At 46.2% G+C, this 57,671-nt stretch carries 52 protein-coding genes (2 of these 52 cut by a window edge); 8 read left to right on the top strand and 44 right to left on the bottom strand.

The features are described from left to right. A protein-coding gene (ilvD, locus tag J2T16_RS23805; RefSeq protein WP_090915516.1) for a dihydroxy-acid dehydratase crosses the window boundary here: on the top strand, window positions 1-211 show its end. Its footprint begins 1,475 nt before the window's first position; 211 of the gene's 1,686 nt are visible here — the last part of the coding sequence; the start codon falls outside the window, past its left edge; the stop codon is at window positions 209-211. A 214-nt stretch (window positions 212-425) separates the two neighbouring features. On the opposite strand, the gene J2T16_RS23810 is transcribed toward ilvD, so the two are convergent. Further along, entirely contained in the window at window positions 426-1,847 is a 1,422-nt protein-coding gene (locus J2T16_RS23810) for a polysaccharide deacetylase family protein (RefSeq protein WP_499019396.1), read from the bottom strand. 172 nt (window positions 1,848-2,019) lie between these two features. On the opposite strand from J2T16_RS23810, the gene J2T16_RS23815 reads away from it, so the two are divergent. Next, window positions 2,020-3,168: an AI-2E family transporter gene (locus J2T16_RS23815; protein ID WP_336122007.1), complete on the top strand. Its 1,149-nt coding sequence runs from the start codon at window positions 2,020-2,022 to the stop codon at window positions 3,166-3,168. A gap of 33 nt (window positions 3,169-3,201) precedes the next feature. On the opposite strand, the gene J2T16_RS23820 is transcribed toward J2T16_RS23815, so the two are convergent. The 16 genes from J2T16_RS23820 to cymR form a co-directional block, all read right to left on the bottom strand. Then, window positions 3,202-5,001 carry a peptidoglycan D,D-transpeptidase FtsI family protein gene (locus J2T16_RS23820; RefSeq protein WP_499019397.1) on the bottom strand — a complete coding sequence of 600 codons (1,800 nt, stop codon included), beginning with the start codon at window positions 4,999-5,001 and terminating at the stop codon, window positions 3,202-3,204. A gap of 127 nt (window positions 5,002-5,128) precedes the next feature. Then, window positions 5,129-7,411, bottom strand: a complete 2,283-nt coding sequence (locus J2T16_RS23825) for a methyl-accepting chemotaxis protein (RefSeq protein ID WP_499019398.1) — start codon at window positions 7,409-7,411, stop codon at window positions 5,129-5,131. 239 nt (window positions 7,412-7,650) lie between these two features. Next, the gene (locus J2T16_RS23830) at window positions 7,651-8,979 is read right to left on the bottom strand and encodes a peptidase U32 family protein (RefSeq protein ID WP_221787351.1); all 1,329 of its coding nucleotides are present in this window, start codon (window positions 8,977-8,979) and stop codon (window positions 7,651-7,653) included. A 17-nt stretch (window positions 8,980-8,996) separates the two neighbouring features. Continuing rightward, the gene (locus J2T16_RS23835) at window positions 8,997-9,926 is read right to left on the bottom strand and encodes a peptidase U32 family protein (protein ID WP_221787353.1); all 930 of its coding nucleotides are present in this window, start codon (window positions 9,924-9,926) and stop codon (window positions 8,997-8,999) included. Window positions 9,927-9,940: 14 nt separating this feature from the next. Further along, window positions 9,941-10,981, bottom strand: a complete 1,041-nt coding sequence (gene mltG, locus J2T16_RS23840; RefSeq protein WP_260510720.1) for an endolytic transglycosylase MltG — start codon at window positions 10,979-10,981, stop codon at window positions 9,941-9,943. A gap of 75 nt (window positions 10,982-11,056) precedes the next feature. Then, a complete protein-coding gene (locus tag J2T16_RS23845; RefSeq protein WP_090915530.1) occupies window positions 11,057-11,371 on the bottom strand; it encodes a DUF1292 domain-containing protein in 315 nt (104 codons plus the stop codon). After that, window positions 11,372-11,671, bottom strand: a complete 300-nt coding sequence (locus J2T16_RS23850; protein ID WP_090915532.1) for a DUF1292 domain-containing protein — start codon at window positions 11,669-11,671, stop codon at window positions 11,372-11,374. 12 nt (window positions 11,672-11,683) lie between these two features. Further along, a complete protein-coding gene (gene ruvX / locus J2T16_RS23855; protein WP_186809628.1) occupies window positions 11,684-12,100 on the bottom strand; it encodes a Holliday junction resolvase RuvX in 417 nt (138 codons plus the stop codon). Between the two features lie 124 nt (window positions 12,101-12,224). After that, a complete protein-coding gene (locus J2T16_RS23860) occupies window positions 12,225-12,485 on the bottom strand; it encodes an IreB family regulatory phosphoprotein (RefSeq protein WP_090915537.1) in 261 nt (86 codons plus the stop codon). Window positions 12,486-12,614: 129 nt separating this feature from the next. Next, window positions 12,615-15,236: an alanine--tRNA ligase gene (gene alaS, locus J2T16_RS23865; protein WP_499019399.1), complete on the bottom strand. Its 2,622-nt coding sequence runs from the start codon at window positions 15,234-15,236 to the stop codon at window positions 12,615-12,617. Between the two features lie 505 nt (window positions 15,237-15,741). Beyond that, window positions 15,742-16,809, bottom strand: a complete 1,068-nt coding sequence (locus J2T16_RS23870) for an AI-2E family transporter (protein ID WP_090915541.1) — start codon at window positions 16,807-16,809, stop codon at window positions 15,742-15,744. Window positions 16,810-17,151: 342 nt separating this feature from the next. Continuing rightward, entirely contained in the window at window positions 17,152-17,361 is a 210-nt protein-coding gene (locus J2T16_RS23875; RefSeq protein WP_090915543.1) for a YrzR-like zinc ribbon domain, read from the bottom strand. 10 nt (window positions 17,362-17,371) lie between these two features. Further along, entirely contained in the window at window positions 17,372-17,893 is a 522-nt protein-coding gene (locus J2T16_RS23880; protein ID WP_090915545.1) for a PRC-barrel domain-containing protein, read from the bottom strand. Between the two features lie 164 nt (window positions 17,894-18,057). Continuing rightward, the gene (locus J2T16_RS23885) at window positions 18,058-19,209 is read right to left on the bottom strand and encodes a cysteine desulfurase family protein (RefSeq protein ID WP_221787359.1); all 1,152 of its coding nucleotides are present in this window, start codon (window positions 19,207-19,209) and stop codon (window positions 18,058-18,060) included. A 308-nt stretch (window positions 19,210-19,517) separates the two neighbouring features. Next, window positions 19,518-20,123 carry an acetylglutamate kinase gene (locus tag J2T16_RS23890; protein ID WP_221787362.1) on the bottom strand — a complete coding sequence of 202 codons (606 nt, stop codon included), beginning with the start codon at window positions 20,121-20,123 and terminating at the stop codon, window positions 19,518-19,520. A 164-nt stretch (window positions 20,124-20,287) separates the two neighbouring features. Next, window positions 20,288-20,707 carry a cysteine metabolism transcriptional regulator CymR gene (gene cymR / locus J2T16_RS23895; protein ID WP_090915550.1) on the bottom strand — a complete coding sequence of 140 codons (420 nt, stop codon included), beginning with the start codon at window positions 20,705-20,707 and terminating at the stop codon, window positions 20,288-20,290. Between the two features lie 234 nt (window positions 20,708-20,941). Here cymR and mnmA point away from each other — a divergent pair, with 234 nt between their 5' ends. Then, window positions 20,942-22,066, top strand: a complete 1,125-nt coding sequence (mnmA, locus tag J2T16_RS23900; protein ID WP_154887523.1) for a tRNA 2-thiouridine(34) synthase MnmA — start codon at window positions 20,942-20,944, stop codon at window positions 22,064-22,066. A gap of 132 nt (window positions 22,067-22,198) precedes the next feature. On the opposite strand, the gene crcB (J2T16_RS23905) is transcribed toward mnmA, so the two are convergent. The 4 genes from crcB (J2T16_RS23905) to J2T16_RS23920 all read right to left on the bottom strand — a co-directional run bounded on the left by crcB (J2T16_RS23905) (window position 22,199) and on the right by J2T16_RS23920 (window position 25,208). Further along, window positions 22,199-22,558: a fluoride efflux transporter CrcB gene (gene crcB / locus J2T16_RS23905; RefSeq protein ID WP_499019400.1), complete on the bottom strand. Its 360-nt coding sequence runs from the start codon at window positions 22,556-22,558 to the stop codon at window positions 22,199-22,201. Beyond that, window positions 22,558-22,956 (bottom strand): fluoride efflux transporter CrcB, encoded by a 399-nt coding sequence (gene crcB / locus J2T16_RS23910; protein ID WP_499019401.1) that lies wholly within the window; start codon window positions 22,954-22,956, stop codon window positions 22,558-22,560. The genes crcB (J2T16_RS23905) and crcB (J2T16_RS23910) overlap by 1 nt, the downstream gene beginning before the upstream one ends. Window positions 22,957-22,958: 2 nt before the next feature. After that, window positions 22,959-24,266 (bottom strand): replication-associated recombination protein A, encoded by a 1,308-nt coding sequence (locus tag J2T16_RS23915; protein ID WP_090915558.1) that lies wholly within the window; start codon window positions 24,264-24,266, stop codon window positions 22,959-22,961. 90 nt (window positions 24,267-24,356) lie between these two features. Beyond that, a complete protein-coding gene (locus tag J2T16_RS23920; protein WP_336122796.1) occupies window positions 24,357-25,208 on the bottom strand; it encodes a LysR family transcriptional regulator in 852 nt (283 codons plus the stop codon). A 144-nt stretch (window positions 25,209-25,352) separates the two neighbouring features. On the opposite strand from J2T16_RS23920, the gene J2T16_RS23925 reads away from it, so the two are divergent. After that, window positions 25,353-26,096 carry an SDR family NAD(P)-dependent oxidoreductase gene (locus J2T16_RS23925; RefSeq protein ID WP_251506526.1) on the top strand — a complete coding sequence of 248 codons (744 nt, stop codon included), beginning with the start codon at window positions 25,353-25,355 and terminating at the stop codon, window positions 26,094-26,096. Next, entirely contained in the window at window positions 26,093-27,031 is a 939-nt protein-coding gene (locus J2T16_RS23930) for a DMT family transporter (protein ID WP_499019402.1), read from the top strand. The genes J2T16_RS23925 and J2T16_RS23930 overlap by 4 nt, the downstream gene beginning before the upstream one ends. Before the next feature lie 100 nt (window positions 27,032-27,131). On the opposite strand, the gene J2T16_RS23935 is transcribed toward J2T16_RS23930, so the two are convergent. From J2T16_RS23935 to J2T16_RS23990, 12 genes are all read right to left on the bottom strand, one after another. After that, window positions 27,132-29,318: a HelD family protein gene (locus tag J2T16_RS23935; protein ID WP_221787377.1), complete on the bottom strand. Its 2,187-nt coding sequence runs from the start codon at window positions 29,316-29,318 to the stop codon at window positions 27,132-27,134. A 226-nt stretch (window positions 29,319-29,544) separates the two neighbouring features. Further along, the gene (locus tag J2T16_RS23940; protein WP_336122000.1) at window positions 29,545-31,380 is read right to left on the bottom strand and encodes an ABC transporter ATP-binding protein; all 1,836 of its coding nucleotides are present in this window, start codon (window positions 31,378-31,380) and stop codon (window positions 29,545-29,547) included. Between the two features lie 38 nt (window positions 31,381-31,418). After that, window positions 31,419-32,717: an NCS2 family permease gene (locus J2T16_RS23945; protein ID WP_221787386.1), complete on the bottom strand. Its 1,299-nt coding sequence runs from the start codon at window positions 32,715-32,717 to the stop codon at window positions 31,419-31,421. Between the two features lie 436 nt (window positions 32,718-33,153). Continuing rightward, a complete protein-coding gene (locus J2T16_RS23950; protein WP_090915572.1) occupies window positions 33,154-33,912 on the bottom strand; it encodes a tRNA threonylcarbamoyladenosine dehydratase in 759 nt (252 codons plus the stop codon). Window positions 33,913-33,930: 18 nt separating this feature from the next. Continuing rightward, window positions 33,931-35,709: an aspartate--tRNA ligase gene (aspS, locus tag J2T16_RS23955; protein ID WP_221787392.1), complete on the bottom strand. Its 1,779-nt coding sequence runs from the start codon at window positions 35,707-35,709 to the stop codon at window positions 33,931-33,933. Between the two features lie 190 nt (window positions 35,710-35,899). Beyond that, entirely contained in the window at window positions 35,900-37,153 is a 1,254-nt protein-coding gene (hisS, locus tag J2T16_RS23960; protein ID WP_154887502.1) for a histidine--tRNA ligase, read from the bottom strand. A 367-nt stretch (window positions 37,154-37,520) separates the two neighbouring features. Then, window positions 37,521-37,649 carry a hypothetical protein gene (locus J2T16_RS23965; RefSeq protein WP_260510701.1) on the bottom strand — a complete coding sequence of 43 codons (129 nt, stop codon included), beginning with the start codon at window positions 37,647-37,649 and terminating at the stop codon, window positions 37,521-37,523. Window positions 37,650-38,124: 475 nt separating this feature from the next. After that, window positions 38,125-38,571: a hypothetical protein gene (locus J2T16_RS23970; protein ID WP_221787395.1), complete on the bottom strand. Its 447-nt coding sequence runs from the start codon at window positions 38,569-38,571 to the stop codon at window positions 38,125-38,127. Window positions 38,572-38,643: 72 nt separating this feature from the next. Continuing rightward, window positions 38,644-39,150: a type 1 glutamine amidotransferase domain-containing protein gene (locus J2T16_RS23975; RefSeq protein ID WP_123066288.1), complete on the bottom strand. Its 507-nt coding sequence runs from the start codon at window positions 39,148-39,150 to the stop codon at window positions 38,644-38,646. A gap of 247 nt (window positions 39,151-39,397) precedes the next feature. Then, window positions 39,398-39,565, bottom strand: coding sequence for a hypothetical protein (locus tag J2T16_RS23980; RefSeq protein ID WP_167375617.1), 168 nt, complete (start codon window positions 39,563-39,565; stop codon window positions 39,398-39,400). A 103-nt stretch (window positions 39,566-39,668) separates the two neighbouring features. Next, window positions 39,669-40,118, bottom strand: a complete 450-nt coding sequence (gene dtd, locus J2T16_RS23985; RefSeq protein ID WP_221787396.1) for a D-aminoacyl-tRNA deacylase — start codon at window positions 40,116-40,118, stop codon at window positions 39,669-39,671. A gap of 12 nt (window positions 40,119-40,130) precedes the next feature. Continuing rightward, window positions 40,131-42,308 carry a RelA/SpoT family protein gene (locus J2T16_RS23990; protein WP_090915582.1) on the bottom strand — a complete coding sequence of 726 codons (2,178 nt, stop codon included), beginning with the start codon at window positions 42,306-42,308 and terminating at the stop codon, window positions 40,131-40,133. Window positions 42,309-42,622: 314 nt separating this feature from the next. Between J2T16_RS23990 and uraA the strand changes: the two genes are divergently transcribed. Then, window positions 42,623-43,939, top strand: coding sequence for a uracil permease (gene uraA / locus J2T16_RS23995; RefSeq protein WP_154983397.1), 1,317 nt, complete (start codon window positions 42,623-42,625; stop codon window positions 43,937-43,939). A 216-nt stretch (window positions 43,940-44,155) separates the two neighbouring features. Here the strand turns inward: uraA and J2T16_RS24000 are convergent, their stop codons facing one another. The 6 genes from J2T16_RS24000 to J2T16_RS24025 form a co-directional block, all read right to left on the bottom strand. Next, window positions 44,156-44,671: an adenine phosphoribosyltransferase gene (locus J2T16_RS24000; protein WP_090915586.1), complete on the bottom strand. Its 516-nt coding sequence runs from the start codon at window positions 44,669-44,671 to the stop codon at window positions 44,156-44,158. A 37-nt stretch (window positions 44,672-44,708) separates the two neighbouring features. After that, a complete protein-coding gene (gene recJ / locus J2T16_RS24005) occupies window positions 44,709-47,117 on the bottom strand; it encodes a single-stranded-DNA-specific exonuclease RecJ (RefSeq protein ID WP_154983398.1) in 2,409 nt (802 codons plus the stop codon). A gap of 40 nt (window positions 47,118-47,157) precedes the next feature. Then, the gene (locus tag J2T16_RS24010; RefSeq protein ID WP_154983399.1) at window positions 47,158-48,117 is read right to left on the bottom strand and encodes a cation diffusion facilitator family transporter; all 960 of its coding nucleotides are present in this window, start codon (window positions 48,115-48,117) and stop codon (window positions 47,158-47,160) included. A 73-nt stretch (window positions 48,118-48,190) separates the two neighbouring features. Continuing rightward, the gene (gene secF, locus J2T16_RS24015; RefSeq protein ID WP_499019403.1) at window positions 48,191-49,099 is read right to left on the bottom strand and encodes a protein translocase subunit SecF; all 909 of its coding nucleotides are present in this window, start codon (window positions 49,097-49,099) and stop codon (window positions 48,191-48,193) included. After that, window positions 49,089-50,339, bottom strand: a complete 1,251-nt coding sequence (gene secD, locus J2T16_RS24020; protein WP_336121996.1) for a protein translocase subunit SecD — start codon at window positions 50,337-50,339, stop codon at window positions 49,089-49,091. The genes secF and secD overlap by 11 nt, the downstream gene beginning before the upstream one ends. 91 nt (window positions 50,340-50,430) lie before the next feature. Beyond that, window positions 50,431-50,670, bottom strand: coding sequence for a post-transcriptional regulator (locus J2T16_RS24025; protein ID WP_090915725.1), 240 nt, complete (start codon window positions 50,668-50,670; stop codon window positions 50,431-50,433). A gap of 248 nt (window positions 50,671-50,918) precedes the next feature. Here J2T16_RS24025 and J2T16_RS24030 point away from each other — a divergent pair, with 248 nt between their 5' ends. Continuing rightward, window positions 50,919-52,574: a putative polysaccharide biosynthesis protein gene (locus J2T16_RS24030; protein WP_221787399.1), complete on the top strand. Its 1,656-nt coding sequence runs from the start codon at window positions 50,919-50,921 to the stop codon at window positions 52,572-52,574. Between the two features lie 2 nt (window positions 52,575-52,576). On the opposite strand, the gene J2T16_RS24035 is transcribed toward J2T16_RS24030, so the two are convergent. After that, window positions 52,577-53,323: a YetF domain-containing protein gene (locus J2T16_RS24035; RefSeq protein ID WP_154887483.1), complete on the bottom strand. Its 747-nt coding sequence runs from the start codon at window positions 53,321-53,323 to the stop codon at window positions 52,577-52,579. 180 nt (window positions 53,324-53,503) lie between these two features. Here J2T16_RS24035 and J2T16_RS24040 point away from each other — a divergent pair, with 180 nt between their 5' ends. After that, window positions 53,504-53,896: a TIGR04086 family membrane protein gene (locus J2T16_RS24040; protein WP_154887481.1), complete on the top strand. Its 393-nt coding sequence runs from the start codon at window positions 53,504-53,506 to the stop codon at window positions 53,894-53,896. A 98-nt stretch (window positions 53,897-53,994) separates the two neighbouring features. Here J2T16_RS24040 and yajC read toward each other — a convergent pair whose 3' ends face one another. The 4 genes from yajC to J2T16_RS24060 all read right to left on the bottom strand — a co-directional run. Continuing rightward, complete coding sequence (gene yajC, locus J2T16_RS24045; protein ID WP_154888523.1) at window positions 53,995-54,306, bottom strand: preprotein translocase subunit YajC; 312 nt, start codon at window positions 54,304-54,306, stop codon at window positions 53,995-53,997. A gap of 67 nt (window positions 54,307-54,373) precedes the next feature. Continuing rightward, a complete protein-coding gene (gene tgt, locus J2T16_RS24050) occupies window positions 54,374-55,510 on the bottom strand; it encodes a tRNA guanosine(34) transglycosylase Tgt (RefSeq protein ID WP_090915605.1) in 1,137 nt (378 codons plus the stop codon). Between the two features lie 35 nt (window positions 55,511-55,545). Further along, entirely contained in the window at window positions 55,546-56,574 is a 1,029-nt protein-coding gene (gene queA / locus J2T16_RS24055) for a tRNA preQ1(34) S-adenosylmethionine ribosyltransferase-isomerase QueA (RefSeq protein WP_221787409.1), read from the bottom strand. A 57-nt stretch (window positions 56,575-56,631) separates the two neighbouring features. Further along, window positions 56,632-57,671: the 3' portion of a SpoIID/LytB domain-containing protein gene (locus J2T16_RS24060; RefSeq protein WP_499019404.1), read on the bottom strand. The gene runs 1,045 nt beyond the window's last position; 1,040 of the gene's 2,085 nt are visible here — the last part of the coding sequence; the start codon falls outside the window, past its right edge; it ends in the stop codon at window positions 56,632-56,634.

The following is a 57,671-nucleotide window of genomic DNA, read 5'->3' on the forward strand; positions in this document are numbered from 1 at the left end:
GGAAGGCGGCCCAATTGCCTTTGTTGAAGAAGGAGATATCATCGAACTCGACCTGAACAACCGGACGATTGAGTTGCAAATTAGCGATGAGGAATTCGAGGCTCGTCGTGCGAACTGGAAAGGTTTTGAACCAAAAGTCAAAACCGGCTTGCTGGCTCGCTACTCCAAGCTTGTAACCAATGCAAGCAACGGTGGCGTACTGAAAATCTAGTTTGCTTGATGAAGTCATACGTACTGAACCAAGTTTATAAAACCAAAAAGGATGAGCTCTGCCACACTGGCATAGCCCATCCTTTTTTTTGATTGGAAGTACGTACAAACGATATCCTCAGAAAAAGTTCTATTTTCAACAAATGAATAATTAAATTTGAGAAAGAGCCGTTTACAACAAACATCACCAGCAGATTCAGTTCTCATCCATTAAATCAATTCTGTTCCGTTAAAACCTCATTTTCTATAACAAAGGAATCGTCTTCTGCTTGTTTAGTTACACCTGAAGCGACCGTATGATGTTGCTGTCCATAACGTTTCAACAGTTCTTCAACAGGCATCACAATCATTTTAGGCACCAATTGATCTGTCCGCTGTTTCAAGCGCTTTTGCCCTGCCGGATGAATAACGCTAAGCAACATCCTCAGATATAACTTGGAGGCCAAGCTGAACGGGCCTGGTGCCAGCTCTTGCACAGTGAATCCAAATTTCTCAGGACCACGGTTAATCATGCTCACGCCATAAAGTGCCTTTGCCGAACGTAATTCAGGATCGGCTGCAACAATCTGTGCCAGGTCTGGCAGTTGTTGTTCCATCGTACGGATCATACGAATCGCTAGATGCATTGTTGAACGGGATGTAACACCAAGTTCGAATAAAGTTTGATTGTCAAAATGTAGCTCTATAATCGGATCTCCATTCTGCATCACATAACCATGTTCCATCTCAACTCGTGCACCGTGGTACACACGGGAACGAAAATGGAGCATCGGATCTTTAGATGACGCGGCTCGCAGATGGTATGCCCAATGAAACAGCTTTTCCCATCCTAACCACAAAGCAACCACGGTACGTTTCCACAGCTTCAGCTTCAAGCGGGGTTCCACTTCTTGCCGTGCAACCACTGACGACAATTCGGTTATTGAGCTACCATTCATCAACGTGTCCACACGAACACTTTCCAAACCACGTCTTTCGGCCTCCTGCAATAAGGCCTCCAGCGCCTCAAGCATCTGCTCTGGCGCGTGTGCATCTGCTCCTAAGGTTGTGCCGCGATCATGGAGCAACATAACCTCTCCGCCCTTTAATTTGTTCAGCATACGTTTTTTCAATTGTTCCGTACCTACGCTACATTTCCAGTCCTCAAACATGGCGGACCACAAAATGATCTTGCGATCTTTTTTACTAAAAAAATCAAACAGGTTCATAATGCCCCATGGCGGACGATAATAACAGGTTTTCTCACCCGTAATCTCTTGAATAATCTGACCTGTTCGATCGATCTGATCCCGAACCGTTCGTGGACGCATCAGCCAGTTTGTTTTGTGAATATAATTATGAATTCCGATTAAGTGTCCTTCCTCATGCATACGTCTGATTAACTCCGGATGACTTGCCGCATGTTCTCCCACGACAAAAAAAGTTGCCTTTACATTGTACTTGCGTAACAGTTCAAGCAACCGGGGTGTATACAAAGGGTCAGGCCCATCGTCAAATGTCAGGGCATAGTGTGTCTCACTTTTCCCCCTTCTGAACACACGAAATCCGAACAGTCTGCTGATCAAACTTGGAATAAAAGCATAAAAAGAGGACAGATACAATAACCACAGTAAAATACTCTGAAGCATCGTTGTCATGATGTCGATTCCCCACTTCTCCTGCTAATTTACGGCCATACGGCACTTTCTAAAATAAACCACCTTTAATTTTATCATAGTTAGTTCTTTTATTAAATGCTGTTTCCTCAAATCCCCACTATCATGTACAATGAATACAATCTAATTTCTGCCTGTAAAGGAGTCTATGCCCATGTTGCCGCTTTATAAAAAGTACGGGCGCACCGTGTTTGATATCGCTCTGCTCGTGTTAACCGTGTATGTGATCATGTTTGCTTTTAGTAAATTGTATCATATCGCTGCACCCGTTTTTCTTTCATTTATTGTCTTTTGGATGATTGAGCCATTAGCCAAATTCCTCCACCGAAAAGGATTGCCCAAAACAGCCGGAACTGCCATATCAGTGTTATTGTTTCTCGGGCTCATTGTAGCTGCCTTTTTCGGTCTAGGCTTTTTTATCATTTCACAAATTTCCGATCTTCAGCTCAATTTCCCGGTGTATGTTGAGATGATCCAACGTGAGTTCACGAATCTGGTCTTGCTCATTCAGGACAAGTCCAATGCCCTTCCTGACGGAATATTGGATAAATTAAACGAATATTTCGCTACACTGTCCGGGATACTATCCCGGTGGGTCACTAGTGGAGCACAGTTCATCATCGGCTTTCTCAGCTCATTCTCTACCTTCATTACAAACTTTGGGATCGCGATCATTCTCGCATTTTTCCTCAGTATCGAGATTGAATCCTGGCGTAAGTTTGCTCGTGCCAAAACGCCCAAAACATTAAAAACAGCGAATGAATTTATGCGCACTCACGTGTTCAAAACGATCCGTTCCTATATGAAGGCACAATTGATCATGATGCTTATTACTTTTGTATTGATATATGCGGGGTTGCTGATTCTGGGAACCTCCAATGCCTTTACAATCGCAGCAGTCTGTGCCATCTTTGATCTGGTGCCACTGCTTGGTGTTCCAGTGATATTTATTCCGTGGATTGTTTATTTGTTTATCGTGGGCAATAGTACGCTTGCCATTGGCTTGATTGTGGTTTTGGCTGTGACCATGCTGACGAGACAACTGCTTGAACCGAAAATTTCAGGGAATTCCATCGGTGTTTCCTCTGCTTATTTGATGCTTTCGTTTATGTTAATTTCCCTGTCGGTCTTCGGACTCGCAGGTGTCGTGTTATCTCCTGTGCTTCTGATCTTGTTAAAAGAACTACTACAGCAAGGTTATCTGCAAAAATGGATTCATCTGCCCACTGACGAATTCGAATCGTCACCATTAGTAGTTGATTCTCCTGCCCCTGATGTTTCAGAGAGAACAGAACATCGGTAGATGACATGCTCGTGATCTTTTCCTGTGAACCAATCACGAGCACTCTGCCAGATAGTCCATAACTTTGCGAAACAGAGCTGTAGCCTGATGTGAAGCTTCTGAAGAGACATTCTGTACCAACACAGCAACCGCGTATCTCGGCTTCTCTACGGGCCCATATCCTATAAACCATTGATTGTTTTTGGCTTTCCCATTTTGTTGTACCTGAGCTGTCCCTGACTTCCCTGCAACATGCCATCTCGCGTGTTGCAGGGATTTTCCTGTTCCCTCTCGTACTACGGTATTCATCCAGCTTAACAGCAGATGAGCTGTGGTCGGAGAAACCTGTCCTTCTGCTGAAGGAGATGCATGTAAAGGCATGTCCAGCATCGTACCTCCATCCGCGTAACGGATTCGTTGCACAAGCCGGGGGGCATTTACCTTTCCATCATGCAACAATGTCACGATCAGGTTTGCTGCTTGTAGCGGAGTCACCAGAACATCCCGCTGTCCAATGGCTGTCTGAATTTTGGCTCCTTCGTCTGCAGACTTCACGGCTTCTGTCCGAATACGCCCCGGTTCTTCATGATCAAAATGTTTTAATACCGGCATCCCCGCGATATGTTGTGCCTGCCAGCCGACAGAACGTGCAAGCCCCAGACGATCAGCGGTTTGTTCCAATTGCTCCATGTGCAGTCTACGTGCAGTCTCAGCGAACACAATGTTACATGACTCCGCGAATCCCTTTTCCAAATTCAATTCACCATGTCCATGCTCTTTCCAGCAGGATAGTCCATATTTTCCATAATCCCCTTCGCAGTGGAACTTCTCACCACGAGAAACAACCTGATTTTCCAGAGCTGCTGCAGCCGTTACGATTTTAAAAATAGAGCCTGGTACAGCCGCTTGTATCGCTCTATTCCCCCAGGAGGAGTGCTGTGGATTGACATGCTGCGGTTGATAAAAGGGACGTGATACCATTGCGCGTACATCTGCATTTGCAGTATCAAGAACCACTATGGCGCCTTCCTGTAACCCGGAGGCTTCTGTTAATTCTTCGATGCCTTGCTGTATACGTGCATCAACAGTGGTCTCCACCACTAATGGATAGTGCGAATTCGTAGGTGCGATCACGCGCGGTCCCATCTCAGGAATGACCTGCCCATTCCCTGTTACCATACGAGTTATTAACGTAGGTCCCACACCTCTTAGCAACGGTTCCAGCGTCCTTTCCAGTCCAGCTGCTCCCGATTTCATGGCAAAAGGCTGTTTTACTTCATCTTGATGTCTGTGAAATCTCCCATGATCTTTGGGCTGTTCGTTCAAATAGCCCAGCCACTGGCTTCCACTGGCCTTCGGGAAATACCTCGTCATAACAGGATACACATCAGCTCCTTGGAGGTGCAGGTCCCGTACATTTACAACTTGAGCATCCGTTAATAAAATAGGCTCTGAGCCGCCTCCGCCTCCAGTCCAAAGATGTGGCGTTCTCGCTTTATGCCATTCCCTATTTAGCTGATTCACATCTGTATGAAGGAAGGAGGCAAGTTGTTTGAGCTTAAGATCATGCTTAACTTTCCCATTGGATGGATAAAGCACAAGCCCCCATTGCAACTTTCCTGTTAATGGACGCCCGTGGACATCCGTAAACTGCCCACGGCCAGAATCCAGCATCACACCCTGTTCACGTTGCAGCACCGACATCTCCCGCACGGTTCGCTGAAACCCTGGCATGATTCGGTTCACTTGAACCATTTGAATCCAGCCCAGTCTCAGTACCAACACTGCGAAGAGAATAGTAAGTCCGGCGCTTATTATGGCTATACGACGTTTCCACACCAGTTGCAACTGCACACCTGTTCCACCCTCACCTTTTTCGTGTATTATGCGCTGCCCTGTCTGGAATTATCCGGAAAACAAAAGAAAACCTGCCTCGAAAAGGCAGGTTCGTTTGTAATTTGTAGCATGTTGTGTCTGCTGATTACACCGTAAAACGTGAGAGTGTTTCTTTCAGTTCAGTTGATACATTCTCCAGCTTGCCAGAGAGGCTGACGAGTTGATTACTGATGTTTTGCTGTTCACTGCTCAAGGAAGCTACTTCCTCTGAAGTTGCCGAGGACTCTTCAGCAACAGCGCTGACATTGCTCATCGCTTCAGACAACGTTGCTTGAGATTTGCTCAACTCTCCAATGGAGCCTGTAACCATACCCAGACGTTGCACGAAGGCACCCATCTGCTCCTGTACAGAAGCAAAGATCACATTCGTATCTTTTACAGCATCCATCTGTTCCTTAAACAAAGGATATGCATCGGACAGAGCTTTTACCGTTTCGTTCATCTCTGACATGATTTTGTCGGTAATTTCCCCAACCATATCAATGGACTGTCTGGACTGTGCAGCGAGTTGACGCACTTCATCCGCTACGACCATAAAGCCACGGCCAGCTGCACCAGCACGCGCTGCTTCAATCGTTGCATTCAGAGACAAAATGTTGGTTTGCTTCGTAATATTTTGCATAACATCGAGCACCTTTAATACAGAGGATGTGCTCTCTTTTAACGAATCAACTTTGTTAACCAACGCTCCAATCATTTCTTCGGTCTTCTGCGTTTTGGTCATCAACTGATTCAGATGCTGTGTTCCTGTTTGACTGGATTTCTCCACATGACGGGCAGAACTGCCCATCTCTTCATTGGCTGCAATCACACTTTCCATCTGACGAGAGATATTATCCGTCAACTCATTGCCTCGTTCCGCTTCCGTTGCCAGACTGCCTGCACCACCAGCAATTTCTTCAGTTGCTACAGCAATTTCAGAAGCAGATACAGCTGTTTTCTTCGAAGCATTGCTCAGTTCTGTAGCTGTATCCAATACTTCCTGTGCAGAACGATTGGTCTGCTCGACCAGCTTCGTAATTTGTTCCATCATCGTATTGAATGCAGCGGAAAGCTGTCCAATCTCATCTTGGGAACTATACGGAGTGCGCACTTTTAGATTTCCTTTTGCACCCTCTTGCATCAAATCTTTCAATCCGCTGAGCGGACGAGCAATCATACGAACCATCCAGACACCGATTACCACAGCAAGAGCTGCAAATGCAAGTGCCATCCACAATGTCATTGTCAAGATGCCTTTGGCATCCTTAACCAGCATCGAAGTGGGAACCATACCGACAATCTTCCACGCTGATGAATCCAGCGTACTGTATACAGCCAGCATATTCGTCGATTTGCCATCGATATCATATTCGGTATTTGTACTTCCTGCAGGCTCTTTCAAATCTTTCACAAAGGCAAGCTCCGTTTCTTTTCCTGCACGTCCCGCCATAGACGAAGCAACGACTTTGTTATCCGGAGCAATCAATTGAATGACCGAGCCTGCCCCCAGATCCAGTGATTTCAGTTGCTCCTCGAGCACATCCAGTTTCAACTCAATAATCAGTACATAAGACTGTGTTGTACCTTGCAGGTTCTTCATCGAACGTGCAATTCGGAAAGTCTGTGTTGTGCCATCGGTCTTCTCTTGTGTCGGGAGCCAGCGGTATCCACCCTGTGCTACAAGGTCCGTGTACCATGATTCCTGACGAATGCTTCCCATCGTTGAACTGCTGTTCCCAGTTCCCATAACGGATTTAGATTCATCTGTTGGCACCAAATAAATCGCTTCCATGGATTTGTTTGTAAAAGCTACATTGGATAACTGTTTATTAATTGAACTTGAATTGACGAACGTATCATATGCCGTCAGATTCGGATCTGACATTTTCTGAAGCAAAGACTGCATCTCTGGATCAAAGAAGATCTGTGTGGACGTATCCACAAAACGCTCCAAAATGATATCCAGCTTCTGCTTGGTTTGATCAATCGTCTCCTGATTTGCTCTGGATGCATTAGCCTCGATCGTATTTTTAGCCTTGGAATAGGATAATAGACCCAAACTAATAACAACAATCATAATGGCTGCAAAAAAGATTAAAAATAGTTTAACCCCTACAGATTTGACCGGATTCACTTTTCTAATCTGTTTGAATGAATTGCCTCCAAGCCCTTTCCAATCACGATTCTTCAGTTGTTTCTTCAACCAATCCACTTTGATCCAATCAAACCGGATCTTACTTCGATCAAATTTGAAAGGCTTTTTATGTATCCCTTCTTTTTTAATATTGACCGGTTTAACTTTCTTTACATTCTGTGTCTTATCAGGCTTAGCCTGCTCGGGTTGTGTGCTGTGTTCCCCACTGTCTTTATCCTTCTTTTGTACCATCCCAATCACCTGCCAGTAATTTTCTTGTTAGATTTTTCAATCTCTCCCCTATAAATATGTAGTATTCGACAGCTTTCCTGCTTTCCCTCCAATCCCTCAGAAATATATTACAACTTTTTTCCTATTTTTCTATAAAAAAAAGACCCCCATTTACCGATATACGGAGGTCTATTTCTGTAATTTATAACACAAATTTGCGATTCGTTAACATTATTTTGTTCCAAACTAGGAATATAAGCCTACTTCTTTTTCCGCATCATATCAAAATAAGAAACTGGCTGATCTACTTTCATTTTCACCAGTTGCAACGGATGTCTGGCAGCATCCAGAACATTGCCTTGTTCATCCTGAATTTCTCCTACCACTTGTTTGAAAAAAGTACCATTGGGGCCGAAGAACTCGATTTCATTTCCCGGCTTAAAGTGATTCCGCTGCTGAATGGTCGCCATGCCTGTTTCTTCATCATAACCCATAACCAGACCAGCAAAGTCGTAAGGCACTGCCTTCTCTTCCGGCTCATAGATATGATCTTCATGATCAGGGGTGTCGTAGAAGAAACCGGTATTCAGCGGACGATTCGCCGCCTTATTCATTTCTTCCACCCACTCCGGTTTCAATACATAATTTTCAGGATCAGCCATGTAAGCGTCAATGGCCTGACGATATACGTTCACAACAGTCGCAACGTAGTGAATCGACTTCATCCGTCCTTCGATTTTGAAGCTGTCCACACCCACATCAATCAATTCCGGGATATGACCGATCATGCACAAATCCTTCGAGCCCATGGAAAAGGAATTATCCTGTTCCTGGAACAGAGGTAACTGATTATCTCCCAGTTTAAACGGAGCAGGAGCCTGCATCTGCATTTCCTCTTCGCTTACCCAGACCGTATCTTCTCTCGCATCCTCGAACAGATCATACTTCCAGCGGCAAGACTGACAGCAGCCTCCACGGTTGGAGTCACGGTCTGTAAAGTGATTGGACAATACACAACGGCCCGAATAGGAAGAACACATCGCTCCGTGAATGAAGGCCTCAATCTCGATATCCACATTCGCCTTGATCTCTTCAATCTCTTCAAAGCTTGTCTCACGGCCAAGCACAACCCGCGGCAGTCCTTCGTCCTTCCAGAACTTCACGGCTTGCCAGTTCAATGTGGACTGTTGTGTGCTAAGATGCACTTCCAGGCCCGGTACTGCACGCAAAGCGACTTCAATGATGGCAGGATCGGCAACAATAACTGCAGAAATGCCTGCATCATACAGGTTCTGCAAGTATGCTTCAATGCCTGCCACATCTTCGTTATGGGCATAGATATTCGTTGCTACGAATACTTTGGCTCCATATTTTTTCGCAAACTCCACACCTTCACGCATTTCTTCAAAACTGAAGTTATCCGCATTCGAACGAAGTCCATAAGCCTGTCCACCGATATATACGGCGTCAGCCCCATAGTGAATCGCAAATTTTAATTTTTCCAGATTTCCCGCCGGAGCCAAGAGCTCCGGTTTATCCAGACGGTTACGTTTACCGGAAAACTTCCGTTTGACCGCCACTGTTTCCATCTTGTTCACCTCGTCTATTAATACACTTGTTCTTTATAGAAAAATCCAAATGACAATTCCCGTTCAGGGTCCTGAAGCTCACGAACCTCACGTAACCATTCTTCGTCGTATGCATAGGCATCTGCATCTGCTTCATACAGATCTATTGCTTTACGGTAAGCACGAACAACCGCTTCATTGTAAGCAAGAGATTTCAAAATCCCCTCTACCTTGAAACTGTGCACACCTGCTTCCATCATCAGATGAAGATCTTCAAGAATGCAGATGTCCTCTGAACTCATAATATGCGTTCCATTGATGTCCTCATAGATCGGAAACTTCTCATCCCGTCGCTCGGCTTCAATCAGGAACAATCCGCGTTCCTTGCCGAGATGCCCTTCCACTGGACGTCCTTGATGAGCCATGTAACTCTGAACCAGGCTGCGCTTGGAGTGATAAATATTGGTCATGCCATGAACCTGCACCTGCGCCTCCACTTTTAAAAATGGAACCATCTCCGTGATTTCGTCCATGTTCAACTCACGGGCAAGAACAACGCGGCTGGCCCCCTTGGTTCCCCAGTAGTTGGCCGTTGCATAGTTTGTAGACGTCATCTCTGCGTTCCAATGCAAATGAATATGCGGTGCATGTTCCTTGATCGCAGCCAGTACAGATGGATCATTGAACTCGACCGCGTGCACGCCAATTCGGCCTAACGCTTGCACATAGTCAGGCAATTCTTTTAATAATTCATTCGACATCAGGTTGTTCATAGAAACAATAACCCGAGCTTCGTGTTTGGTAGCCATAGCCACCACTTCTGCAGTTTCTTCCAGGCTAAAGTTACCTGGCAGACGCATGCCAAAGCGATCATCTCCAATTAATAAAGCGTCAGCTCCGGCTTGAAGCAATGCTTCTGCTTCTGATACATTTGCTGCTGTCACGAGCAGTTCATGTTTAGTACTCATCTAATCCCCTCCGCTTATTGCGCAGCCTTACTTTTGGCTATATTTTGCTGATGTTCCTTGTATGTCTTGGCAAACAGATGCCCTGAAGTTCCATCCTTTTTCGTCACATAAAACAGATATTCCGAAGCTTCCGGATTCAACGCTGCCTTGATGGAAGCAAGACTCGGACTGGCAATCGGGCCAGGTGGTAGACCCTTGTTTAAGTAAGTATTGTACGGACTCTGTACCTTCAGGTCTTTGAAAAACAGTCGCTCCTTCGGTCTATCGAGCAAATACTGCACAGTTGCATCAATTTCCAACTTCATATCCTTATTAATCCGATTGTAGATTACACCTGCAACCAGAGCACGTTCCTTATCCACCACAACTTCCTTCTCCACAAGTGACGCAATCGTCAGCAATTCATGCAAGGAGAGTTTCTTTTCCTGAAGCTTCGCTTCCAGATCCGGTATAGAATTGATTTTGGTCTCGAATTCTTCCAGCATTCTCTGCATAACATCATGGGTGGAACTTCCCTTTTTCAACTCGTACGTTTCCGGGAACAGATACCCCTCCAATGCGTAGCGAAGTTCTTCATCCACAGGAATTCCCTTGATGATATCCACATCAAAGGCCGAGGGATCGTTGGCCAGCTTGATGAATTCATCCCGATCAACAACATGTTCGTAAGCGAGCTTACCTGCCGTCTGCAAGACGGTATACCCTTCCGGGATCGTAAACTTCACCATTTCTTCGGGTACAACCTCGCCGCTACTCAGTTTATGAATAATCTCATCGTATGTTACACCTGGATTCATGGCGTATTTTCCAGCCATAAAATTACTACCCAGCTTATTCCACTTTAAATAACCTTTGAAAACGAGACTGTTTCGAATCAATCCTTCTTGCTGCAGTTGGTCCGCAATTTTGGAAATGCCCGATCCGCTCTTGATTTCAAATACAACAGGCTCGGAAGAAGCTTGTACCGGACGCATCATGCTCCATACATACCCGCCAGCCCCTCCGGCCAGAATTAATAGTATTAGAAGCAGAATACCTATGACTTTGCCTTTCAACAGAGACACAACTCCTTTACACAACCAAAAAGAGCGGACTTCTCCGCCCTTCCGGTTTTTTCAATTTGAAGCTGATTAATCTTCGTCAATCGGGAGTGTACATTCATCATATAGCTCTGAAATGCTCTCCCACTCATCGTCATCATCAATCGTAACTAACTCCGGCATGATCTGGTCTTCGCTGCCCGGAACAACTCGTAGCAGTTCAACCTCGTCATACGGACGCAATGAACTGCGGAGCACCGCGTATTGCTGCCCATGTACCTCAAACTCAGCGAGCAGTTCATACGGATGTGATTTACCGTTCTCTTCCTCGAGCTCCACATGAGCACCGAATGCCAGACGCAGCGAATCTGTCCATTTCAGGTCCTTGCGATTATATTCCGTCATTTAGTTCGCTTCCTCTTCATCTTCAGCAAGAAATGTATTAAAGGTCTCCTCGACGATATCCCACTCGGCATCATCTTGGATCACAAAAAGTTTGATATCATCGCCGTCTTCTTCATAACGGAATGCATAAACATCCGTCTCGCCATCTTCAGGTTCAACCGGAGCAACCATCATATACTTGGCCTCCGAACCGTCCACTTCGAATTTCATGATGACTTCGAATTCCTCTTCGTTACCCTCATCATCTGCAATGTAAATGATCTCAGCTTCTTCTTCCATACCCAGTTGATCTTCAGCCATTGTTGATCCCCCTCACCTTGTACTATTGGCATCCAAATAATTTTGCAAAATCAGGCTAGCGGCCATTTTGTCCACGACCTGTTTGCGTTTTTTGCGACTGACATCCGCTTCAATCAGCGTACGTTCTGCTGCCATCGTTGTCAGCCGTTCATCCCAAAGGTGAACAGGTAAATTCAGTTCGCCACGCAGACGTTCGGCAAAAGCAATACATATTTCACCGCGCGGTCCTACGGTGCCGTTCATGTTTTTGGGAAGTCCAACCACGATTTCACTGATCTCGTGCTCACGCACCAACTCAGCAATCCGTGTGAACTCACCTTCATCCCGGCGGCGTTCAAGCACTTCCAATCCCTGGGCAGTCCAACCGAAGGCGTCACTGACAGCAACTCCGATTCTGCGGTCCCCATAGTCCAAACCTAATTTTTTCATCATGCTCTCCCATCCTGAGCCTGTTCAGAACGATATGCATTCGTCTGTGCAGACTTCAGTCTGTCTTCTGTCGGTTCATTATCCGTTTGCCTACACGGCTGCAGACAAACGGAAGTGGCGTATATTACCGGTGATTGGCCAGATAGGAACGAACAAGCTCTTCAATCAGCTCGTCGCGCTCCTTTTTCCGGACCAGACTGCGTGCGTTGTTGTGACGCGGAATATACGCGGGGTCGCCGGATATCAGATATCCAACGATCTGGTTAATGGGATTATACTCTTTATCGACCAGCGCGTCATATACCGTGAGAAGAATCTCTTGTGAAGATGCCTCCTGTTCGTCACCTTTCACATTAAATTTAACCGTCTTATCCATGGAGTCCATTGATGACACCTCGCTCCTGCATGAACATGGGGACCATGTCCTGCCGAATTGATTTCTGTTTATATAATAACATATTCTGACTGCCACAAGTACACAAAGGATAAGGCAATTGTGTTTTTTGCTTGTCCTTTACTGGCTGACGATGGAAATCGCCAGTTTCAGTGCTTCATCCAGCTTACTTGCGTCCTTGCCTCCGGCCTGAGCCATATCCGGACGTCCGCCGCCGCCGCCGCCGCATACTGCAGCAACTTCCTTCACAATCTTACCGGCATGCAGACCTTGTTTCACCTGCTCAGCAGGTACTGCGACTACAAAATTCACTTTGCCATCCGCCGGCGCACCGAGTACAAGAACGGCATCTGGCAGTTTTACTTTCAGCTCATCCGCGACGGTACGAAGTGCATCCATATTCGGTGCATCTACACGAGCGGCCAGCAATTGGGTATTACCTGCTTGTACCACTTGATCCGTCAACTGTCCTGCTTCCATCGCGCTGAGTTTGCTTTGCAGCGATTCAGTCTCTCTCGCAGCTTCTTTCAGTTGTTGATTCAGACCTTCAATCCGCTTCGGCACATCCGCTACATTCGCCTTAAGAAGGTTTGCGGACTGTTTGAGCAGTTCCAACTGGCTTTCCACATACAAATATGCACCACGGCCTGTCACAGCTTCAATCCGGCGTACACCGGAGCCGATTCCACTTTCGCTGACCAGTTTGAAAATTCCAATCTCTGAAGTATTATTTACGTGACAGCCGCCACAAAGTTCCAAACTGTAATCTCCAATTTGCACGACGCGCACAATATCTCCATATTTTTCGCCGAAAAGAGCCATAGCTCCCATTTCCTTCGCTTCATCGATGCCTTTCAGCTCAATGTTTACGTTCAGACGATTCCAGATCTGTTCATTCACTTGACGTTCAATTTCAGTCAACTCTTCCGGTGTAATACTGCCGAAGTGAGAGAAGTCAAAACGTAGACGCTGTGGTTCCACCAAGGAACCAGCCTGATTAACATGCGTACCCAGCACATCTTTTAATGCTTTGTGGAGCAAGTGTGTTGCCGTATGGTTTTTAATGATATCGCCGCGTTTGGTTGCATCCACTTCTGCTTGAATAACATCACCCACACGAAGCTCACCGGACTCAATCGTCACCACATGCACATGCTGCCCTTGCGGAGCTTTGAACAGACCTTGAACCTTTGCTACAGCACTTCCACCGCGAAGCAGGCCTTGGTCACTGACTTGACCGCCACTTTCTGCATAAAATGGAGTTTGATCCAGAATAACCTGAGCAGTCTGTCCTTCTCCTACAGAGTCTGCAAGAACATCTCCGGTAACAATAGCTACCACTTTTGCTTCCGTCAAAAGGTCAGTATATCCAACAAACTCGCTTTTAACCTCCAGGTCAGCCAGCGGTCCACCTTGAATCTTCATGCTTTCGTTCTCTTGACGCCCTGCACGCGCACGATCACGTTGCTCTTGCATGGATGCATCGAAGCCCTCACGATCTACGGTTAGACCATGTTCAGACGCATAATCCTCAGTCAGGTCAAACGGGAATCCGTACGTATCGTATAGTTTGAATGCTTCTGGTCCGCTAATCACTGTACGTCCTTCGGCTTTGGCTGCAGCACTGATATCTGCCAGAATGGAAAGTCCGTCTGACAACGTTTCGTGGAAACGTTCTTCCTCGGTTTTGATCACTTTGGCAATAAATTCTTGCTTCTCTACCACTTCAGGATAGTACATGCCCATCACTTCACCAACAGTCGTTGTCAGCTCATACAGGAACGGACGATCCAGGCCCAATACTTTACCGTAACGAACAGCACGTCGCAGCAAACGGCGAATGACATATCCGCGGCCTTCATTGCTTGGCAATACGCCATCACCTACAGCAAATGCCACGGTACGGATATGATCGGCAATGACTTTGAGCGCAACATCAATCTCAATGCTATCATTATATTTAACACCTGCCAGTGCAGCCGTTTTCTGAATCATCGGTTGGAACAGATCGGTGTCAAAGTTGGAATCTACATTTTGCAGAATGGAAGCAAAACGCTCCAGACCCGCACCTGTATCAATATTTTTGTTCGGTAGCGGTGTATAGCTACCGTCTTTGTTATGGTTGAATTGCGAGAATACAAGGTTCCACACTTCCAGATAACGCTCGTTCTCTCCACCTGGGTACATTTCAGGATCGTTCATATCGTTACCGTAAGCTTCCCCACGGTCATAGAAGATTTCAGTACAAGGTCCACATGGGCCTTCGCCGATATCCCAGAAGTTCTCGTCTAACTTGATGATGCGTTCAGCCGGCAATCCGATTTTTTCATTCCACAGCTTGAAGGCTTCTTCATCTTCCGGGTATACGGTAACAGACAAACGTTCCGGATCGAATCCGATCCACTCTTTGCTCGTTAAGAACTCCCAAGCCCAAGTCACTGTTTCTTCCTTGAAGTAATCACCGATGGAGAAGTTACCGAGCATTTCAAAGAACGTATGGTGACGACGCGTTTTGCCGACATTCTCGATATCGTTGGTACGGATACATTTTTGCGAGTTTGCAAGACGTGGGTTCTCCGGCTTCTCCCGTCCGTCAAAGTAAGGTTTCAGCGGTGCCATACCTGCGTTAATCCACAACAGGGAAGGATCGTTGTGTGGTACAAGCGACGCGCTTGGTTCAATTTTGTGACCTTTACTTGCAAAAAACTGGATCCATTTGGATCGGATTTCACTAGCTTTCATACTGGTTGCCCCCATCAAATTATAAGTTCCGCAGCGAGATCGCCCCGGTTGGTTAACAGATTGTTTGTACGTTTTCCAGGTAACACATCTGTAAAAATAAACACAAAAAACGCCCCTGAATGATCAGGGACGATGTTATCGCGGTACCACCCTGGTTATTGTTCTTCTTCCCTTATTGAAAGGATTCAACTCCCGTCATTGGAAGGATAAAACGAACAATCGCCTCGTTCATGCGAGTAACGGTCGCGCCCGGCAGGGTTGTCCTGCACTCCGAAATCAGCTTTCTGCCGCTTCAACTTTCAAGACTCTCCCAGCCAGCGAACTCAGAACATGTCTGAATTCGAAGAAGTCTATTCTCTGAGGAAAGGAACCCTCGGCATACTTCATTTCATCATCGATTTTAATTTAGTAAACATACACCCTCATTATATCGATAGAGTTACCCAGTGTCAACGCGCCTTCTGAGGCGATTCCAGATGATTTCCTGTCTCACTCGGCCATTTGATCACTCGGTTCTCCGCTTGATGTAATAGGCGAAGAAGTGTTGCACGATAACCTTCAACACGGCAAAGACCGGCACTGCCAAAATCAGACCGACGATCCCCGCCAGTTCTCCACCGACCAGAAGCGCAAAGATAATGGAGAGTGGATGCAAGTGTAGCGTTCGTCCAACCACCTGCGGGGAAACTACATTGCTCTCTAGCACTTGGCAGAGTGTGTTCACCGCGATGACCAGTAGTACCATTTTGAAAGAAACCGTTGAAGCCATCACCACTGCAGGTGCCGCCCCCAGAAAAGGACCCAGATACGGCACAATGTTGAATACCGCCACAATACTTGCCAGAAGCAGAGCATAAGGCATATCGATCACGATATATCCGATATAGGCAAAGATCCCCACAATCACACAGACGATAAATTGTCCCCGGATATAATTGCCGAGTGCGGTGTCGATCTCTTTCATCACGGAAACAATGGCTTTACGGCGAGAACGAGGCAGATAAGCCACTACTGTGCGTTCAAATACATCAAAATCTTTTAACATATAAAAAATCAGAAACGGCACAATAAATACGTTAAACAGCACATTAATCGTCGCTCCGATATTGTCCATTAGCACGGTGATTCCTTGCGTAAGTCGGTCTTCCATCTGAAAAAACCAACTGTTCATGCCTGTGCGTATGCTTGGCGGCATTAATTTGTGATCCATATTGTTCATCAGGTTTTGCGCCCGCATGGACAATTCCGGCATATGTTCATTTAACTCTTCCAGCTGTTCAATCAGCACAGGGATGACATTCATTAAGATGACTCCAATGCAGGTCAGAAAAAAAGCATAGATTAACAGAACCGCAATGGAACGCGGAACTTTGCGTCCACCAAGCATGCTCACAATCGGATTAAGCACATAAGATATGATCAGTGCAACGATGAATGGGGCCAGTACCGTTTTCAAAAATCCATAGATATGTAATAATAACGGCCGTAACAGCCAGATAAAATATAGAATGATTAATCCGAGCAAGAGCCAGATCGCGTAACGAAACATTTTATTTTTGGTTAGTTGCTCCACTTCGATTCTCCCCTTTGGACTGCCTCTACAGTTCAGTATATGGACTGGCTCTGAAAGTCAGTATATGTAGGAGAGAGAATTTTTATTAACTCCGTGCAGATGTGGTAAATGAGAAGAGGAAGGGAATAAGAATATGTTCTGTGTTCATCATTGCATAACAAAAAAACGCTCTCCTCTAAAAAAAGAGGAAAGCGAATTTTATGAATCAGTGCCTCATATAATCAACCATATGCTTCCTGACCACTATGTAACTACATCTATATCCATCTGCCGCCAGATTGCGACATCATTAAATGACATGTATTGTCATGAAACCGCATATAGAGGAAGTTAAACCGCGTATTAAGAAGAAGCGTGAATATGTGGGAAGTCTTGTGGCAACTCTTCTCCGAAGAACAAATCATCCAGAGAGCTTAAAGTGCCGTCCTCTTCCACCTGATACACAGACATTTTCTCACCGTTTACCGTTAACTCAATAAAGCATCCCCAGCAATAAAACTGATGGGAGCCAATTTTTCCGATATCTTTCGAACTACAATTTGGACATTTCATATTCATTCACCTATCCATTAACAGAATGAATGGCATTTTCCAAGCGCTGTTCACTCAGTGGCGGTACCATAATGGCACTTTCTCCGATTGACATATCACTTGTACATGGCAGCCATTTACGGCCCTCGATCAGATCGGACACAAAACCGTCCGTAATTTCAATCCCTATTATTGTATTTCCCAACTCTTGGTCAAAATAAACATCAGAGACACGTCCAAGCAGCAAACCTTCTTCGGTGAGCACGGACATCTCCTTCAATTTAGAACGACCAAGGAGGTATGTGTATTTTATGTCGTCGGCCCCCGTCTTGCGGACAGCCTGTTGATTACGGATCATGACGGCATCTTCGCCATAGGCAACAATATCTTCCCATTGCACCATTTTGACATGATTGGTAAACAGGCCCTTATTCTCAAGTTCAATGCCTTCAATCTCCCAATCATCATTCACAATGAAATCCTGGATTTTACCGACCTGCTTCCCGTCCTCAACATCAAAAACGGCAAGTCCGATCATTTCCTGAAGCTTCATCGCTGGGTCCCCCTCATCTTCTTCACATTGTATAGGCGCGGCGCTATTGCTAGGTATGCCCAAAGTTGATGAGTGGCAATCAGACGCCGATCATCAAACCGCTACTATTCAACCGATGAAAATGGAACTCCTTCCCTCCTTCTGTTCCATGTGTAAAGAACCCCTTAAGGTTTATTACGTAGCCGTTGAAGAATGGTTCCAATTTTTTCGGCGGTTGTGATGATTTCTTTTGTAGTATTACCCAAACCCCAGCTAAATCGAATCGCAGACTGTAAAAATGCTTCTGGCAAGTTCATCGCTTTGAGTACGTGGGATACTTCCAGGGAACCAGAAGTACAAGCTGAACCACTTGCTACAGCGATGCCCTCCATATCCAGATTCATCAGCATCGTTTCAGTAGATACCTCGGGGAAGCTGATATTGAGAATATTGGGAAGCGTATAATCATGATGTCCGTTGACATGAAAATGTTCTGTCCCTACATGAATGGCAAGCTGATCAAGCAATGTTTTTTTTAATTCCAGTGCATGCTGCAGGTGCTCCTCTGCATTCTCGGTAATGATCTTTAACGCCTCTGCAAAACCTGCAATCCCCGCAATGTTCTCTGTACCTGCACGACGTTGTCGTTCCTGTAAGCCACCATGTGATCTGGCTTCCAATGTTACACCACGTCTAACATACAGTGCACCCACACCCTGCGGTCCGTTAATCTTGTGCGCAGAGAAGCTAATCAGATCTACAGGCAAGTCTCTACAGGAAATCGGCTGGCTGCCCAGTGCTTGAACCGCATCTGTATGAAATAAAATATCATGCTGACGCGCGAGTTCACCAACCTCACGAATCGGCTGAATCGTGCCTACTTCGTTGTTGGCATACATCATTGTGATCAGCACGGTGTCAGGTCTGATGGCTTCACGCAGTTCCTCCAGCTTGATGCGCCCAGACTCGTCCACAGACAGATAGGTCACATCGTATCCCTGCCGCTCAAGTTCTTGACATGAGTGCAGTACAGCATGATGTTCAATCTCCGTCGTAATCACATGTTTGCCTTGATCTGCTCTGGCAGCAACCGCCCCAAAAATCGCCAGATTGTCGCTCTCTGTCCCGCCACCTGTAAATACAAGCTCGTCCGGTTTACATCCCAAAGATGCCGCGATACTGTCTCTTGCTCCACTGACCGTGCGTTTGGCTTCACGTCCAAAGGCATGAATGCTGGATGGATTACCATATTGACCTGTCATCACATTCATCATCGCTTCTGCGACGCGTGGATGCATAGGTGTCGATGCGGCGTGATCTAAATATATACGATTCATCGATATCACCCCGTTAGTTATTGGATTTCGTTTTTATGATCTTAACACTGTTAAAGGCAGGCTTTGATCTCTGTTGCATGGCTAAAGCCCCCATTACGGGGGCTTCTATGTTATCTTCTAGATGATCAACTTCATTCCTTAATTTCTTCCTAAATGTAGCGCATCTTTAGATTTAATTGCCGCTATTCTTTCGTGAGCGCATATTATATTCTACCACTTTTTTTCAACTAAAGTAACCTATTTTCATTCATGAATGTTATGAGTCACACGCAGAATTGGTGATGATCCTATACGTTCTATATGTCTTGTTAATATTGAAATACGGAAGGAAATTGTTGGACAATTCCACTTGTCATCATATCAGCCATCCCCAAAGCCTGTGGCTCAATAGAATCACTTAATTCAACATTCCTTACGTAATCTTTCGCAATGCGACTGCCGACCTCTTCCGTAAGAAGACGTAAATGCTCATACATCATCCTTTGCCATTCCACTTTTGACCAATATGGATTAATTTGCGCCAAAAAAGTAGCAATTTCATCAGCATTGGCATACCAACGTTTCTGGGCATCTGCTGCTGCTGTACTATTGCCTGACTTCAAGTCAGTAACAAGTTCTGCGGCAATCGTTAAATGTTCTCTAAGCAGTTTTTCAAATTGACCGGCAATAGCAGTCCCATAGATCGGTGCAAGTACCTGAGCAAAATCACTTGGATTTCTTAACAGTCTTGCGGTTGTAGGTTGGACGTCACCAAGTCCATCAACGATACTATTCACGGTTAATCTCGTCCAGAACACATGCTGTTCCCATAGTGATCTGAGTTTCCTGTTCAAATCTACGCTAGCTGTTGTGCACTGCAAGGAATCCGTTTTCCGAAAAGTTGGATAATAATAGGTCGGAACATAATTAAACATCATCCGTCAACTCCTTTTTACAACAATATATAGGGAACAGCCTACATTGGTGCAACCCAATCAGATGTTGATCAAAATCGGGAGTCGGAACAAAAAAACAACCTCACTGCTATCAACAGTAAAGTTGTTTTTTTGCTGGCGTTGATTGAAACACTATAAGGAAACTAAATATAAAACATGTACGAATCTTTCTTTTCCTGATCCTCAAAAGTAATCAAGTCTTTCAACGTTGTTGAATCCAGCACTTCTGCAATGCCATCACGGATGCGTAGCCACAAATCACGCTTAGCCGGGTCATCTTCTTCCGTAAAGTCTACTGGCGAGATCGGTCCCTCCAGTACACGAATGACATCCCCTGCGGTCACCGTTGCAGGATCACCTGCCAGAATGTAACCGCCATATGCACCGCGGATACTCTTAACAAGGCCAGCATTACGCAGTGGCGCAATCAGTTGCTCCAGATAATGTTCAGAGAGCTGGTTGCGCTCAGCAATGCTTTTCAAAGATGTTGGACCTTCGCCGGTTCTTGCGGCCAGCTCCATCATGATTGTGAGGCCGTAACGGCCTTTTGTCGATATTTTCAAAGGAGTCACCTCTTTCAATTTTCAAAAAAATACATCTAATCCTCCGTATTCCGATCATAACCCTCAAGTAATGTTAACATATCTGCATGCGTTATGGAAAAGAAAGATTGACGATATTGCAAAATGTGCGTCTGGAGTGGACACTATCCAAAGTTGGCCGGGTGTATCGTAAGTTCGGTCGGGTTATGCTAGAATAGTAACGAAACACATTTATATATAGAAATGGTGATAACGATGTCCAAAGCAAATGAAAATACACGGGTCGTCGTTGGCATGTCCGGAGGTGTGGATTCATCGGTTACCGCATTGCTTCTGAAAGAGCAAGGTTACGATGTCATCGGCATTTTCATGAAAAACTGGGATGATACGGACGAGTTCGGCCATTGCACCGCTGAAGAAGATTCAGAGGATGTGCGCCGGGTGTGCGAACAGATCGGCATTCCGTACTACACTGTCAACTTCGAGAAAGAATACTTTGATAAAGTATTTACCTATTTCCTTGATGAATATAAGTCGGGTCGTACGCCGAACCCGGATGTCATGTGTAATCGTGAGATCAAATTCGGTGAGTTCCTGAACAAAGCGCTGGATCTCGGCGCAGATTATGTAGCTACTGGCCATTATGCGCGCCTCATTGAAGAGGACGGCACGTTCAAATTGTTGCGCGGTGTGGACAACAACAAAGATCAGACTTACTTCCTGAATGCTCTTAATCAAAAGCAGCTCTCCAAAGCCATGTTCCCGATTGGTCACCTGCCTAAACCGGAAGTGCGCAAAATTGCTGAAGCTGCCGGTCTGTACACAGCCAAGAAAAAAGATAGCACAGGTGTATGCTTTATCGGCGAACGCAATTTCAAGGAGTTCCTGAGCAACTATCTGCCAGCCAAAGGCGGAGACATGGTTGATATCGTAACGGGTGAAGTCAAAGGCCGTCACGACGGTCTGATGTACTACACGCTGGGTCAACGTCAAGGACTTGGCATTGGCGGTTCCGGCAACGGCGAGCCTTGGTTTGTCGCTGATAAAAACTTGGAGAAAAATCAATTGCTCGTAGTGCAGGGCGACGCTCATGCCAGCTTGTACTCTACAGGTCTGACGGCTACAGGCGTAAACTGGATTGCAGGTGCAGAGCGCACACCGAATGTGCCTTTCCGCTGCACAGCCAAGTTCCGTTATCGTCAACCGGACCAAGGCGTTACATTGACCTGGCAGAAGGACGGCAGTGTGGATGTACAGTTTGATCAACAGCAAAAAGCGATTACGCCAGGACAAGCCGTTGTTTTCTACGACGGAGAGGTTTGCCTTGGCGGTGGTACGATTGATCAGGTACAGAAGGTCCCTGTACCGGCGATGCAATAACAGGACTTACTCATCACTTGAGAGTGGTGAAGTCAATTCCCTGTATTCCTACAAAAAAAGCCGTCTTTCATGTAATACCATGAAGGATGGCTTTTTTCCTGCTTTTTTTGCAAAAAAATTTAAATATTTAACTTATGCAGTGAGCCAAACTCCTGCCAGACAACCTAATATCCCCACCACCACTGAACTTACCACGTAAATAACGGCTCTGGCTTGTCGCTGTTGCCCTATTAACGTTAATGTTTCATACCCAAAGGTAGAGAACGTGGTGTACGCTCCGCAGAAGCCAGTTCCCCATACTACCCACATTGCGTCTGGCAAATTTCCTGCTTGATGCCCGCCGTACAACATTCCCAAAATAATAGAACCGCTGATATTAATTACCCACGTTCCCCAGGGAAAGGCGGTTCCCACTCTACCTGAGATGAATTTTCCCAGGCTGTAACGGAGCAACGCGCCAAACACACCTGCTAGTCCAATCCAGATCATCATCAGGCATCACCCTCTCTGGAGGGGACACTTAGCATTCGCTTGCCCAGCTTGATCCCAAGGGCGCAGAGCACCAGTCCTGCCACTACACTCAGAAGGAGATAAGCCGCTGCTCTCAACCATTCTCCACCCTCCGTTAAACGAACGAAGTCCAGTGTGAATGTGGAAAAGGTCGTGAAAGCTCCAGTAAATCCTGTGCCAATGGCGAGGCGAAGCTGTGGTGTTATTTTCTCAGGTATAGCGATAGTAAAAAAAAAGCCCAAAAACAGGCTGCCGATCGCATTGATCAACAGCACTGCCCATGGAAAACCTGTATTGGCCGAGGGGAGCATCAGTTGAATGGTGTATCTGGTTAATGTGCCCAGAAACCCGCCAGCTCCGATATATGCTAACTCTTTCATCTCTACAGCTCCCTGCGCCGCTGTTGGTTCAGCCTGATCTTCGACTCATTCCCCTGCTCTGTCGCCTCATAAAAAACTCTTCGAGATAGTTGTTTTGGCAGATACTCCTGTTTCACATAATGTCCCGGGTAGTTATGAGGATACTGGTATCCTTCATGTCCCAGCTTGGCAGCACCTGAGTAATGCGTATCCCTCAAATGCAGCGGTACTTCGGCCGACTTCACCTCATCAATGGCGCTCATCGCTTTGGATATCGCAGTATATACCGCATTGGACTTCGGACTTTCCACCGCAAACAATATGGCTTGCGCAATATTTAGCTTGGCCTCCGGCCAGCCGTTATTTCGGTACGCATCAAGCGCCCCAATGGCTTGGGTCATCGCCTGTGGATTCGCCAGCCCAATGTCCTCACTACTTGCTGCAATCAGGCGCCGGATGAACGTCATGGGGTCCATGCCCAGTTTCTCCACCGCATATAGAAACCAGAATAACGCTGCATCACTCGAACCACGAATGCTTTTGTGAAAAGCGGATAATACGTCATACTGCGTGGACTCGTCTGCCTTGACAATGGGACGACGGATCGACTCTTCCGCGACAGCCAGCGTGATGTGAACCGTTCCATCCTGCTCAGGCGGTGTCGTTAGCGCGGCAAGCTCCAGAGCATTCAGGGCACGGCGAATATCACCATTCGCCATTGTAGCAATGTGTGCCAGCGCTTCATCATCGGCTTTCAGTTCCATAAACCCAAGGCCTTTATCCGCATCGCTTAGCGCTCTGCGCATCGCAATCAGGGAATGCTCCTTATTTAAGGATTCCAGTTGAAAAAGGGTGGATCGACTCATCAAGGCTCCGTTTACATAATGGAAGGGGTTTTCCGTCGTTGCCCCGATAAAAATGATCGTGCCCTTCTCCACCGCTGGTAGCAGTGCATCTTGACGCGAACTGTTAAAACGATGTACCTCATCGAGGAAGAGAATCGTTTTGGTTCCGTAGAGCTGTTTGTTCGTCTGTGCCTGCTCAATGACTTCTCGTACATCCTTCACAGAGGCATCCACAGCATTCAGTCGCACGAATTGTCCTTGGGTATGCTGAGAGATGATGTGAGCAAGCGTGGTCTTGCCGCATCCTGGCGGGCCGTATAGTAGAATGGATGAGATCTGATCAGCTTCAATGGCTCGGCGTAGCAGCTTTCCTGGCCCGATAATATGTTCCTGCCCTATATATTCATCCAGATGCTCAGGCCGCATGCGGTCTGCAAGCAATCTGGCCTGTGGTTGTGTATCCTGTTGAAACGAAAATAAATCCATGGTTTTATCACTTCCTTAACGGATTGCCAATCTGATATTCAGTTATTAACGTGATCAAAATGTTAAAATGAATCTCCACTCGCTATCATATCATTCCTGCGGAAGCATCGCCATAAATGCCCCAAGCGCACTGCTGACAAACGCATCCTTACGAGTAATAAATCTTGTCATCATACGGTTCATACCAACCGGAAGAGCATACTTACGCAGCAAACCACTTTTGATCTGCTGGTGAATGACGATTTCAGGTAATAGAGAGATGCCCATTCCAGAGGCTACGCCACTGATAATCGCCTCGAGCGTCCCAAATTCCATAATAACAGGCCTGTGAACACCACTCAGAAGCATCCAGTCCTCCAAAATTTTACGGTAAGAGCACCCCATACTGTAAACCAATATCGGCTTTCGGATCAGTTCCTCCTCTGACAGACTAGGAGACGATATAACAAAAAGTTCTTCATCAAATACATCCACAGATTTAATATCAGGATGGTCGCAAGAACAACCAATAAATGCGCCTTCCAATTCATACCCGATAACCTGGTCAATAAGCATTTGTGAATGACCTGTAGCCAGCGCTAGTGAAACTTCCGGGTACTGGCTGTAATATGTTGCAAGAAGACGTGGCAACCTTACCGCCGCGGCTGTCTGTATGGAACCAATTTGCAAAGGGCCAGACGGTGTATTGGTAGCCTGGAGCGCTTTGGATGCATCATTCAACAGACCAATGATTTTATCTGCGTAAGTTAGTAGCGTTTGTCCCCCTGGAGACAACGTCATCCCCCGATTGTGACGGATAAATAATGGTGTGCCTACTTCAGCTTCCAAATGCCTGATGCGTGCCGTAACGTTGGATTGAACGTACCCCAGCTTGGCTGCAGCTCTGGTCAGATTTCCTTCCTGTGCAACACATTGAAATATTCGAAGATCCCCGCTCTCCATCATGCCTCCGCTCTGACATCATTCAAAATGATATCCAGTTCATTTGTAATCATTATACTCTCTTGCCAGAGCGTACTACAATGATGACATATTCATCTGTTGTTCGAAATTCAATGGTTGAAAACAAAAGAAGGAGTGTTCGAGATGACATACTGGACCAATAGAGTGGTTTTAATTACAGGCGGAGGAACAGGTATAGGCCGCGCGGTCAGTACCTTGCTGGCTGAACGCGGTGCACGGGTCGTATTGAACTATTCTCGATCACAGCAGGCCGCAGAAGAAACCGTTCAGCATATCCTAAATCAAGGCGGGCAAGCATTTTCCATTCAGGGGAATATTGCAAATGATAAAGAGGTTCGCCAAATGGTCGCAAAAGTAACCGAAATCCATGGCCCCATCACCGACCTTGTAAATAATGCGGGCATGACCCATCATATCCCCCTCAGCGATCTGGAAGCTGTCACAGATGATATCTGGAACGAACTGATGGATGTGAATGTGAAAGGTATGTTTCATTGTGCTCGTGCCGTAACCCAAGGAATGAAGCAGGCCGGTGGAGGTGCCATTGTAAATATGGGCAGTATTGCCGGCAGCACCGGTTCGGGTTCATCTCTTCCATACGCCGTATCCAAAGCAGCAGTACATGGTCTGACTTTATCTCTAGCCCATGCCCTCTCCCCGCTCATACGTGTAAATGCCATCATTCCTGGAGCTGTCTCCACACGTTGGTGGGCTGGCAATGAGGAACGAATGCACCAACTCGGTGGACAATTGTTACTACAGCAAATCGCTCAGCCAGAGGACATCGCCCACATGGTCTGCGCTGCTCTTGAACAGCGATCCATGACAGGACAACTTATTACTGTCGATGGAGGACAGACATTATGAGCGCAACAATTCATAATCCGGCTAGAGCGAAACGCGTACCAGCTTCCTTAAAACCAGTCAAATACGTCGTATTGATTATCGTGACAACGCTCATTATGGGAACTTCTTTTCCTGTAGGTAAAATAGGACTCAGTTACGCACCACCTTTTCTATTGATGGGCTTGCGGTACATCCTTGCTGGTGGTTTGATGGCCCTAGCCCTGCGTAAGCACCCCTTACCGAGGGGATGGCGAGCCTGGGGTAAAATCATGCTCATCGGTTTGTTTCAATCCGCCGGGGTGATGGGTTGCGCCTATTACAGCATGAACTGGATTTCATCCGGTGAATCGGCCATTATTACATTTACGAATCCATTGATCGTCATTGTTCTCAGTGCGCTACTATATAACCTGAGATATCGATTAAGCCAGTGGATTGGCGTAATTGTTGGGTTTGTCGGCATTTTGTTTACCTTTGGATGGCATATGAGCTTCACCCCGGGGACCTGGATCGGTTTTGGCGGAGCAATTTCATTTGCCGTATCCACACTCCTGATTAAGCGCTGGGGCGTTGATTATGACACTTTCGTGCTTACCGCTTATCAAATGCTCGCCGGAGGTGTAGCATTGCTTCTGCTAAGTGTATGGACGGAGCAGCCTCATTTTACAATAACTCCAGTCTCCCTCCTATCGTTGTTATATCTAACGCTGATTTGTTCCATCATGCAGTTTTCCCTCTGGTTTTATCTGTTACAGAACAGTGATCCCGCCCAGACCAGCAGCTACCTGTTTCTCGCACCGTTCTTCGGCGTTCTTTCAAGCTGGATTTTGTTGAATGAAGAGGTTCAATGGTTTGTCGGGGCTGGAGGAGTACTAATCGGGGTGGGCATCTATCTGGTGAACCGCCGTTCAGCTAAGAAAAAACAAGACGTATCTCCCTCTGTAACCTCAGGATAAGAATACTGCCTTCATCTTCCTAAGCAAAAAAGGCATGACGCAGAACAACCTGCGTCATGCCTCTATATCTATAGAGCTTAGTACTGTGTGATCTATTTATCTATGAAACAGTCTCATCAGGCCAGCCTTGAATCGTAACCTGTTCACCTTCAGGATTATGCGTTGCCGCGGCATACGCCGGCATGTTTCCGTCGTGGAATAACCACAATTCATGCAGAGCCCGTGTACAGCCGACATAGAGCAACTTCGCATCACCCGCGCCAGGATAATAGTGCTCCTGATCAACATCAGCGACGATAACTGCATCGAATTCAAGCCCTTTGGACAGATACACAGGCAAAATCGAATGTCCACCGCTGTACTGCTTTTTACCACCGTCAATCAGGTTCAAATCCCAGCCCGTCGCCTGAAGCTCACGATGGAGTTCTTCGGCTTCATGCAATGTTCGCGTCAGGATGGACACCGTCCGATAATCTTTCGAGGTAAGCATCTTCAGTGCCCGCTCTAAACTCCCCGTCCGTCCTTCACTCCCGTATGCAAGCGTACGCACCGGATCCCCACTCCGGAACACGGGAATCGCCGTAATCCCACTCTTCACACCCTGCTCCAGGATGGTATTGGCATAATCAATAATCTCCATCGTGGAACGATAGCTTCGGGTCAAGGCAAAATATGCATTTTGTTCTTCCGGGAACAACGAACTCATCTCTTCCCACGCATGAACACCACGGTACTCATGAATACCTTGGGACAAGTCCCCCAAAATAGTGAAGGAATGTCCTTTCACAAACTGATCCAGCAGCGCAACATGAAACGGAGAGAAGTCCTGGGCTTCGTCAATGACAACGTGGTCAAAACGCTCCGCTCCTTCAATATCATGCACCAGCGTATGGATATAGACCAGTGCCGGCAGGTCCTCTTCTCGAATGACATCTTTCTTCAAATCTGCACCGGTTTGTTTCATGATTGCTTTGGGTATCAAGTTGCTTAGCTCAGCAGGTACAGCCCCGCCTTTCACTGCCTTGAACAGCTGTTTGTACAACGTCAGCGGATTGTATTCAGGCCACTTTTTGGCATAGGATTTCTCCCGCGTTGCTGCCTTTTTCTTATGTTCTTTACGCACCGTTTCTGGCATAGGCTTTTTCAATTCCATCTCGATCCAGCGGTGAACCCGTGCCATGACCCGCTCTTTACGTTTAGCCAGCGGATAATGTTTGTACTCCGTTCCAAACCAGTTATCGATCTCCTGTTTACTGAGCACCGCACCGTCCCATGGACTGAAATCACCATCCGGCACAGATGCTTCTTCCATCCCAGACAACCACTCCCGGATCAGTTCCATGAAACGAATCGAGCCTTTGTAACGTCCAGGGACATCATCGTTCAGTTCAGGCCGAGTAGCAGGGGTTTCGAACCACGTCTGCAACGTCTCTGACGCATCTGCAAGTGGCATTTCCAGCCCTAGCAGATTCATCGCCCAATCGGGAAAGGTTTGCTGCTGAATGTCTCCTACACCGAGCTCTGGCAACACATCCGAGATATAATCGAGGAACATATGGTTGGGTGCAAAAATAACCATTTTCTCCGCCGATACCTGCTCCTTGTACTGATACAGCAAAAAAGCAAGGCGATGCAGGGCCACTGTGGTTTTCCCTGATCCGGCGACCCCCTGAATAATCAATGCGGTGTTTCTCGCCGCCCGAATGATCTGATCCTGCTCGGCCTGGATCGTGGATACGATGTCCCGTAGTTTATTGTCCTTGTTTTCACCAAGACGGTACACAAGGAATTCATCGGATACGGCAGGTTGGTCGCTATCCCGGTTATACGTATCTGCCACACGTTCCAATATGCGCTGACGGATCACCACATTTCGTTTCAGATACACCAGACCTTCAATCAGTCCTTCAGGGGCTTCATACGTTGCGGAGGCTTCTCCTCCGGTAAAAGAGTAAAACAGGCTCGCGACAGGAGCGCGCCAATCGATGACAAGCGGGTGCTCACCGATCTCTTCGCGGTCTACGCCGATTTTGCCAATATACAGCGGTTTCCGTTCACCACTGCCCTGCTCTTCGAAATCCAAGCGTCCGAAATAGGGTTGTTGCGCGCTCTTGGACAAGGCATTCCGGCGTTCTTCACGTCCGGATTCCAGCACTTGTTCCGTGAAATCGTGACCGGTATACACCGGAAAGTTCCGCAGCCGTGTAAGCTGACGATCCACTTCTTCCATCGTTCGCGCTAACCTGTACTCTTCTTCTTGATAGGCACTTTGAAAGCTGTCTGACATGTTTCAGTTACCTCCTAAGAATATATGTTTGCTCTGCATCGCTGTAGATCGCGCAATACAAAAGGATACCCAATATATCACAAAGGGCAACTGAAAGCCATATCCATTTTCCATATGAACAAATCAAACCATGAAGTCCTTGCCAAAAAAAGAAGGACTCTGCTGAATGGTACCTTCACAGGTATCGCAGAAATCCTTCATTCCTCATCCCTTTATTTGTCGAGCGCTACTCTTTGTTTTGTATTTCCCCATTGCTGCTTGTACTACCTTCTCCATCCTGTGCCACAAATTGCTTTTGTGCAAGCTCCCGATATACGGGATGTGTGTTGATTAATTCTGCGTGAGTTCCCGTTCCAGTCACATGACCATGTTCTAATACTACAATCTGATCTGAATCCACTACAGTGGACAATCGATGTGCAATGACAATGGTAGTTCTGCCCTCCATCAGATTGGATAACGCCTGTTGAACTTCGTACTCGGATGTACTGTCCAGACTGGAGGTGGCTTCATCCAGCATCAGAATATCCGGGCTACGCAGCAACGCACGGGCTATGGCGATCCGTTGACGCTGGCCCCCCGATAACTTCATTCCGCGTTCACCCACTTCAGTGTCAAAGCCTTGTGGCAGTTTGTCGATAAAGTCAGCCGAATAAGCCATCTCCGCGGCTCTTCTGATCTCATGCATCGTTACTTCACGATTGAGACCATACGTGATATTATCCTTAATCGTACCTGCCATCAGCGGACTTTCTTGTGATACATACCCAATTTTGCTACGCCAGGAAGCGAGCGAATACGTTGTTATCTCTTCTCCCCCATACGAAATGTGACCCGAATCAGGCAAGTAAAACTGCTCCAGCAAGGAGAACAGCGTAGACTTACCACTTCCGCTCGGACCCACAATGGCTGTTACTTTGCGAGTAGGCACCGTTAGATTAATGCCATGCAACACTTCTTCGCCTGTAACATAAGAGAAATGCACATCGTGAAACGCAATCGTTTCATTGCCCTGGGGAGCCAGCTTTGTGTTATAATCCGGTTCTTCCTCGTCCGCAAGAATCGCCTGGATGCGTTCGGTAGCACCTACGACTTTTTGCAAACGTGAATACAGCGTTGTGAACTGTCCCATAGGCATTATAACTTGGAAAAGTAGCAGAATGAACGCAACCAGTTCCCCCGGCGACAATATCCCCGAAGCAACCCGCATCCCTCCGACACCGAGAATAACGACGAGCACAGCCGTCATAACAAAAGTAAACAAGGGGCCAATCAACGCCAGAATGCGTGCTTCCTGTAATCCAAAAGCAAACATTTTACGAATGCGGGAATCTCCCGCCTCCGATTCCTGCTTCTCGGTTCCATATGCTTTGACCAAACGAATTTCACTAATCACCTGACTGAGCACCGACGTCAGTCCAGCCATCTCATCCTGCTGTTTTTTGGAGATTTTGTACATTTTTCTGCCCACAGGCAACAAGATCAGCATGGTCAGCGGCACCAGGCTTAGAATGATGAGTGACATCACCCAATCCAGATAAAAGAGCAGTGCAACCCCACCGATTACCGCAACGATGTTAGAAACAAATGATACGAGATAATCCGCAATTAATGTCATAATCTGACTGGTGTCATTGGTGATGCGGCTCATTGTATCCCCCGTACGATTGCGGTCGAAGTATGGCATACGGAGGGAAAGTACCTTGTTCCACAGCTTGGTGCGGAGCGTCGCCACGACACGTTGCCCGGCATAATTCAACATATAGATGCTAATTCCTGAAGCAATGGCTTGGATCACAAACGCCCCGAGTAGCAGAAAAATCACCGATTTATTTAGAGCTGATGTCGTCAGTCCGTCAATGAGACCTTTGGTCATCAAAGGAACGATAAGTCCAGCCGTCGTTTGAATCAATGTCAAGATGAGGGCGACGGTCAGGATCAATTTTGGCGGATTTGTGGAAGCAATCAGTCTAACAAAATCCTTGAATCCTTTTGTTCCGACTTTCGGTTTATTCGACTCCGAGTGTTGCTGTTGCTGTTCTTGCATTCCCTGTTCTTCCATCCATCTTCCTCCCGTTCTCTATCTCATCACTTTTTGTTTTACAAAATACCATGCAATACAAAGTTCGCCAGGAACAGAATCGAAATGCCATACATAACGACAGGCACTTCTTTTCCTTTTCCAGCGGCCAGTTTGGCCAGCGGGTACGCGATAAAGCCAAAGGCCATTCCATCCACAATGCTATATGTAAAAGGAATCATGACCATGATCAGAAACGCCGGAAATGCTTCGGTAAAATCGCTGAAATCCATATCTCTGACACCCTGTACCATCAAACCACCGATGATGATCAAAATAGGGGCAATCGCACTGTCGGGAATATACCCGAGCAGCGGAATGAAGAAAAAGGTCGCGCCGAACAGTACAGCTGTTACCAGCGGAGTCAAACCCGTACGGCCACCTGCCGCGATGCCCGCTGTAGTCTCCGCTGCCGCTACCGGCGGACTGCTACCCAAGATACCAGCCAGCACCGTGCTAACCGACAGTGCACGCAGACTGCCCTTGAAACGTTCCGGACGACCAATCATATTCGTTTGCGCGGTGATGAGCCCGATATTTTCAAACACAACTATTAATAACAGCAGAAAAACAGCAATCCAGAATGCAATATCCGCCAGTTTCATTAGAGATAATTCACCAAACAGACCGCCATATTGCCGCAGTGCTTCTATGGCAGATACCGCTTCACCGGGATGTACCGCTCCGAGCACATAAGCAAGTCCTGTCCCAATTAAAATGCTGATGAGCAAACCGCCTTGCACATTTCGAATAAATAAAATAACGGCGAGCACAAGTGTTACACATGCCGTAATGACATTGGGATCATTGAAGTGCCCGATGGCAACAAAGGTTGTCTGATGAGCAATCACAATGCTGCTCTTTTGCAATCCGATAAAGGTTAGAAACAATCCAATTCCAACCGTGATGCCATGCTGCAGATTTTTTGGAATCGCTTCGCTGATCATTTTATATAACGACGTAAAGGCAACGACAGCAAACAAAGCACCAGTTACAGCCACTACAGCCAGTGCTTCCTGCCAAGTCAGTTTCATCGAGTGCACAAGCGTGTATGTGAAAAATGCGTTAATTCCCATGCCGGGCACTACAACAATCGGTGATTTACCCCCAAAAGCCATCAGTAAACATCCTACAATGGATGTGAGCAATGTACCTACCATGGCCGCCTGCAACGGCATCCCCGCATCGGAAAGAATCTTGGCATTCACCATCACAATATAAACGACCGCAAAATAGGATATGGCGCCAGCCACAATTTCCTTCTTCCACTGATCTTCTGGTTCCATGCCCAGTTGTCTGGACAACCACCCGTGTTTCATTTGTTCTGTTCCCCTCTCACTTTTTATAAATTCAACTAAAGAATGTTTACACTTGCCACTCCGATGACAGAACAACCTTCCGATCGCTGTTATCCCCAGATTTTTTGCATTCCCTTATCTAAAGGGAAAATCCGGTGATAGCGTATGCTTCCGATGTAGCTTTCTTTCAGAAAGCTTATAGGCGAACACTTCGCTTCTCCAGCTTTTTTCTGTCCTCTCCGTTCTAGTATAAAAAGTTAAGTTGAGCCTATATGCTGCAAACCATTATATATGTATCATCATTTCGCGCAGCAAAACATATCATACACCGTTTTCAAAGTGAAGTACATGACGTAATCCTGACATATCGGCACCAAAAAACGCAGGTGCTCATAGCACCCGCGCTTTATTTGTGTATCTGTATACGATGTGGCTTAATTTGATCTGTTGTTTCGGCTTATGCCTCTGACTTCTCTGCTTTTTCAAGCAAGTCTTTCACGGCAACACTGACCATAATCAGACCAGCTACCGGCGGGACAAAAGCGTTACTTGCCGGCGGCTGTTTCGCTTTGCGAATCTCCGGCGCATTCTCTGGAACGATCTTTTGCGTCACGTCTGCACGTGGCTTGAGTGGCTCTTCGGTGGAGAATACTACCTTCACACCCTTTTTGATGCCATCTTTACGCAGCTTGGTGCGCACCACACGGGCAATCGGGTCCATGGACGTTTTCGAAATATCCGCAACCTGGAATTTCGTCGGGTCCATTTTGTTCGCAGCGCCCATGCTGGAGATGATCGGAATTTTGCGTTTAAGACACTCTTTAATGAGATGTATTTTGTAGATAATCGTATCGGAAGCATCCAGTACATAATCCAGATCGTACTTGAACAATTCCTCATACGTTTCCTCGGTATAAAACATGTTCAGCGCAATGGCGTCACATTCCGGATTGATCAATTTCACACGTTCTACCATCAAGTCGGCTTTTTTCTGACCTACTGTCGTGGTAAGTGCATGAATTTGCCGGTTGATGTTCGTGATATCCACTACATCTTTGTCAATCAGGATGATCCGGCCAACGCCGCTGCGGGCAAGTGCTTCTACAGCAATCCCGCCCACACCGCCGATGCCAAGTACGGCTACCGTGCTATTTCTGAGCGTATTCAGACCTTCTGGTCCAATCGCAAGCTCTGTTCTTGAAAATTGATGGAGCATTGAAAATCGATGCCTCCTTTATTTCTTTTCCGCGACAGGTTTACGGGCTACACGGATGTGAAGTTGTTCGAGTTGAGATCCATCTACTTCGGATGGTGCATTCATCAACAGATCAGTTGCACTTGCCGTTTTCGGGAAAGCAATGGTTTCACGCAGATTTGTGCGTCCTGCCAGCAACATCACGAGACGGTCCAGACCAAAGGCGATACCGCCATGTGGTGGTGTACCATATTCGAATGCTTCGAGCAAATAACCGAATTTATCATTAGCCACTTCTGGCGTAAGTCCGAGCGCAGCAAACATTTTTTCTTGTACATCACGCTTGTAGATACGCATCGAACCGCCACCAACTTCATAACCGTTCAGTACAAGGTCATAGGCTTGAGCGCGGATTGCACCCGGATCTGTGTCGAATAGATGTACATCTTCGTCTTTTGGACGTGTGAACGGATGGTGTTCCGCCACATAACGTTTCGCTTCTTCATCATAGCCGAGCAGCGGGAAGTCCACAACCCAAGCAAACTTGAATTTGCTGTCATCGATCAGACCGAGTTGACGTCCGATTTTCAGACGCAGAGCACCGAGAACATCAGCAACCACTTTTTTCGTGTCAGCGGAGAAGAGCAACAAGTCGCCTTCTTCAGCGCCTGTACGTTCTTTAACAGCTTCAATCTCTTCCGGCGTAAAGAACTTCACGATTGGCCCTTTGAACTCGCCGTCTTTCACTTGAATCCAGGCGAGACCTTTGGCACCGTAACGGGCAGCGAATGGTCCGAGGTCATCGATCTCTTTACGGCTCCATGTACCACAGCCTTTGGCGTTCAGTACTTTCACTTCTCCGCCTTTTTCAATGACTGAAGCAAATACTTTCACACCGCTGTTTGCTACGATATCGTTCATTTCCACCAGTTCCATGCCAAAACGCAGATCCGGTTTGTCGGAACCGTATTTACCCATCGCATCAGCATACGTAATCCGTTGGAAAGGCAGCTCCAGCTCAATGCCTTTCGTTTCACGCAGCAATTTCGCCATCAATTTTTCCATCATCGGCAACAGGTCATCTTGTTGCAAGAAGGACGTCTCGATGTCGACTTGAGTGAATTCCGGTTGACGGTCTGCACGCAAGTCCTCATCACGGAAACAACGTGCGATTTGGTAGTAACGCTCAAGTCCACCAACCATCAACAATTGTTTGTAGATTTGTGGGGATTGTGGAAGAGCGAAAAATTCACCTTCATGCACACGGCTTGGTACGAGATAGTCACGCGCACCTTCCGGCGAGCTCTTGGTCAAGATTGGTGTTTCTACCTCAACGAACTCTTCTCCGTCCAGATAATCACGGAACACTTTAGACGCTTTGGAACGCAGTTTTAATGTTTCGAACATTTCCGGACGACGCAGGTCCAGGTAACGATATTTCAAACGCAGGGATTCATCTACCTCAACGCCATCTTCGATGAAGAATGGAGGTGTTTTGGCTGCGTTCAACACTTCGATTTCGGTAATTTGAACTTCGATCTCGCCTGTTGGCAAGTTTTTGTTTACGGTCTCTGCATCACGTTTAACCACTTTACCTGTTACCGCAATGACATATTCACTGCGTACACGATCTGCGATTTGCAATGCTTCACCGGAATATGCCGGGTTAAACACAACTTGTACAATTCCGCTGCGGTCACGCAGATCGATGAAGAGTACGCCCCCCAGGTCACGGCGGGTCTGTACCCAGCCGTTCAATGTTACTGTTTCACCGATATGTGCGTTTGTTAATGCGCCGCAATGATGACTTCTTTTCATAACCAAACTCCTCTTATGTTAAATTTCCGTTCTGTGTAAGACAAGCTTGTAGCATGCCACCCACAATCCGGTTACGTGAAGATTTATTATTCGAAAGGCATCCTGTCTCTGGAGATTACCATCCATACAACCGGAATCCTTTCACCATAGCCACTTGCCGATTCTACAATTGTCATTCCATCGTAGGTTCTTAATTATTTCCGCGTACCGTAGCAACCAGATCATCCAGTTTCACGGTCTGCTGCTCACCTGTATCCATCGCTTTGAGTGAAATCTCGCCACGCTCCAGTTCGTCATCCCCAAGGATCGCCGTGTAGCGAGCTTTGAAACGGTCAGCCGATTTCATCTGTGCTTTCATCTTACGGCCCAGATAATCACGCTCACCAGATAAGCCGGATTGACGTAACTTGAACAAAAGTCGATTGACCTCACGATCCGCTGACTCACCAAGAGCGACGAAATATACGTCGAGCGGAGCCAGTGTAGTTACTTCAATATTCTGGTGCTCCAGAATGAGCTGAATACGCTCCAGACCAATACCAAAGCCGATGCCCGGCTGATCCGGTCCGCCAATATCGCCAACCAGACCGTTATATCTGCCGCCCCCACCAACGGTATCAATGGCTCCAATGCCTTGTGCTTTTAGCTCAAATGCAGTCAGGGTGTAATAATCCAGCCCTCTCACCAGACGGTTGTTCACCGCATAGTCTACGCCGAAATCGTCCAGGTACGCTTGTAGTTTAGCAAAATGACTCAATGATTCTTCATCCAGGCTGTCCAAGATGGACGGAGCCCCAACGAATTTATCCTGATCCACCTTACAATCCAGTACACGTAGCGGGTTACGCTCCATCCGGGACTGGCAGTCTTTGCAAAGCGTATCTTTCATTGGTCTAAGGAAACCCAGCAGTGTCTCGCGGTATTCCGCCCGACTAGTTGCATTCCCCACCGAGTTAATTTCCACTTTGACATCCTTTAGGCCAAGCTCCACACACAATTGATAACCAAGTGCAATAACTTCAGCATCAATTGCCGGATCAACTGCACCAAGAGCTTCTACACCGAACTGGTGGAACTGACGCTGACGACCAGCCTGCGGACGCTCATACCTGAACATCGGACCGATATAATACAGCTTGCTCACATCCGGTTCGCCATATAGCTTATTTTCTACGTAAGCACGAACTACGCCAGCTGTTCCTTCCGGACGAAGTGTCATACTACGATTGCCCTTGTCATCAAAGGTATACATTTCTTTCTCAACGATATCTGTCGTTTCTCCTACGCCGCGTACAAACAAAGACGTTTGCTCAAAGATCGGCGTGCGAATCTCGCGATAATTAAAACGTCGACACAGATCCCGTGCTTTTTCTTCTACATACTGCCACTTCTCCACTACACCAGGCAGCAAATCCTGCGTTCCTGTCGGTTTCTGAAAACCCATCTGTATCCCTCCAGCATTGATTTTCTCTGTAAACGTTAATTCTCAATGTACACTTGACCACTTCGATTGTAGTACCATCTTCCGATCGCTGTTATCCCCGGATTTTTTTTGATCCAATTTCAAAATGTTTAAAATCCGGGGATAAAGGCGAACGCTTCGCTTCTACAGATTGGTTCTACACTCTACGTTCCGGTGTACAGGGAGAATCAACGTGAAAACAAAAAAATCCCTCGCCCTGTGTGCTTATCAAAAGCAAACAAAGGGACGAGAGATTGTATATACATTCACCCGTGGTACCACCCACATTCCGGAAGCCTGAGCCTGTAGCCGTTCAGGTTATTGCTATTACGTCAGGATGTTTTCAATGCTACATCCAGATCAACAGCTCTTCCGCTCTACGTTTAACGCACGTCATGCGCAGGCCGGCTACTAAGATCCGCAGATTCTCTCTGCCTTGTTCGCCGTCTGTTCTCGGGGAAGTCATTCGTCCGCTCATCAAGAGAATCCTTACAGCCTTGGGGATTCCTCTCTGGTCATGTGGGTACGGAGTACTTGGTCCCGTCATCAAATCAGTCATATGTTTCAAAAAAAACGACTTTTGTTGACTACAGTCAACGTATTATTTTCTGATTGTAATGAACCGCAGTACTAAAGTCAAGGGCTAACATCCTAAGATAGAAAAAAAACAGAAAAAAATAACCTGCACACGGTGTGCAGGTTCAAAGGATATATAAAAAAAGGGGGTCATGTCTGTTATTATAAACGCACATTGTTAAAGGCTTGTGTTACTAATATTACAGTAATATTACAAAAATGATAGCGCTTTAATATCGGTTTTTCCCACAACATCTTTTCTTTTTCGCCAGCACATTTGCAGTATGCAACAAATCTTCGCATATAATTAAAAGCCCTTACGTCTTCCCGGCAATTGAAGACCGGGCAACGTAAGGGCTAGCTTAATATCTATTGATTTAATCGAGTTCTTCCACATAGGCATGGTTAGAGCGAAGCTTATGAACAATCGCATCATAATCCTCATCTCTTACTTTGGCAGACAGAACATAATGCAGGTCACTATAATCGGCCGAAGTCACATCTGAGGCATCCAGCATATCTCCGTCCTCGTTCACTCTGTTGCGGGGATCGCGTTCAGCGTCACGATTGACATCAGTGACAACTGGAATTACATTTTCGCTAGCTGGAACCCCAGGAGCTGCCCCTACACCCATAGCACCGTTCGTGCCTACACCACCAGCCGTATTATAAGGAACCAGTGGAACCATAACTCGTGTATCCCTGCCAATGGCAGCATCCAGTTGACCTACTTCAAGCTGCTCGGTATGGAACGTCAATAGTGAAGTTCTTGCACCCTCTGCCTCGTCCTCGGTTCGAAAATACGCCTGAATATGTTTTGCCATGTCAAACCCTCCTTTATGGAATAAAATATATCATTAGAATGCCATCAACGTATTCAGTTTACCCTTTAATGCTTATATTACTTTCATCAATTCACGAACAAATGCTGGTTCATCTTCAGGTGTACGGGAAGTAATGTAGTTCCCATCGACAACCGCTTCATGATCCTTGAAGTCGGCTCCTGCGTTGACCATGTCATCCTTGAGTGGAGGATAAGATGTAATTGTTCGTCCCTTGAGCAGATCTGCGCTAGCCAAAATTTGCGGACCATGGCAGATTGCAGCGATTGGTTTGTTAGCCGCATTGATTTCTGTAACAAATTTCAGGATATTTGCGTCTGTTCGCAAATTTTCCGGCGACGACCCACCCGGAATAACGACTGCATCATAATCTGACGCATGAACCTCTGAGATCGCTTTGTCTGTCGTATATGAAGCCTTGCCGCCCTTGCCTTGAAGCGTTTCGCCCGCTTTTAACCCGATAATGTGTACCTCATGTCCGGCCTTCTTCACCTCATCGTACGGAACCTTCATTTCTGAATCCTCAAACTCATTCGCAAGCAAAAAAGCAACTTTACTCATGATCTATGGTCTCCTTTCCGTATTCGAATGTGATTAAACCTAGAGAGATTAATTCTATCCTTGGCACTTCTTTTGTGCCTCGTTTTGTTATTACCCCAAGGAGAGACTTTTATAACAATCCATACATTTTGAATTGATTTTGCGACCTGCCTCCGAGATGAAATGTGAATCATAACAGCAAAAAGCCCCGGATTGTTAAACAACCGGGGTTTTGAGCATAACTATTTTGTTTTATTGAATGGTTGAGCTATGGTCGTGGATGATGCTCCTGCCTGTCTTTATCTGAAGTTTGCAACATCCACAATGTGGACACATGAGCAGCGGCAGAGCGGGCAAGTTGAAGTGACTCCGCCAGATTGCCAGGCATCATTAGCGGCTCGTTCTGGTTTTTGGTTACTTTTGCAGATTGGCGCATAATTAAGAGAAACTCCTTTGGTCAACAAAGTTACAACTACAATGTGATACCAACGTTTACTTCTCTCTCATTATGACCCCTTCACTGCGCATTTATGCGAATCTCAGTCTCGCGGAGGACTTTCTAACATAAGGGTAACCGGTCCCCAGTTCGTAAACGTAACATCCATCATCGCTCCGAAACGTCCCGTTTCCACCTGAATCCCTTTATCTCGCAACAACTGATTAAACGTTTCATACAAACGTTCAGCTGCTTCTGGACGAGCCGCCGCAACAAAGCTTGGGCGTTTGCCTTTACGACAATCACCATACAACGTAAACTGTGAAACGGACAAAACTGCACCACCTACATCCAGCAGGCTGAGATTCATCTTTTCCTGTTCATCCTCGAAAATGCGAAGCCCGCTAATTTTATCTGCCAAGTAGATCGCATCTTTCTCCGTGTCCTCATGAGTTATGCCTACAAGCAGCATTAAACCGGATTCGATTCTGCCTGTCAATTCATCTCCCACGGTTACTTGAGCCTCTTTACAGCGTTGTACCAGCACTCTCATCTTACGGACTCCTTACTGCATAATTCGGTGTACAGAATAAACATCCTTCACCCGTTTGATTCGTTCCACAACGGCATGCAAATGATCTGTATTACGAATCAGAATGGTGACGTGCACCAATGCTAATTTATTTTTATCCGTCCGTCCGGTGACAGCAGATATATTCGTTTTACTTTCGGAAACAGCCTGAAGCACCTCGTTGAGCAGTCCATTGCGATCATGACCTGTAATCTCAATATCGACACTGTAGCTCGATTCGATATTCTCTTCCCACTCGACTTCAATTACCCGTGCTGCCTCTTCTCCATCCGCACTTGTAGGGATATTTGGACAGTCACTGCGGTGCACAGAAACGCCGCGGCCGCGTGTAACATAACCGATAATGTCATCTCCAGGCACAGGGTTGCAGCACCTCGCAAAGCGAACCAGCAGGTTATCAATGCCTTTGACACGAATACCGTTGGTTGGTCTGTTTCTGCGTTCAGGAGCCGGCTTCAGTTCACGCATCTCGGAATTCAGTTCCAGCAGATTGGATTCTTCCTGCTCTTTACGGAGCTTCTCCGTTGCTTTTGTGACGATCTGAGCGGCTGTAATCCCGCCAAAACCAACCGCCGCTAACATATCATCGATATCATTAAACGCAAATTTCTTGGCCGCTTCCATTAGCTTGTCATCAGTCATCCACGCAGAAGGATCAAGTCCCATACGTTTCAGCTCTCGCTCGCAGCTCTCCCGGCCTTTTTCTACGTTCTCTTCACGACGTTCCTTCTTGAACCATTGTTTGATCTTCGCCCGTGCATGGGAAGATTTCGCAATTTTCAACCAGTCCTGACTTGGACCATAAGAATGCTTGGAAGTTAAAATTTCGATAATATCGCCCGTTTTGAGATGATAGTCGAGCGGAACAATTCGGCCGTTTACTTTGGCACCAATGGTTCGATTTCCCACCTCAGTATGAATGCGGTAGGCAAAATCTAGCGGTACGGAGCCACTTGGCAATTCAATAACTTCCCCTTTTGGCGTAAATACAAACACCAGATCGGAGAAGAAATCCATTTTGAGCGATTCGACAAATTCGGAAGCATCCTGCGCTTCATTTTGAAGTTCAAGAATTTCCCGGAAAAAGGTGATTTTATCTTCAAACTGAGGCCCTGCCGCAGTTCCTTCTTTATAAGCCCAGTGTGCCGCGATACCAAACTCGGCTGTACGGTGCATATCCCAGGTACGAATCTGCACCTCGGTTGGCTCCCCGTTAGGCCCCACCACGGTTGTATGCAAGGACTGATACATATTGGCTTTTGGCATGGCAATATAATCCTTGAATCGTCCAGGCATCGGCTTCCATAATGTGTGGATAATGCCGAGCGTAGCATAACAATCCTTGATATTATCCACAATAATACGAATCGCAAGCAGGTCATAAATCTCGTTAAACTGCTTGTTCTTGGTCGTCATTTTTTTGAACACACTATAGATATGTTTCGGGCGGCCAGACAAGTCTGCTTGAATGCCCATCTCTTCGAGCTTACTTGTAATACCGTCCATTACCGTGTCGATGTACTGCTCACGTTCTGCACGTTTCTTATGCATCAGATTTGCAATACGGTAGTATTGTTGCGGATTCAAATAACGGAGGGCGATGTCCTCCATTTCCCATTTGATCGCAGAGATCCCCAAACGGTTTGCAATCGGACAGAAAATCTCCAGTGTCTCATACGAGATCCGGCGCTGGCTCTCTTCCGACTGAAATTTGAGGGTCCGCATATTATGCAGACGGTCAGCCAATTTAATCACGATGACACGGATGTCCTGCGCCATGGCGATGAACATTTTGCGGTAGTTCTCGTTCTGCTGTTCTTCCTTGGAGCGAAACTGGATGCGTTCCAGCTTCGTCAAGCCGTCAACAAGCATGGCACACGTATTGCCGAAATGAGTGCGGATCTCTTCAAGCGACACCGTAGTGTCCTCTACTACATCATGAAGAAGTGCTGCAATAATGGAGATGGTGTCCATCTGCATATTCACAACAATGTCGGCAACCGCAAGCGGATGCAGAATATACGGTTCTCCCGATTTTCGCGTCTGTCCGTGGTGAGCCTGATCAGCAAATTCGTAAGCTTCTCTTATGCGCACCAGATCGGGTTCTTTGATATACGCCCCGGCCTTCTCGAGTAATTGCTCTATGCCCATTCTGATCTGTTCCGTGTCCTTTCTATACAAAATGGAACCCGTGACAATACATCAACACAGGTTCCCCGTAAAAGTAATTTCCTATAATTATGACGCCTTGCCCGTTTCCCGTCAACTGCTGACGAATAAGAGCGTTTATCCAATTTTTAAAAAGTCTCAGTTGTTATCCATTATTGCCGATAATTGCTGAAATAGAAGGGAAATTTGAGAAAATAAGTGATTTACAGTCCAATCCTGAAAATTGTTATTGCTAATTTGAAAGAAACTCTGTAATCTATTGAAAGTTTGTGTATCGGAAAAGGAGATGAGATTCGTTGCAACGCGAAATTCAAGTTAATCAGAAGATGCCTTTTGGCCCAGGTGCATTATTGAGTTTGCAACATTTGTTCGCTATGTTTGGCAGTACAGTACTTGTACCTAACTTGTTCGGAGTGGACCCTAGCATGATTCTGTTGATGAACGGAATTGGTACGCTACTGTACATTCTGATGTGTAAAGGAAAAATCCCCGCATATCTCGGATCAAGCTTTGCTTTTATTGCACCGGTTATGGCTGTTTTGAAAGGCCATCCAGAGAATGGTTACTCCATGGCTCTCGCAGCTTTTATCGTAACAGGAGTTGTGTTCTGCCTCGTAGCACTCATCATTAAATATGCCGGCACAAGCTGGATTAATGTTGTATTTCCTCCAGCAGTAATGGGCGCGATCGTTGCCTTGATTGGTCTGGAGCTTGTACCTGTCGCCGCCGGAATGGCGGGTCTCATTAATTCTGATCCTGTGAACAACCCCGGTTGGGTTCCTCAAGCCAAACCTATTATTTTATCCATGGTCACGTTAGGAATCACCGTCATCGGTGCTGTAACCTTCCGCGGCTTTCCTAAAATTATTCATATCCTAATCGGTATTGTGTCCGGTTATGCCCTCGGGTACTTTTTAAAAGAAGTGAACACAGATAAAATTGCTAACGCAGATTTCCTCTCTCTGCCAACTATAACTACACCTACATTTGATTGGTCCGTCATCTTCACGATTTTACCGGTAGCACTCGTCGTTATCGTCGAACATATCGGGCATCTACTTGTCACCAGTAGCATTGTGGGCAAAGATTTGTCCAAAGACCCTGGACTGCATCGTTCCTTGCTTGGTAATGGTGTGTCTACAATTCTATCCGGTTTCGTGGGGTCCACACCGAATACAACATATGGCGAAAACATCGGTGTTATGGCTCTGACTCGTGTCTACTCCATTTATGTTATCGGTGGTGCAGCGGTCATTGCCATCCTGCTCTCTTTCTCCGGCACGTTCTCAGCACTTATTGCGAACATTCCAGTACCGGTTATGGGTGGTGTCTCCCTGCTTCTGTTCGGAGTCATTGCGGCTTCCGGTCTACGCATCTTGGTTGAACAAAAAGTGGATTTCGCCAAACCAACAAATCTGCTCCTGACTACACTCGTATTAGTTATCGGACTTAGCGGTACGGAAGTTTCCTTCTATGGTGTACATCTGAAAGGCATGGCGCTGGCTACGATTGCCGGAATGCTTCTCAGTCTGTTGTTCAAATTGTTTGAGGTACTTGGTTTATTGAACGAAGACAGTAAGAAACAACCAATTATCGAAAAAACACCTGACTAAGCATCACATGAAAAGAATGCAAGTTCGGGTGTGCTTTATCTCAATGTAGAGAACGTATTTCTTCTTCAAAAAAAGTAAATTCAAAAAGCCTGCCTCCCCAACTTAAGACGTTGGAGAAGCAGGCTTTTTGCTAATCATTAATGCTGTATATAATTTCCCGGGAAACTTGGGAAGTCAACTTTCATAACTCACAGCAACTCATAAGTTGATTTACGTTTAGTAGTTCATCAACGTAAATACACTCATATTCTCAGGCAATTTGCCGCGGCCATTCAGATCTGTCAATTCAATCAGGAATGCAGCACCTACCACATTACCGCCCAATTGTTCAATCAGATTAATGGAAGTTGCAATGGTTCCACCCGTTGCGAGCAGATCATCTGCGATCAGGACATTTTGCCCTTTCTCGATTGCATCTGTATGCATTGCAAGTGTATCCTTGCCATATTCGAGATCATACCCTGCTTCGATTGTCGCTCCAGGCAATTTTCCACTTTTGCGAATTGGAGCAAAACCAACGCCAAGAGCGTATGCCAGTGGGGCGCCCACAACGAAACCGCGTGCTTCAGGTCCAGCAATGACATCAATTTTCAGTTCAGATACCATCTGTTTCAGTTCATTGATCGCATTGCGGTACATTTCTCCATCTTTCAACAATGTTGTAATGTCCTTGAAGCTGATTCCCGGTTGTGGAAAGTCAGGAATGACACGAATATACTCTTTAAAATCCAAAATAATCTCCTCCTAAAATAAATACACAAACTTCCATCTAAGATACGCCCTTCATCCGGGATACCATCCATTGTGTCAGTTGAGGTGTAGCTGCATCTAGCATCACCTGTTCTGTCTCGGCCATGTTTTCCAGCGCCTGATAATGACGTGCTGAAGTTAAATCACGTTTTGGCGGGCTTTCCGCAACCACGATTTTGCCATCCTTCCGAGTAATGAAGGCCAGCTCTTCAAAAACATCAAGCATCATCGTGATCATACGCGTAGAACAACCACACTGACGACTGAGCACAGGAGTTATCTCTTGTTCCTCCACAGGTTCCGCTTTCCATTTGAACACCAGCATATAAAATCGCTTAAACAGTTCTCTGGAAGGCATCTGAAGTCGGTCTCGACGGTTGCCTGATCCATGCAGAAGGATGATATTCTCAGCTCCGCTGAACAAAGCCAGCATTGCATCAAGTTGTTCCGGAGTTTCCGGCGTATCAAACACAAATAACGTCCGGACTTCTTCCTGCCCATACTGCTCTGCGGCAGCATTACACGGAAATAACCCGACCTTTCTATCATATACCCAAAGGCACGGTTCATACAATGAATTTCCCTCAGAAACATTGGTTTCTTTTCGAACAATGGCCCCAATCGACCCCGCTTTATATCGCAGATGTACGTCAAGCGCACTCAGGAAGTGCTTCATTGCGATCAGCGGCTCAGCATGTCCACGCATATCAAACACTTGTGACCCAGGAACGTGGATGTCCTGAAGCATCATCTGTGGCTTTCTCATGCCATTCCATTCATTGATCGACAGTTCCCCCATCACATCGATGACAGAACCGGGGGAGAGAAATTCAGCCAGTGCTCCCTTACCAAAAGCAACAGTTTCCAACTGCTGACCGTCTTGTTCAAGAACCAGCTTCAAATGGCGCTTTTCCCGCCCCATGGTTCTGGTTTCCTTGACAGTCACCTTTCTCAATACAAAACGTGGCGATGGATTACTCATACCAAACGGCTGTAATCGGTCAATCTCCTGAATCACCTTGAGGGGCACATCACTAATTCTGCATTCATCATCAGCCAAGCGCTGAGGTACAAAGTCTTCTTCTGTTAGTACCGTCGCGGCATATTCATTTAAGCCCGCCTCAAGCTCTTCCAATTGATCACGATGCAACGTCATTCCTGCAGCCGCAGGATGTCCACCATAATGATCCATACTGTTTTTGTTCACGGTAAGTGCCTCATAAATATCCAGACCCTCAATGGAACGCGCGGATCCTTTGCAGATGCCACTCTCGGGATCAATTCCCAGAATTAGTGTTGGACGATAGTATCGCTCCAGCAACTTGGAAGCCACAATGCCGACTACACCGACATTCCACCCTTCACCCGCCAGTACGATAACATCCGGCACAGCTCCGGAACGTTGCTCAATTTTCTGTTCCAGTTGTGCTGTCGCTTCCTGTAGAATACCCTCCACGACTTGTTGCCGCTCTCGATTGAGTAGATCCAGCTGTCCCGCAAGGGTATGAGCTTCATCCAAATCTTCCGTCGTGAGCAGCGATACCGCTCTTCCCGCATGATCTAATCGGCCGCTAGCATTAATACGTGGAGCCATGGCAAAAGCAATGTTAATGGATGTCACCTGGCTTTGATCCACACCACTAATCTCAAGTAAGGCACTAACTCCAGGAAGTTTGGAACCTCTCATAGATTCAATCCCGTAACTGACGATCACCCGATTCTCGCCCTCAAGCGGCATCAAATCAGCTACCGTTCCAATCGCCGCAATCTCCATCCATTCACCTGGCACCTCACCAATCAATGCCTGAGCAACCTTCAACGCTACACCAGCCCCAGCCAGGCCCTTGAACGGATACGGACACCCCGGTAGTTTCGGATTAATCAGTGCGTACGCCTCTGGCAAAATCTCAGGGGGTTCGTGATGATCCGTGACAATCACTTCGATCCCCAGTGTCGCAGCATAAGCAATCTGTTCTACAGCGCTGATTCCCGTATCGACAGTAATAATTAATGTAACTCCTTGCTGTTGAGCCCAGTCCAAAGCATGATTATGAAGACCGTAACCTTCATTCGAGCGATGAGGAATATAGATATCGTATGAGGCCCCCAAATGACGCATCAGATGGATCATGAGCGATGTACTGGATACTCCATCGGCATCATAATCTCCATAAATTAAAATATGTTCTTCTCGCTCCAATGCCAGCTTGATTCGAGGAATGGCCTCACTCATGCCTAGTAGCAGATAAGGATCATGCATCTGATTCAAATCAGGATGTAAAAAACGTTCTGCCCCCTCTTCATTGTGCACACCTCGGCTTACAAGCAAACGTCCTACTAGAGGGGAAACGGAAAGCGCCTGCGATAGTGCCGCAGCCGCCTCCAGATTGATATGTGGTGTATTCCACCGATATTGCGAATATAGCAACGCTAACGCTCCTTTCCTGATCTACGAGATCCCAGCGCCATCACTGAATTAATGTCGCTTCATGATCAGGCAGTTCATGATTGGATTTATAAGGATATCCAGGATCATAGGGTATAGCCTGGATCTGAACTTCTTTTACATGACTAAAACGTGTTAACAGCAATGTCTTGGCTCGGTTTGCAATTTCTTGCGCCTCCAATATGGAGATTCTGGGATTCACACTAACAACTAACTCAATGGTAACATCATGTTCCTGCTCCCGTGCAACCAAATGTTCAATCGTGATAATACCGTATACCCGTTGTACTGTTTCTTTGTAGTCCGTAGCATCCTCCTGCTCAAGTTCTTGAACAAGTGAACCATAGACCGTGTCTACAATCATTCGATACCCTTTATACAAAATGAAACCAGAAGCAATAAGAGCAGCGGTTGGATCGAGGTACAACAGCAGACTCAAACCGGTTTCTTCCCCTGCCATCGCGCCGATAATACCTATTAAAACCGCTAGTGAACAATATAATGCACGTCGGTGTTGCAAGGCATACGACATAGCTTGGGACTGATTTCGTTTACGGAAATATCGGTACTGAAATTGAAATATAGCTTCTTTCACAGCTAACGCAGCAACAGCTACCAAAAGAACAGACTTTCCAGGTGCTTCGAGTTCACCACTCGATAGGCTGCTTAATGCGGAGATAGCCAGCTGTAGGCCTCCCATCAAAATAAGCACCGCTAGCAGAACCGTCATGCCCGGTTTCGCAGCCCTTGCATGTTCTCTTAGCCGCTCCTTTTGTATCTTGCCTTTGGGTTGTACAGATCGTGAGGGAAAAAGAGCAACCAGAGAAGAGGCAGCTTCAGAGGCAGAATACAAACCATCGGCCAATAAAGATTTGCTATTCGCCATGTACCCTACTCCTGTTTTGATGACTGCAAGTGCCAAGTTTCCGACGATCCCGCTCCATGTTGCCGCTTGTGCGGACCGACCAGCTTCTCTTGTCATGTTGATTCCCCCTTAATTCTGTACTTAACGTTGCAAAACCGCGCCTGGCAGACGCGGCTTTACATTCCGATGTTTAGTTAGGAGCTTTAGCCGCTGTTTTTGGCTTGTTGACCTGTTTACTTTTAAGTGTGAACCATAGCGGAGCCGCGATGAAGATGGAAGAATACGCTCCAAAAAATGTTCCGATCACCATCGCAAGAGAGAACATGCGAATGGACTCACCACCAAAGATAAACAAACAGAGTGAAGCGATAAACACAGTAAACGTTGTGTTTAGGGAACGAGTCATCGTTTGAGCCAAACTATGATTCACTACTTCACGAAGATCAGCTTTCGTTGATTTTTTAGCAAAACGAAGATTCTCACGAATCCGGTCAAAGATAACGATGGTATCGTTGATCGAGAAGCCGACAATTGTCAGAACCGCCGTAATAAATGTCAGATTAACTTCAAGTCTGAAGATGGAAAATACACTGATAACGACAAAAGCATCATGGAAAATGGAAATGACAGCAGCAACTGCAAATCTCCATTCAAAACGAATCGCAACATAGATCATAATCCCAATACTTGCTATAAGCACTGCGTAGATTGCGTTGCGTTCCAGTTCCTTCGCCATCTCAGGATCAACTGTATTGACCTCATAAGATGCTTTTGGATCAAGTTTACTAAATTCCTGCTTGAACTTACTTTCCTGATCTTCAACCAGAACATTGGAGAAACGAACATTTACCCGATCTGCGCCCGGCGTGATGTGCACATCACCCTCCTTGACACCCATGTCCTTGATGATCGGATTAATCTGCTCCGTTGTGATTGCTTTGGATACTGTGATATCCACATTGGAACCTGATTTGAAATCAACTGCGTAATTAAGCCCCAGTCCGAGAATACTTACGATCCCCGCCACCGTCAAAATGATCGAAAAGATATAGGCAAATTTACTGCCTTTTACGTAATCATAATTCCAATTAAAGCGCACGAATTTCACTCTCCTTCACTCCGAAATACTTAGGCTTCTTGACTACGTTACCCCGTACAAGCAGGACTAACAGGAAGCGGGAGAAGAAAATATTCGTGATGATACTGGTCACAATATCGAAAATCAGTACGAGTGCAAAACCTTTAACTGCACCAGTACCCAAGAAGAACATTACAGCTGCCGCAATAATGGTTGTGATATTGGAGTCGATAATCGTACGGAAGGAATGTTTACCGCCGGCTTTAACGGATGACAAAATGGATTTGCCGCTACGCATCTCTTCCTTAATCCGTTCGTACGTAATGATGTTTGCATCAACCGCCATACCTATACCCAAAATGAAGGCCGCAATCCCCGGTAGGGTAAGCACGAATTCTCCAAGATAGAAAATGGCAAGGACTAACCATGTATGGGTGATCAGTGCAAAGCTCGCGATGATACCTGGGATGCGATACAGTCCAATCATGAAGATCAGGATGATGACAGAGCCAATCAAACCGGCTTTGATCGTCTGATCCAGAGACAACTTACCGAGCGTTGCGCCTACGCTTTGGGAGTATTTCTCCGTAAGTTTCAGCGGCAGTGCACCCAGGTTAATAGTATCACGAAGCTGATTCGCTTCTTCACGTGTATAGGAACCTGAGATTTGAGCAGATCCGTCAGTCAATTGTTGTCTAACTTCAGGTGCTGACAGCAATTGATCATCTAAGTAGATCGCAAGAGGTTTATTGATCAGACGTTTTGTGATTTCAGAAAACTTGGCTTTGTCTTTTACTTTAATGTCGATCATCGGCTCATTTAATTGAGTGAAGACCACCTTCGCTGCATTTTCGACAAACTCATTACCGCGAAGCTCAATTTTGGAGTACTCGCCTTCTTTGTCATTCGGTGCTTTACTCCGGAATGTCAGAACAGCGGGTTCTTTCATTTTGGCTCTAACCTCAGCCTCATCTGTAACCCCTGCCAGTTTCAACCGAATCCGGTTGGTTCCTTCTGTAGTTACTTCCGGCTCACTTGTTCCGAGCGCATTGGCACGGCTTTCGAGGCTTTTGGCTGTTTGCACCAAGGAAGCTTTGCTGAGTTGTTGCCCTGCTTCGAGCGGCTCTGCTTCATATAAGATCTCGTAGCCTCCTTTTAAATCAAGGCCCAAGCGTATATTTTTGAGCAGTTCCGGGCTTGTACCCACCATAACCCCTGTGGTGACAAGCACGACCAGAATGAAACTGATAATTCTTTTCATGCCGTTCCTAGATCCCCTTTCGTTCTCAATATTCCTATTATAGCGATGCCGTAAAAAGCAGTCAATTTTCAACAAAAAAGATCCCTTTCAACTAGAAAGTGGACCCCCGGTATGCAGACACCGTCATAAAGTTCATAAAGCTTGTTGCTTTCAGTGACAATATGTCGTTCACCAGTTGGTGAAGCGGTGGAATACCCTGTTTTTCGTATTTATGACTGACACAATTCCAGACATCTTGGCTGGTGACATATTCGTAACCGACAAGCCTTAATTCCTCCGCCTTACTTCGGCAGAGTATCTCTATTGACTGTTCCAACTCCACATCATTCATTTCTTCCAACGGGGAGCCTCCCTTCTTACATCCGAGCCTTTATGCGGCACCAATACTACATCATTCGACCTCACCTGATCATATTCCTTCTTGTTGATTATGGTTCTTTTTGTTAATCGTGTCCAAGTTGTCATGAGATGATGAAAGACCGGCATAGGATGAAGTACAACGGCTTTGTCCCATTAATGAGATAACCAGTACCTTCAATGAGGATAACCTGTACCTTCAACCGGGAAAGAGGGGTAGTTTTGAAGAAACAGACATTTATTCAGGGGGCCATGATCCTGCTCGCGGCAGGCATTATCAACCGGATTCTCGGCTTCATTCCACGAATCGCACTGCCACGAGTAATCGGTGCAGAGGGTGTAGGTATCTATCAACTGAGCTATCCCTTTTTCATCGTGCTGGTGACACTGATTACCGGAGGTATTCCTTTAGCTGTGGCCAAGCTTGTCGCCGAAGCCGAGACGGGTGCTAACCGTTATTCGCCACAACGTATTTTGCAGATCAGCCTTAGCTTCACGCTTACTCTCGGTGTCGTTTTTATGTTTTTATGCATCCTGTTTGCCCCATGGATCACCCAATATGTCCTCACGGATGAGCGCGTATATCATACGTTTGTCAGTATGAGCCCCATGATTGCTATAATCGCAGTTTCAGCGGTGTACAGGGGGTATTTCCAAGGTAAGCAAAATATGATGCCTACAGCGATTTCATCCATTACTGAAACCATCATCCGTATCATTTTTGTGATCTGGTTTGCATGGCTTTTGTTACCTAAAGGGATTGAACATGCAGCCGCTGGGGCAATGCTCGGTGCTATGGTTGGGGAACTCGCCGGTATGCTGGTTCTGCTGTGGAATTATGCAAAGTTTAAAAAAGAATTGCCTCTTTCTCGTCGTAGTCGTATAAAGCAGGTTCCTTCTCCTTCATCAGAGTCTTTACAAGATGACCATTCCAAAGTGCTAGAGAAAGATGAGTTTTCTACAGCGTCTGCCTCTTCCCAGAGAGGATTGATCCGCCGTTTGCTGGCTATATCTGTCCCTGTTACAGCAGGTCGTCTTGTCGGTTCTTTATCCTATCTCGCTGAAACGATCGTGACAGCCCAGAGTCTCGCCATTGCCGGTATTGCTAAAGGGCTAGCTACAGCTCAATATGGTGCATTACAAGGAATGGTAATCCCACTGTTGCTACTTCCGGGAGCACTGACTTCTTCTCTCGCAACATCACTCGTGCCCTCTCTGTCAGAAGCTTCAGCCAATGGTGACCGTGCGCTCATTCATAAAAGAATGCACCAGGCTCTGCGGCTAGCTCTAGTCACTGGTGCACCCTTTTCTGTTTTTATGTATGTGCTTGCCGAACCGATGTGTCTGCTGCTCTATGATGATGCATCGATTGGAAGCATGCTAAAGCTGATGGCTCCTTTTGCCTTGTTTATCTATATTCAAGCTCCACTACAGGCTGCGCTGCAGGCGCTCGACCGTCCGGGTAAAGCATTATTAAACACGTTTATCGGTGCTGTCATCAAAATTTCATTAATTCTGATGCTGGCTTCGCAGCCCGAATACGGTATATTCGGTGCCGTTATTGCCATCTGTATTAATTCGATGGTTGTAACTTTGCTACACGCGGGCAGTGTGCGCCGGTTATTAAATTTTCGTTTCAAGCTGATGGATTGGGTCAAAACCGGAGCTGGCATGTTCATCATGGGTGCTGCAACCTTGCTTATCTATGAACACACAGCTGCGCTATTTCCGTTCTGGTTTCGAATGATCCTTGCGACTTCCGCCGGTCTGCTTGTTTACTTTATGGTCATGGGTTTAACCAAAATGATCGACTTTCATGACCTATCACGTGCTCCCCTCATTGGCTCATGGTTCAAACGTCGATCTGAAAAAAAATAGTTTTATTTTTTGTCTTCACGAGCACTTATATATAACTTGCCATTGTGATCAATTGAGCATATAAACACATCTTTAAAATCGTTAATGCCTTTTTGTTGAATTTGATTTTTTAACCAGAAACGTGTTTTCTCGATCATTTCCAAATTCTCATCCTGTACTTTCCCATCCATAATCAGGGGCACGGGTAAACCCTCATATTTAATGTTGGGGAAACCTTTCAGCTTAACATTTTCTTTTTGCCGTGCAGATGAATTGGAAGAACCGGAACTGGAAGTAGAGCCATCAGAGCTCTGATCTTTCGGAAATACAGTCAATTTCCCGGTTGTTTCAAGGAGCGCAAAATCTACATCACCGATGCTGTCAATATTTTGTTCCCGAAGCTGCAGTAACAGATCATCCAGATTGTAACGTTGCTTGCGCATTTCATCACGATGAAGCTTGCCTTTGGAGATTAAAACCGTAGGTTTTCCATCGATCATCAGACGAAGCTTGCGGCTTTTCAACCCGACATAAGCCATCCCGATTTGCATAACAATGACGGTCAGCATCGGAGCAATACCATGAGATAGCGGTTTTTTGATATCCTCAATCACAAAAGCAGCCATCTCGGCAAGCATGATGGACACGACCAGATCAAACATAGATAACTTGCCGATCTCACGTTTACCCATCACACGAATAGCGCAATACACCAGGAAATACATGAGTATGGTTCGATATATGTGAGGGCCAAAATCAGTGAAATTCATAACAGGAACCTCCTTCGAATTTCAGCATTGTACAGAGATCTGAAGTGCAATCCCTATTTTGACCTGAACCTCACATGCTCATGCAGAAATAATCCGTTCATTTAATGGAAATCGGTTCATAAGTCAGAAGGCTTGACCATACACTGTAATAATTTCAAACTTGTACAAGGGGGTTGCTTTATGCAATTGATTCGCCGCTTATTCTCATTTCGGATGTCCAACCCAATTCTGTCTGGCCTCTGTCACGCTTTTGTCTGGATGTTTATCGGAGCATTAATACTTTCTTTCTTCCTGTGGATGAGCGGCATGCGAGAACAGGATCTTTCCACCTATACCTATGTTGTTCACGTTTTGTCATTGCTCATCGGTGGTTTCATTGCGGGGAAACGTTCGGGTGAGAAAGGATGGTATTACGGTGGCTTCACAGGGATCGTTTATGGGCTTCTCGTGTTGCTCATCGGATTCTTGGCACTGGACGCTTCATTTAACTGGAAAGACAGCTTGCAACTCCTTAGCGCATTCTTTATATCGGCTCTTGGCGGCATCTTTGGAGTCAACACACAACGCTCATAATCAACTCACAAAAAAAAGAGAACCGGATCTACTTCAGATCCGATTCTCTGTTCGGGAATATGCCCGCGCATATTCTCATCTTCTCATCATGTATACCATTATTCAGCCGTTTCACGACTTACAGCGCTGCTAATCGCATTACGGTCAAACGTAAGCTTGGTAACGTCATTTACACGCAATACCACCACGTCGTCTGTAATTTCAGCAATCGTACCGTGCAGACCACCGATCGTTACAATTTTATCGCCTTTTTTCAACTGGCCCAACATCGCATTGCGTGCTTTTTGCTTTTTGTTCTGTGGGCGAATCATCAGGAAGTAGAAAATCGCGACCATCAATACCAAAGGTACGATCAACGAAAAAATTCCACCACCAGGATTTGCAGCTTGAGCAGTCATTGCTTGAAACATCAAAACTCCCCCTTATCGACTATACGTACAGTTACTGCTTGTTGCATAGGCTCCGCAAAAACCTCAATTAGAAACCTTTGTCATTGTCATGCAGACCATATTGATCGAAAAATTCATCCCGGAAATCAAGCAAACGATCTTCCATTATGGCTTTACGCACATTGCGCATCAAGTTCTGTAGGAAATGAAGATTATGGATCGTTGTGAGACGCAAGCCAAACGTTTCATCTGCTTTGATCAGATGGCGCAAGTACGCTCTGGAATAGTTGCGGCAAGTGTAGCAATCACATTCCGGGTCAAGCGGCCCAAAATCGGTTGCAAACTTGGCATTGCGAACGACCAGACGTCCCTGACTTGTCATCGTTGTTCCGTTACGGGCAATCCGGGTTGGCAACACGCAGTCAAACATGTCCACTCCACGAATCGATCCCTCAATCAATGCATCGGGTGAACCTACCCCCATCAAATACCTTGGTTTATTGGAAGGTAGCAAAGGCACCGTGTAATCCAATACGCCATACATCAAATGTTTCGGTTCTCCAACACTCAGTCCACCAATAGCATACCCCGGGAAATCCATGGAAGTCAAATCAGCCGCGCTTTGACGACGGAGATCCTCGTGCATGCCACCCTGTACGATAGCAAACAATCCTTGATCATGCGGACGGGCATGACTTTCAATACAACGCTCCGCCCAGCGAGTTGTTCTTTCGAGTGATTTCTTAACGTATTCGTATTCAGCTGGATATGGAGGACATTCATCAAATGCCATCATAATATCTGAGCCCAGAGCATTCTGGATTTCCATAGCCACTTCCGGGGAAAGGAACTTTTTGTCACCGTTCAGATGGGAGCGGAAATGTACGCCCTCTTCGGTAATTTTACGCATCTCACTAAGGGAGAACACCTGAAAACCACCGCTATCTGTCAAAATAGGCCGATCCCAGTTCATGAACTTGTGCAGACCGCCAGCTTGACGGATAATTTCATGACCCGGTCTCAAGAACAAATGATACGTATTACTCAGAATAATCTGAGCATCCATTTCCTTCAGTTCTTCGGGACTCATCGTTTTTACCGTTGCTTGAGTGCCGACCGGCATGAACGTTGGAGTCTCAATAACACCATGAGGTGTATGCACACGTCCCAGACGCGCACCTGATTGTTTACACGTTTTGATATGTTCGTACGTAATTGCTGCCATTGGTTATAATCATCCTCTAAAAGTTAATCGGTTTATTAATAAATCAACATTGCATCGCCAAAGCTAAAGAAACGATATTTCTCCTTGATGGCTTCCTCATAAGCATGCATAATGTGTTCTCGGCCTGCAAGAGCACTAACAAGCATCACCAGTGTTGATTTGGGCAAATGAAAATTCGTTAGCATTCCGTCAATCACCTTGAAGGAGTAGCCAGGATAAATGAAAATGCTCGTCCAGCCGCTACTTTCCTGCAATACACCATCTTCAAATTTACTTCCTACCGTCTCCAGCGTTCTGCAACTGGTGGTGCCCACTGCAAAAACCTTATTACCACGCTCTTTCGTCTGATTAATCAGTTCAGCCGTTTCCTGTGATAAAGAATAATACTCCTCATGCATAACATGATCCTCAACCATATCAACAGACATCGGTCTAAATGTACCAAGCCCAACATGTAGGGTAATAAATCCAACATTCACATCTTTAGCCCGAATCTGTTCCAGCAACTCATCCGTAAAGTGTAAACCTGCTGTCGGTGCAGCTGCAGAACCTTCGTGTTTGGCATATACCGTCTGGTAACGCTCTCGATCATCCAGCGTTTCCTTGATATAGGGTGGTAGTGGCATCTCACCAAGGCGATCCAAAATCTCTTGGAAAATACCATTGTACTCAAACGTTAACGTACGTGCGCCCATCTCGCCTACTTCATTAATGACAGCCTTTAATTCATCGCTAAACACAATGACAGAGCCAGCTCTCAGCTTTTTGCCCGGCTTGACGAGTGCCTCCCACTTATCACCTTCGACGTTTTTAAGCAAAAGCACCTCGGCTTTTGCCCCTGTGTCCGCTTTAGTACCAAACAGGCGGGCAGGCAATACACGTGTATCATTCAGAATCAGTGTATCTCCAGGCTGCAGTACATCGATAATATGAGGGAAATGGTGATGGGCAACTTCCCCTGTCTCTTTGTTTAAAGTCAGCAGACGAGAAGCGGTACGATCCAGCAACGGTGTCTGAGCGATTAATTCCTCTGGTAACTCAAAATCATATAAGTTCACATTCATGTTCTATTCATTCCTTAAGGCTTTGATATTCTTCTTATTCCTTACCATCATTATCTTTTATTCCTTAACAATAGTTGCGTTTTGATAATAGTGTTTCAATATCGTCTGGTAATCATACCCTTCGTCAGCCATACCCTTGGCACCCCATTGAGATAAGCCAAGTCCATGTCCATTCCCTTGACCAATAAACATAAAGGTCTGGCCTTGTGTCACGGCTCTCGCTTGACCATCTGCACTCATCACAACAAGTGCGTTGCTGGATGAGGTGCCTGTGCCTGAGGCAGACAATATTGAAGCGCCCTGTGATCCGGTTTTGCTGACTTTTTGACCGTCAGCGCCTAATACAGTATAACTTCCGGTCCCTGCAATATCAAATAAAGTGCTTGGTAATCCGCCGAGTGCAGAGCGATACGTATCCGCATATTTAACAGTCAACGGTTGCCCGTTGGCCGTAACTTCCAGTGCTCGTCCGGAAGGTCCTCGCTTGGTTACTTCCAACGTTGAAATGGAAGCTGGGGCGGCTACAGTTGTCTTACCTTGCAATGTCTTGACCAGTTGTGCCGAAGTAAACGGCCCTCTCACCCATGCATAATCATTGGATTGAGCCACTTTTGCCAATACAACAACTTCCGTTCCAGGATTGATTTTGGCAACTGGCTCAACATTGGATTGAATGAGCGGGATCGGTCTAAGATTTGTATTTTGAGCCGTTACGGTTGCTTTGGAAAGTCCAGCATCCGTCTTCGTTGTTAATTCTTTTACATTGTCCTCACGAATATATCCGCTCACACCTGAACTCATCAGCACATGATACCATGTATGCAGTCCAGCCTGCGCAGACAGATCGCCACGACTGTCCACATTTGTAAATACGCCTGCCCCACCGTTCCACACTTCAGAAGGATGAGCCGTTTGCCCTCCAGCATTAGATGAAAATACAGCTTCTACAATTTTGCCTTCGCTTTTGAGCACTTCTCCAGCCGTTGCATCCACCGCACTCGTTACTTTGTCGTTCTCAGAGTTCATTCCATTGTATGCCTGACTCAGTGTGGTATCCACAACATTGGCGATCTTGAAACGCTCGCCCTGCTGGAGCG

The sequence above is a fragment of the Paenibacillus intestini genome (genome assembly GCF_030803945.1).
GTDB lineage: Bacteria > Bacillota > Bacilli > Paenibacillales > Paenibacillaceae > Paenibacillus > Paenibacillus polysaccharolyticus.

Excerpts from the sequence above, each read along its gene's own strand:
- J2T16_RS23810 (WP_499019396.1), bottom strand. The coding sequence starts at position 1,847 with ATGACAACGATGCTTCAGAGTATTTTACTGTGGTTATTGTATCTGTCC.
- J2T16_RS23815 (WP_336122007.1), top strand. The coding sequence starts at position 2,020 with ATGTTGCCGCTTTATAAAAAGTACGGGCGCACCGTGTTTGATATCGCT.
- J2T16_RS23825 (WP_499019398.1), bottom strand. The coding sequence starts at position 7,411 with ATGGTACAAAAGAAGGATAAAGACAGTGGGGAACACAGCACACAACCC.
- J2T16_RS23830 (WP_221787351.1), bottom strand. The coding sequence starts at position 8,979 with ATGGAAACAGTGGCGGTCAAACGGAAGTTTTCCGGTAAACGTAACCGT.
- J2T16_RS23835 (WP_221787353.1), bottom strand. The coding sequence starts at position 9,926 with ATGAGTACTAAACATGAACTGCTCGTGACAGCAGCAAATGTATCAGAA.
- J2T16_RS23845 (WP_090915530.1), bottom strand. The coding sequence starts at position 11,371 with ATGACGGAATATAATCGCAAGGACCTGAAATGGACAGATTCGCTGCGT.
- J2T16_RS23850 (WP_090915532.1), bottom strand. The coding sequence starts at position 11,671 with ATGGCTGAAGATCAACTGGGTATGGAAGAAGAAGCTGAGATCATTTAC.
- ruvX (WP_186809628.1), bottom strand. The coding sequence starts at position 12,100 with ATGAAAAAATTAGGTTTGGACTATGGGGACCGCAGAATCGGAGTTGCT.
- J2T16_RS23860 (WP_090915537.1), bottom strand. The coding sequence starts at position 12,485 with ATGGACTCCATGGATAAGACGGTTAAATTTAATGTGAAAGGTGACGAA.
- alaS (WP_499019399.1), bottom strand. The coding sequence starts at position 15,236 with ATGAAAGCTAGTGAAATCCGATCCAAATGGATCCAGTTTTTTGCAAGT.
- J2T16_RS23875 (WP_090915543.1), bottom strand. The coding sequence starts at position 17,361 with ATGAAATGTCCAAATTGTAGTTCGAAAGATATCGGAAAAATTGGCTCC.
- J2T16_RS23880 (WP_090915545.1), bottom strand. The coding sequence starts at position 17,893 with ATGAAGCTTCAGGAAATGATCGGACTTGCCGTTTTTGATGTTGAGGAC.
- J2T16_RS23885 (WP_221787359.1), bottom strand. The coding sequence starts at position 19,209 with ATGAATCGTATATATTTAGATCACGCCGCATCGACACCTATGCATCCA.
- J2T16_RS23890 (WP_221787362.1), bottom strand. The coding sequence starts at position 20,123 with ATGTTTAATTATGTTCCGACCTATTATTATCCAACTTTTCGGAAAACG.
- mnmA (WP_154887523.1), top strand. The coding sequence starts at position 20,942 with ATGTCCAAAGCAAATGAAAATACACGGGTCGTCGTTGGCATGTCCGGA.
- crcB (WP_499019400.1), bottom strand. The coding sequence starts at position 22,558 with ATGATGATCTGGATTGGACTAGCAGGTGTGTTTGGCGCGTTGCTCCGT.
- crcB (WP_499019401.1), bottom strand. The coding sequence starts at position 22,956 with ATGAAAGAGTTAGCATATATCGGAGCTGGCGGGTTTCTGGGCACATTA.
- J2T16_RS23915 (WP_090915558.1), bottom strand. The coding sequence starts at position 24,266 with ATGGATTTATTTTCGTTTCAACAGGATACACAACCACAGGCCAGATTG.
- J2T16_RS23920 (WP_336122796.1), bottom strand. The coding sequence starts at position 25,208 with ATGGAGAGCGGGGATCTTCGAATATTTCAATGTGTTGCACAGGAAGGA.
- J2T16_RS23925 (WP_251506526.1), top strand. The coding sequence starts at position 25,353 with ATGACATACTGGACCAATAGAGTGGTTTTAATTACAGGCGGAGGAACA.
- J2T16_RS23930 (WP_499019402.1), top strand. The coding sequence starts at position 26,093 with ATGAGCGCAACAATTCATAATCCGGCTAGAGCGAAACGCGTACCAGCT.
- J2T16_RS23935 (WP_221787377.1), bottom strand. The coding sequence starts at position 29,318 with ATGTCAGACAGCTTTCAAAGTGCCTATCAAGAAGAAGAGTACAGGTTA.
- J2T16_RS23940 (WP_336122000.1), bottom strand. The coding sequence starts at position 31,380 with ATGGAAGAACAGGGAATGCAAGAACAGCAACAGCAACACTCGGAGTCG.
- J2T16_RS23945 (WP_221787386.1), bottom strand. The coding sequence starts at position 32,717 with ATGAAACACGGGTGGTTGTCCAGACAACTGGGCATGGAACCAGAAGAT.
- J2T16_RS23950 (WP_090915572.1), bottom strand. The coding sequence starts at position 33,912 with ATGCTCCATCAATTTTCAAGAACAGAGCTTGCGATTGGACCAGAAGGT.
- aspS (WP_221787392.1), bottom strand. The coding sequence starts at position 35,709 with ATGAAAAGAAGTCATCATTGCGGCGCATTAACAAACGCACATATCGGT.
- hisS (WP_154887502.1), bottom strand. The coding sequence starts at position 37,153 with ATGGGTTTTCAGAAACCGACAGGAACGCAGGATTTGCTGCCTGGTGTA.
- J2T16_RS23965 (WP_260510701.1), bottom strand. The coding sequence starts at position 37,649 with ATGAGCGGACGAATGACTTCCCCGAGAACAGACGGCGAACAAGGCAGA.
- J2T16_RS23970 (WP_221787395.1), bottom strand. The coding sequence starts at position 38,571 with ATGGCAAAACATATTCAGGCGTATTTTCGAACCGAGGACGAGGCAGAG.
- J2T16_RS23975 (WP_123066288.1), bottom strand. The coding sequence starts at position 39,150 with ATGAGTAAAGTTGCTTTTTTGCTTGCGAATGAGTTTGAGGATTCAGAA.
- J2T16_RS23980 (WP_167375617.1), bottom strand. The coding sequence starts at position 39,565 with ATGCGCCAATCTGCAAAAGTAACCAAAAACCAGAACGAGCCGCTAATG.
- dtd (WP_221787396.1), bottom strand. The coding sequence starts at position 40,118 with ATGAGAGTGCTGGTACAACGCTGTAAAGAGGCTCAAGTAACCGTGGGA.
- J2T16_RS23990 (WP_090915582.1), bottom strand. The coding sequence starts at position 42,308 with ATGGGCATAGAGCAATTACTCGAGAAGGCCGGGGCGTATATCAAAGAA.
- J2T16_RS24010 (WP_154983399.1), bottom strand. The coding sequence starts at position 48,117 with ATGACAAGAGAAGCTGGTCGGTCCGCACAAGCGGCAACATGGAGCGGG.
- secD (WP_336121996.1), bottom strand. The coding sequence starts at position 50,339 with ATGAAAAGAATTATCAGTTTCATTCTGGTCGTGCTTGTCACCACAGGG.
- J2T16_RS24025 (WP_090915725.1), bottom strand. The coding sequence starts at position 50,670 with ATGAATGATGTGGAGTTGGAACAGTCAATAGAGATACTCTGCCGAAGT.
- J2T16_RS24035 (WP_154887483.1), bottom strand. The coding sequence starts at position 53,323 with ATGAATTTCACTGATTTTGGCCCTCACATATATCGAACCATACTCATG.
- J2T16_RS24040 (WP_154887481.1), top strand. The coding sequence starts at position 53,504 with ATGCAATTGATTCGCCGCTTATTCTCATTTCGGATGTCCAACCCAATT.
- yajC (WP_154888523.1), bottom strand. The coding sequence starts at position 54,306 with ATGTTTCAAGCAATGACTGCTCAAGCTGCAAATCCTGGTGGTGGAATT.
- tgt (WP_090915605.1), bottom strand. The coding sequence starts at position 55,510 with ATGGCAGCAATTACGTACGAACATATCAAAACGTGTAAACAATCAGGT.
- queA (WP_221787409.1), bottom strand. The coding sequence starts at position 56,574 with ATGAATGTGAACTTATATGATTTTGAGTTACCAGAGGAATTAATCGCT.